The organism is Sulfurivermis sp. (assembly GCF_059410345.1).
Window position 1 is genome coordinate 1 of the sequence record NZ_JBLJDO010000017.1, and the last position, 57,271, is coordinate 57,271.

Sequence of the window (57,271 nt, forward strand, 5' to 3'; positions counted from 1 at the left end):
GTGCGCGTCGAGAACCAGGGGCTCGGCCTGCAATTCGACGAGGACGACATGCAATGAGCCGCCAGGATCAGGTCAAGTGCCTGTACTGCGGCGGCGACGTGCCCGCCGAGAGCGCCGACTGCCCCCACTGCGGCGCGCCGTCGCATTTCCAGCAGCAGGGCGAAAATCCGCGCCGCCAGCGTCGCTTCCTGATCTTCGTCATCATCGTCACCTTGTTCTGCGCCGTGATGATTGTGTATCTGCCGCGCTGACGGCAAATGCTGCCAAGCTCGGGAGGTGGTCATGCATAAATTGCACTTCATGTTGTTGCTGGTGCTGATGAGCGGCCTTGCGCTCGCGCAGGACACCAGCCGCACCCTGCCGCTGCCCCCCGATTCCCTCGCGCAATGGTACCCGCCGGCCAATCAGCGCCAGGTGTGGCTGCACACCATGTTCTCCCTGCGCCGCTCCATGCAGGCGGTAGGCGAATACAACGCCCTGGGCGACAGCAAGCTGGCCGCACGCTGGGCCGAACGCTTCGCCCAGGACTACAAGCGCCTGGCCGCGATGGTGCCGGAGTGGCAGGACGAGATCGAAGAGGCGCAGGCCGACAGACTGGTGGCCGCGGCCCGCCAGGGCGACAGCGACGGCATGACCCGCGCCCTGCAACGCCTCGGCACCACCTGCCGCTCCTGCCACAACGAAAACCGCGCCATCGTCACGCTGGTCTACCGCATGCCCGACTACCGGGACATCACGGTGGAAAACAGCGACACTATGGAAGAACTGCCCTACCCGCAACACATGGAGCGGCTGGGCACATTGATGAACCGGGTGAAGATCGCGCAGGAGGATGGGCGACACGGCGTGGCCCAGACGGCCGGCCGGTCGTTCATCGCCGGCGTGAAGGATCTGTCCAACAGCTGCGGCGCCTGCCACAAGGATGAGGCGCCGCGCGAACGCATCTTCGGCCCCGCCATCCAGCAGGCGCTCACGACACTGGACAAGGAACTGCAGCAGAACAACCGCAAGGGCACCGACGAGGCCCTCGGCACCCTCGGCGCCTACGCCTGCGGCCGCTGTCACAGCATCCACAAGAACAGCGCGGAGCTGCGCCGCGCCCTGCTGCCACGCGATTGACCGGCGTCAGCGCAGCGCCGCCTCCAGCGCTGTCGCATCGATGGGCTGCGGCAAGGCCGTGAAGTGGGTGAAGCGCTGGCACAACCGGTTGAACGGCTCCTGCTCCTCCGGTTGGTAGAACACCACCATGCGCGTCTCCGGCATGTGCTGCAGGGTGGCCAGCACCGATTCCAGCCAGCCGGTGCGGTCACGAAAATCCGGCATGTAATTGAACTCCGCCACCACCGCCGCCGGCCGGTGCGTCTTCAGATAGCTGATCGCCTTGCGCCCTGAGGTCACCACCTCCACCGCGTAACCCAGCGCCCGGTACAGGGGCGTGAAGTCGGGATAGCCACCCAGTTCGACGATCATCAGCAGTTGCTTGTTTTCAGTCATGGCCCGGTCCTGTGCAGGGCCGCAGTATAACGGCCATGCCCACCGACCCCACAAATCGCAGGCTTATTGCGCCAGCACAAATGATGCGTTGAATCCGGCGCGCCGTCGTTGGAGAATGGCCGGGAGTCGCCGCCGCCCACACCGGCGTTGCGGCTCCCGGCCATGCGATAGCGTCCTCGGAAACCCAATAACAACGGCGCACCGCAATTTTCTCCAGGAAACACGACCCCACCGGGCACGGCCGGTCTTTGCCATAACCACTACAAAAAGGTAATCGACACCATGAAGCTTCATTTTCCACATCCTTCCGCCTATGGCACTGCCCTGGTCCTCGCCGTGGTGCTGGCGGTCATCGGTTTCATCCTGTTTCCCCTCCTGGCGCTGGAGATGAGCGGCGCCGCGCTGTTTGCCCTGGGCATCGCCGTGGGCGCCATGCTTGCCGTGCCCCTCGCCGGCCTGCGCGCCGAAAGCGGCCCGGTACGCGCCGCGGACAGCGGCGAAACCCGCTCCATCTTCGTCGGCAATCTGGCCTATCGCGCCTCCAAGGAAGACCTGGAGCAGCTGTTCGGCCAGTACGGCGTGGTGCGCTCGGTGCGCATCATGACCGACCGCATGACGCGCCGCCCGCGCGGCTTCGGCTTCGTGGAGATGGAGGCCAACGGCGCCCTCGCCGCCATCAAGGCCCTGGACGGCAAGGACTTCCACGGCCGCGAGCTCAAGGTCAACGAGGGCAACGAGCGCAAGCCGCGCGAAAACCAGGCGGCCTGACTCCACCACGATGTGGAGCCTGCGTGACTGGCGGCGCCGGCGCACGCTGGCGCGCCACCCCATCCCCGACGCACTGTGGCAGGCGGCGCTCAGCCGCCTGCCCGTCGTTACCGCGCTCGCCCCGGCGGAACAGGTCCGCCTGCGCGAGCAGGCCACCCTGCTGCTCGCCACGAAGACCATCAGCGGCGCCGGCGGGCTGGAGCCCGACGCCGCCATGTGCGTGCGCATCGCCGCGCTCGCCGCCCTGCCCCTGCTCGGCCTGGACCTGGATTGGTACGGCAACTGGCACGAGATCGTGGTCTACCCGGACACCTTCGTGCAGGAGCACGAATGGGAGGACGAGTTCGGCGTGATGCACCGCGAGCGGCGCGAACTGGACGGCGAGTCCTGGCAGCAGGGACCGGTGGTGCTGGCCTGGCACGAGATCGAGACCAGCGGTCAGGGCCATGGCTTCAACCTGGTGGTGCACGAAATCGCCCACAAGCTGGACATGCAGAACGGCGACGCCAACGGCCACCCGCCGCTGCAGCGCGGCATGAGCCATGCCGACTGGAACGCCGCCTTCAGTGCCGCCTTTGACGACATGGTGCAACGCGACGAGGCCGGCGCACAGACACCGCTCGACCCTTACGCCGCCGACGCGCCGGAGGAATTCTTCGCCGTGGCCTGCGAGGCATTTTTCGAGATCCCCGCGCAACTGCGCGCCGCCTATCCGGCGGTGTACCAGCAGTTGTGCCTGTTCTTCCGCCACGCCCCTCTATAAGCCTCGTCATTGCGACCACGGTTTTTTGTTGCACTTTTTGACATACTTTGCGCCTGTGCAAAGAAGGGAAACGCTCATGAGTGAACGCCCGCAAATCATCGTGGTCGGCGGCGGCGCCGGCGGCCTGGAACTGGTCACCGCCCTGGGCAACACGCTGGGCCGACGCAAGAAGGCCGACATCACCCTCATCGACACCAGCCGCACCCATGTGTGGAAACCACTGCTGCACGAGGTGGCCGCCGGCACGCTGGACTCCCACGAAGACGAGCTGGAATATCTGGCGCAGGCGCGCTGGCACCACTTCCGCTTCCGCCTCGGACGCATGGTAGGGCTGGACCGCGCAAAGCAGGAGGTGCTGCTCGCCGCCACGCTCAATGACGACGGCCACGTCATCGTCCCCGAGCGGCGCTTCCGCTACGACACCCTGGTCCTCGCCGTCGGCTCCCTGTCCAACGACTTCGGCATCCCCGGCGTGAAGGAACACTGCCTGTTCCTCGACACCACCGCCCAGGCCGAACGCTTCCAGCGCCGCCTGCTCGACTGCATGCTGCGCGCCCACACCCAGGGCGAACCGGTGCGCCCGGGCCAGCTCGATGTGGCCATCGTCGGCGCCGGCGCCACCGGCGTGGAACTGGCGGCGCAGCTGCACCACGTCACCCGTCAGCTCTCCGCCTTCGGCCTCGACACCATCGACCCGGAGCGGCATATCAAACTGCACGTCATCGAGGCCTCACCACGCATCCTGCCGGCGCTGCCGCCCAGGCTCTCCGCCGCCGCCACCGCCGACCTGGCGCGCCTGGGCGTGGTGGTGCACACCAACGAACGGGTGGTGGAGGTAACTCACGAGGGCATCCGCACCGCCACCGGCCACTTCATCCCGGCGGCGTTCCGCGTCTGGGCCGCCGGCATCAAGGCGCCGGACTTCCTGCAGGACATCGCCGGACTGGAGACCAACCGCATCCATCAGCTGGTGGTGCGCCCGACGCTGCAAACCACGCGCGACGACCACATCTACGCCATCGGCGACTGCGCCGCCTGCGCCATGAATGCGGCCGGCGATACCGTGCCGCCACGCGCCCAGGCGGCCCACCAGATGGCCAGCCTGGTGGCCAAGTCCATCGTGCGCCAGCTCAAGGGCAAGCCCCTGCCCACCTACCGCTACACCGACTACGGCTCGCTGGTCACGCTGGGCAAATACAGCACCGTGGGCAGCCTGATGGGCGGCCTCAGCGGCAGCCTGATGGTCACCGGCTTCATTGCCCGCGTGGTGTATCTGTCGCTGTACAAGATGCATCAGGTGGCCCTGCACGGCTGGACCCGCACCGCCCTGCTCACCCTGGCCCATTTCCTGCGCCGGGCGGTTAATCCGCAGATCAAGCTGCATTGACGCCGCTTCCGCAGTAGCCGCTCCTTGAGGCGGGTCACCCTGTGACCCCGGTTACGTTTTCCCAACGCCGCTTGCCTTACCATCGCCACTCCCTCGGCAAGGACGCAGCAGGCAGCGGCATGAAAAATATTGTTTCGCCCCCCCATCGACAGGGAACCGCGGCAGGCCTAGAATCCCGCGCCGATCCCGGGCTGTTTTCCGGTGAGGTCATCCCCCTTCCTGTTGCCGGCCCCGTCCGGTTGATGCAGGTTCTGCAGCAATGAAGTTCCCCCGTACCGTTGTCGCCATCGCGCTGACCGTGATCAGTGTGAATCTTGGCCTTTGGGCCGCATTCAACCAGCCGGAGACGCCGGTGGGCTGGAACGGCGCCGTCAGCGGCGTGTCGTTCAATCCCTACCGCAGCGGGGATGATCCGCGTCACGAGCGCCATCCCGACGCCGACGCCATCGACGCCGATCTGCACCTGGTGGCGGGGCATGTCAAGCGTATCCGTACCTATTCCTCGCTCAACGGCATGGAGCGCATCCCTGCACTGGCGCACAAACATGGCCTCACCGTCACCGCCGGCGCATGGCTCGACCAACGCCACGAGCGCAACGCCGAGGAACTGCTCAACCTGATCCGCAATGCGCGCACCTACCGCAACATCGACCGTCTCATCGTCGGCAATGAAAGCCTGCTGCGCGGCGATCTGGAGGTGGTGGAGCTGGCCGCCTACCTGCGTCAGGTGCGGCGCCAGGTGCAACTGCCCATCAGCACCGCCGAACCCTGGCACATCTGGCTGGACCATCCGGAGCTGGCGGAGGAAGTGGATTTCATCGCCGCGCACATCCTGCCTTACTGGGAAGGCGTGCCGGCCGACGACGCCGTCAATTACGTGCTGCACCGCTATCAGCAGCTGACCCGTGCCTTTCCGAACAAGCCGGTACTGATCGCCGAGGTGGGCTGGCCCAGCGCCGGGCACGCACTCAAGTCGGCACAACCCTCACTCACCCATGAGGCGCAGTTCCTGCGCCAGTTCTTCAACGCCGCCCATGAGCACCACATCGACTATTTCGTGATGGAGGCCTTCGACCAGCCCTGGAAACGTGCCGAGGAAGGCAGCGTGGGACCGCATTGGGGATTGTGGAATGTCGAGCGCGACATGAAACTGCCGCTCACCGGCGCGGTATGGAAGAACCCAAGCTGGCCCTGGCAGGCGGGACTGTCCATGCTGCTGGCGCTGGTTCCCATGCTGTGGTTCCTGCGCCGCTGGCAGACGCTGCGGCGCCGCGGCCGCCTGTTCTTCGCCTTCGTAGTGCAGTTCTGCGTCACCCTGCTGGTGTGGACACTGGCACTGCCCTACACCCGCGGCCTGGACTGGACCGAGACCCTGCTATGGGCGCTGCTCATCCCGGCGCAGCTGGCACTGCTTGCAGTGGTGCTGATCAACAGCCTGGAGCTGGTGGAACTGCTGTGGCAGCGCGGCCTGCGCCGCGGCTTCCGCCCGCAGGAACCGACGCCGGGACAGCCGCTGCCCATGGTGTCGCTGCACCTCGCCATCTGCAACGAGCCGCCGGCACTGGTGATCGAAACCCTCGACTCGCTGGCGCAACTCGACTATCCGGAGTTTGAGGTCATCGTGGTGGACAACAACACCACCGACCCGGCGCTATGGCAACCGGTACAGGCGCACTGCGAAAAACTGGGCGCCCGTTTCCGTTTCTACTCGCTGGGCAAGTGGCCGGGCTTCAAGGCCGGCGCGCTCAACTTCGCCCTGCGCGAAACCGACGCGCGCGCCGAAGTGGTGGGCGTCATCGACGCCGATTATGTGGTGCAGCCCTACTGGCTCAAGACCATGGTGCCCTACTTCGCCGACGCCAAGGTGGCCATCGTCCAGGCGCCGCAGGATCACCGCGACTGGGACGACAAGCCCTTCGAGGAGATCATCAACTGGGAGTATGCCGGCTTCTTCCATATCGGCATGGTGCACCGCAACGAGCGCAACGCCATCATCCAGCATGGCACCATGACCCTGGTGCGCCGTAGCGCCCTCATAGAACAACAGGGCTGGCCGGAGTGGTGCATCTGTGAGGACGCGGAACTCGGCCTGCGCATGTTCAAGGCCGGCTTTGATGCGGTCTATGTCAACCACCCCTTCGGCCGCGGCCTCACCCCCCACACCTTTGCCGGCTACAAGGGTCAGCGCTTCCGCTGGGCCTACGGTGCCGTGCAGATCCTCAAGACCCATTGGCGTTCGCTGTTGCCGTGGGACAACAATCCACTGACGCTGGCGCAGCGCTACCACTTCGCCATGGGCTGGCTGCCCTGGTTTGCCGATGCACTGCACCTGATCTTCACCGGCGCGGCGCTGCTGTGGAGCCTGGGCCTGATTCTGTTGCCGCAGTATTTCGCCTTTCCACTGGCGGAGTTCCTGTTGCCGGTGCTGGCGCTGTTCGGTTTCAAGCTGCTGCACTCGCTGTGGCTGTATCGCGCCCGCGTTCCCTGCACCTGGCGTCAGACCCTCGGTGCGGCGCTGGCCGGCATGAGCCTGACCCACACCGTGGCGCGCGCCATCATCCAGGGTGTGTTCACCTCCAGCCAACCCTTCCTGCGCACCCCCAAGGCCGCGGAGAAAACGGCCTGGGTACGCGCCCTGCTGCAGGCGCGGGAGGAGTTGATCGTATTCGGCGGCCTGCTCCTGCTCGCCAGCGGCGTGGCCACCCGCTACGGTGTGGAGAACGGCGAAGCCGCGTTGTGGCTGGCGATCCTTGCCGTGCAATCACTGCCTTACCTGGCCGCCGGTCTGGTCTCGCTCAGCACCGCGCTGCCGCTGCCGCAACCCGTCTGGCTGCGGCGGCTGCGCAGCCGCGGCACACAGCTCGTCGCCCGCTTGCCCTACATGACGCCACAGCGAGGCGCCTCCACAGAGCAGCAAGCCTCCACACCGCAATAAAGGCTTGCCGCCGCCGGGGGCACTGGTAAAGTGCCCCCATGCAGCCGCTCACCATCCTCTACCAGGACGAACACTACGTCGCCATCGACAAGCCCGCCGGCATGCTGGTGCACCGCACCCGCATCGCCGAAGAGGCCGAATACGCCATGCAGCGCCTGCGTGACCAGCTCGGCCAGCACGTGTTCATCATCCACCGCCTCGATCGGCCCACCTCCGGCGTGCTGCTGTTCGCGCTCAGCTCGGAGGCCGCGCGCGCCATGTGCGCGGTGTTCGAATCGCGCCAGGTGGAAAAGCGCTACCTCGCCGTGGTGCGTGGCTGGACCGATGAGAACGGCACCATCGACCATGCGCTGCGCGAGGAAAAACACAAGGAGGCGCAGCAGGCGGTGACCCATTACCGCCGCCTCGCCACGGTGGAGCTGGACATCCCCATCGGCCGCTATCCCAAGGCACGCTATTCCCTGGTGGAGGCGCGGCCGGAAACCGGCCGCATGCACCAGATACGCAAACACTTCGCCCATATCTTTCACCCGCTCGTCGGCGATACCACCTACGGCGAGGGGCGTCACAACCGTCTGTTTCGCGATCAGTTCGGCATCGACCGTCTGTTGCTGATGGCAACGGAACTTTGCTTCGTCCACCCCTACCGTAATGAAACCGTCGCCCTACGCGCGCCGCTGCCGCCGGAGGTGGCAACGCTGTTTGCACAGATGGGTTGGCAGGTGCCAGACAGCCACAATGCGGCACCGGTAGCGGCGTGCTGTAACGTAGAAGAGATACACTGAACGCCGAAACTGGAAACTCACCGTCAAGAAATGTGGTTCAAACAAGCCATCCTCTATAAAAAGGCCGAGCTGACGCGCATGCTGGAGGCGCCGCTGGCAGCGCTGGCGGCGCAATGTGCCGCCGTGTGGCCCGCTGCCGCCGCCCTGGACACGTTGCTACGCACGCAGATAGGCAGCGTGCCCCATGCACGGCGCCTGTACGTGTGCGACGCCGACACGCGCCAGCTCTCCGCCGGCGTCACTGCCGAACAGTACGAGGAGCACCGCCGCCACCGGCGCTTCAGCGAACAACCCTACGATGCGGGCAACCTGCCATTTCGCGGCATGACGCTGACCTCGGTGTTTCTCGATGACGACACCATGAAGCGCAGCATTGCCGCCATTCAGGCGGTGACCGGCAATGACATGCTGCTCGGTTTTCTGGTGGCGGAATTCGAGCTGGACGCCATACCGCTGCCGCAAAGCGCCTTCACCGGCACCACCTGGACCCAGTACAAGGGCGACCCGGCGATCCGCGCATCGGTGTTCGAGCAGCGTCGCAGCAAGAGTCGGCTCGATCAGCGCATCGACGACGTGGTGGATACCCTCGATGGCCTGATGCGCACCCACGGCATCTATCACGTGATCCTGCATTTCTCCAGCTCACGTGCCATCTTCTGGGTATTCGACGATCCCTACAGTTACCGCTTCCACGCCGTGGAGGAAATGCTCGACCCGGAGATCTGGCTGGCCTACCCGAGCCGCCCCTACCCGCGCAACGCCAAGGTGCCGGCAGCAAGAATCCGCCCGGTGCTGGAAAAATTCCGTGCCCTGCGCGAATCGGACGAAAATATCTACCTGCGCTCGGGCTCACTCAATGTCATGAACGGCATCGTCGGCCTCACCTTCTCCTGCGACGGCTCGCATTACCTGACGGTGGATGAGTTCCTGAACCAGGAGCATCCCTTCTGGGTGTGACACGCATGGATCAGGCTTGGGAGCGATGGAAGGATGATCAACATGCTAATCGTCGGTCCTTCTGGGTGTGACACGCATGGATCAGGCTTGGGAGCCTGAATCCTGCCGACATTGAGCCATGAGGCATTTAACCGCTAGAATCCCCCGACACCCTACTGCCGCAGACTGCGGCCCTACCCTTGCCCCGAGCCCATGGTGAAACGGATTTCTGTGCCCACATCCCTGGCTGCATGGCGTCCCGATGCAGCGGCGGCAGCGCGCTGGACCACGGCGCTGCTGGTGGTGGCGCTCGGCAGCAGTCTGGCCCAGCTCACCTGGCGGCTGGTGCCGGCCCCGGAGCTGCCCCCGGCCCCGCTGGCCGCCGCCAAGGCCGCCTCTGCCGGCACCACTCCCCGGCTCGATGCCGTGGCCGCAATGCACCTGTTCGGCGCGCTGCAAGCCACGCCGCAGCCGACCGCGGCCCAAATCAACGCCCCGGAGACCTCGCTCAACCTCACCCTGCGCGGCCTGTTCGCCGCCGCGCGCAAGGAATCGGCCTTCGCCATCATCGCCGAGGGCGCCGGCAATGAACGGCCCTACCGCATCGGCGGCAAACTGGGTGGCGGCGCCGTGGTGCACGACATCCTGCCCGACCGCGTGGTGTTGGAGCGTTCCGGGCGCTATGAAACCCTGCGCCTGCCCAAGGAACGGCTGGAGCTGTCCGCGCCCGCCGCCGCTACATCGGGCGGCGCGGGCCTGACGCCGGCCATGGGCAGCCAGTTGCGCGATCTGCGCGAATCGATCAAGAACAACCCGCAGGAACTGCTCAACCTCGCCGAGCTGCAACCGGTGATGCAGGGCGGCCAGTTGCGCGGCTACCGCATCCGCCCGCGCCGTTTTCTGGAGCTGTTCAACGCCGCAGGACTCACCGCCAACGACGTCGTCACCGCCGTCAACGGTATCCCGGTCACCGACCCGGCACAGTTCGCCGCCCTGAATGCGCAACTGTCCTCCGCCTCCTCCCTGCGGCTGTCCGTGGAACGCCCCAGCGGCGTGCGCGAAGACATCAGCCTGGACCTGAATTGAGGAACACACCCTTGCTCACCCTCCTGCGCCATACTCCCCGCCCGCTGCGCCATGCGGCGTTCGCCTGTGTGCTGCTCGCAGCGCCGCACCTGGCCGGTGCCGCCGAAGAAACCGTCACCCTGAATCTGAAGGACGCCGACATCAGCTCGGTGATCAGCACGGTGGCGGAGATCACCGGCCGTAATTTCATCATCGACCCGCGCGTCAAGGGCAAGGTCACCATCGTCTCCACCCGGCCGCTGGCCGCCGACGAGGTGTATCAGGTGTTTCTGTCGGTGCTCAACGTGCACGGCTTCGCCGCCGTTCCCGACAAGAACGTAATCAAGATCGTGCCCGAGGTGACCGCCAAGCAGAACCCCATCCCCAACGCCGACGAACAGCGGCCGGGGCGTGGTGATCAATATGTCACCCGCGTCATTCAGGTGGAGAACGTCGCCGCCGCGCAACTGGTGCCGATCCTGCGCCCGCTGCTGCCGCAGGAGGCGCACCTCGCCGCCTATCCCGGCAGCAACGTACTCATCGCCTCGTCCACGGCCGTCAATCTGGAGCGCCTGATCCAGCTCATCCGCCGCATCGACCTGTCCGGCGATTCGGAGATCGAATTCATCAAGCTGCAACACGCCTCGGCGGAAGAGGTGGTGCGCATCCTCTCCTCGCTCATCACCGACGCCGCCAAGGCGGCGCAGCAGCCGGGCGAGACCCCGAAACTGGGGGCTGATCTGCGCACCAACAGCGTGCTGCTGTCCGGCGATCGCGGCAGCCGCCTGCGCCTGCGCACCCTCATCGCCCATCTCGATACACCCATGGAGCGCAGCGGCAACACCCAGGTGATCTATCTGCGCTACGCCAAGGCCAAGGAGCTGGCGCCGGTGCTTACCGGCATCGCCGGCGGCATGACCAAGAAGGCAAGCGGCACCGCTACCCCCGACAAGACCGGCGAGGCGCTCAACATCCAGGCCGACGAAGCCGTCAATGCCCTGGTGATCAGCGCGCCGCCCGACATCATGGGCAACCTGGAACAGGTGATCCGCCGTCTCGACATCCGCCGCGCCCAGGTCTTCGTCGAGGCGGTGATCGCCGAGGTCACCGATGAAAAGGCGCGCGAGCTGGGCGTACAGTGGGCCTTCGACGGCTCCGCCAAGAACGCCCCGGTGGGTATCGTCAACTTCGCCGGTTCCGGTTCCGGCCTGACCAATCTGGCGGCGACGCCGCCCAAGGTAGGCGATGGCCTGCTCGCCGTCGTCGGTGATACCGCCAGCTCGGGTGGCACGCGCATCGGCGCCCTGCTGCGCGCCCTATCCGGCGACGTCAACACCAACATCCTCTCCACCCCCAGCCTGGTGACCCTGGACAACGAAGAGGCGGAGATCGTGGTGGGCCAGAACGTTCCCTTCATCACCGGCTCCTACACCAGCACCGGCACCGGCGGCTCGACACCGACCAATCCCTTCCAGACCATCTCGCGTCAGGACGTTGGCCTCAGCCTCAAGATCAAGCCGCAGATCAACGAAGGTGACACGGTGCGCATGGAGATCGCGCAGGAGGTGTCCAGCATCAGCTCCGCCACCACCGGCGCCGCCGACATCGTCACCAACAAGCGCGCCATCAAGACCTCGGTGCTGGTGGACAGCGGCCAGGTGCTGGTGCTGGGCGGTCTCATCGACGATCAGCAGGTGCAGAACGATCAGAAAGTGCCGGGACTGGGCGACATCCCCATCCTCGGCTATCTGTTCAGCTACAAGAAGACCACCCTGGTGAAGCGCAACCTGATGGTGTTCATCCATCCCACCATCCTGCGCAGCGAGCGCGACAGCCTCGCCATCGTCGGCGACAAGTACAACTACATGCGCAACCAGCAATTGGCGGTGCGTGAACGCGGCGTGAAACTTATGTCCAACGACAGCGCACCGCTGTTGCCCGAGTGGAACGACTTCCTGGCGCTGCCGCCGCCGTTCGACCCCGATGCACCCGTCACCGTACCGGAACAACCCCATGCCGCCGACCATCCCGGCTGATCCCACGCCTGCGGCGGAAGACGCCGCGCCGCGCCTGCCCTACGCCTGGGTCAAGCGTGCCGGCGTGCTGCTGTTCCCCAGCGCGGACGGCGCGCTGCGTCTGTATTACCGTGACGGCGCCGACGCCCAGTCCCTGCTGGAGGCACGCCGCGTCGCCGCCTGCCCGGTGCCGCTGGAGAAGCTGGAAAACGCCGCCTTCGAAGGCCTGCTGCGGCAATGCTATGAGCGCTCCAGCAGCGGCGCGATGCAGGCCATGGAAGACATGGACGAGGAGATGGACCTGGATCGCCTGGCCCAGAGTCTGCCGGAACCGGAAGACCTGCTGGAGAGCGAGGACGACGCGCCCATCATCCGCCTGATCAACGCCCTGCTCACCGAGGCGGTGCGCGAGAACGCCTCCGATATCCACATCGAACCGTTCGAGCACCGCCTTGCTGTGCGCTTCCGCGTCGATGGCGTGCTGCGCGAAGTGCTGGAGCCCAAACGCAATCTGGCGCCGCTGCTGGTGTCGCGCATCAAGGTGATGGCCAAGCTGGACATCGCCGAAAAGCGCCTGCCACAGGACGGTCGCATCTCGCTGCGCGTCGCCGGCCGCGCCGTCGACGTGCGCGTCTCCACCCTGCCCTCGGGCCATGGTGAGCGCGTGGTGCTGCGCCTGCTGGACAAACAGGCGGGCCGTCTCGACCTCACTCATCTGGGCATGGCCGAACAGACGCGCCGGCAGATCGATCAACTGATCCACGAGCCGCACGGCATCTTCCTGGTCACCGGCCCCACCGGCTCCGGCAAGACCACCACGCTGTATGCGGCGCTCACCCGTCTCAACGATCGCCACCGCAACATCATGACGGTGGAGGATCCCATCGAATATTTCCTCGACGGCATCGGCCAGACCCAGGTGAACACCAAGGTGGACATGACCTTCGCCCGCGGCCTGCGCGCGATCCTGCGCCAGGACCCGGACGTGGTGATGGTGGGCGAAATCCGTGATCTGGAAACCGTGCAGATCGCCGTGCAGTCCTCGCTCACCGGCCATCTGGTGCTGTCCACCCTGCACACCAACACCGCCGTCGGTGCCGTCACCCGCCTGCGCGACATGGGCGTGGAACCGTTCCTGCTCTCCTCCACCCTGCTCGGCGTGCTGGCTCAGCGCCTGGTGCGCCTGCTCTGCCCGCACTGCAAGGAGGCCTACCAGGCCAACGCCGCCGACTGCGCACTGCTCGGCGTCCCCGCCGAACAGGCCCCGACCCTGTACCATCCGGTCGGCTGCCCCAAGTGCAACCGCAGCGGCTACATCGGCCGCACCGGCATCTATGAACTGGTGGTGGTGGATCGCGAGTTGCGCGGCCTGATCCACGACGGCGCCGGCGAGCATGCCCTGGAGACCCACGCGCGCAGACACACCGCCAGCATCCGCGACGACGGCCTGCGCCGCGTCCTTGCCGGCGACACCGCACTGGAAGAGGTGCTGCGGGTGACACATGAAGAGTAGTCACAGGTTGCACGTCGCGCGTTGCAAGACATGGCGTACGCGGCGCGCCTGTCCCTGTACCGCTTGCCACTGAGCTCATGGGCGCCTTTGAATACCAGGCCATCGACGCCGCCGGCCGCACCCGCAAGGGTGTGCTGGAAGGCGACACCGCGCGCCAGGTGCGACAGAACCTGCGCGAGCAGGGCCTGACGCCGCTCAGCGTCGAAGAGGTGGCGGCACGCGAGGAACGGCGTCGCGGCACCTGGTTCACCCGCGGCGTCGGCGCCACCGATCTGGCCCTGATCACCCGTCAGCTCGCTACCCTGGTGCGCTCCGGCCTGCCACTGGAAGAGACGCTGCATACCGTGGCGCGGCAGAGCGAAAAGCCGCGCCTGCGCAACATGATGATGGCGGTGCGCTCCAAGGTGCTGGAGGGCCACACCGTCGCCGAGGGCCTGGCGGAATTTCCTCACGTGTTCCCCGAGCTGTACCGCGCCACCGTCGCCGCGGGCGAACACTCCGGCCATCTGGACGTGGTGCTGGAACGTCTGGCCGACTACACCGAGGCACGCCAGCAACTGCGCCAGAAGATCCAGCTCGCCCTGTTCTATCCGGCGATCCTCACCGTCATGGCGCTGGCCGTGACCCTCGCCCTGCTCACCTATGTGGTGCCGCAGGTGGTGCAGGTGTTCGACAACATCGGCCAGGAACTGCCCTGGCTCACGCGCAGCCTGATCGCCGTCAGCGACTTCCTGCGTGAATGGGGCGTGCTCATCGCCATCCTGCTCGGCGCCGCGCTGTGGCTGCTCACACGCCTGCTGCGCCGCGCGGAATACAAAATGCGCTGGCATCGCCTGCTGCACCGCCTGCCGCTGGTCGGCCGCTTGAGCCGCGGCGTCAACACGGCGCGCTTCGCACGCACCTTCAGCATCCTCTCCGCCAGCGGCGTGCCGGTGCTCGATGCCATGCGCATCGCCGCCCAGGTCCTCGGCAGCCTGCCCATGCGCGAGGCGGTGGAGCACGCCGCCCACCGCGTGCGCGAGGGCTCCAGCATCCACCACGCCCTGGAACACAGCGGCTACTTCCCCGCCATGACCCTGCAGCTCATCGCCAGCGGCGAATCCAGCGGCCAGCTCGACGCCATGCTGGAGCGCGCCGCCACCAATCAGGAGCGCGAACTGGAGACCACCATCGCCTACCTGATGGGCCTGTTCGAACCGCTGCTCATCGTCACCATGGGCGGCATCGTGATGGTCATCGTCCTCGCCATCCTGCTGCCGATCTTCGACTTGAATCAATTGGTGAAATAGTTCAGCCGCGGCGCGCGCTGGCCAGCAACGGCACACTCAACAACCCGCCCAACGCGCCGTACAGATGGGCATTCACGATTACCGCACCACCGACCAACGCCGCCGTGCCGGTGTCTCCACCGCTGTACTGCTCCCAGGCCAGCTTGGCCGCCACGCCCACCAACACGAGCAAGGCCATACGCCGCTCCGTAGGCAGGCCGGCCAATGCACCGAGTACCAGCAATCCATGCAGTACACCGGACAATCCCACATACCAGGCGAGGTCCGTGTCGCGCCACCACAGCCCCAGGCTCACCGCCAGCGCGCACACCAATAGGGCCGCGCCCCACGCCCAGGGCCGCAGCGCCCGACCGAACAAGGCCCAAATCAGAAGCAGGCCCGCCAGGTTCAACACCAGATGCACCCAGCCCAGGTGCACCACATGCGCGGTGAACAGGCGCCACGGCTCCGCCGCCAGCAGGCTGCGCTCATAACGCAGCGCATCCACCCAGTCCAGCGCTTGCACCAATAGGCAGACGGCCGCCAGCAGCAGGGGCGGCCACCATCGCTTAATCGAATCGCTGTATTTGTTCATGATGGCGCCAAGGTTAACATTCACTCACTGCCTGCGGGCAATGCCATACCCCACCGCCCAGGCCGCACACAATCCCTTCATATATTCGGGCTATAATCGGCCATCAGCAACGCAACCGAAGGCCAAAAATATATGCAGCCATCCACGTCGCATTCACGGCGCCGCCGCGCCAGCGGCTTCACCCTCATCGAAATCATGGTGGTGGTGGTGATCCTCGGCATCCTGGCCGCCATCGTGGTGCCCAAGGTGATGGACCGCCCCGACAGCGCGCGCATCACCAAGGCCAAGCAGGACATCCGTGCGTTGGAGAGCGCCCTCAATCTCTACAAGCTGGACAATTTCAACTATCCCAGCACCGATCAGGGCCTGGAGGCGCTGGTGCGCAAACCTTCGGGCAACCCCGAGCCGCGCAACTGGAAACAGGGCGGCTACCTCGATCGCCTGCCCAAGGATCCCTGGGGTAACGACTACCAGTACCTGCAACCGGGTGTGCGCGGCGAAGTCGATCTGTTCACCTTCGGCGCCGACGGCCGCCCCGGCGGCGACGGCATGAACGCGGACATCGGTAACTGGAATCTGGACTGACCGGTGAAGGCAGCGGGCGCAAAAGGGCCGGCTCCGTGGACCGCTGCTGCCACCTTCCGCCGGCCGCCTTCTGCCTTCTGCAACGGTTTCACCCTCATCGAACTGCTGGTGGTGCTGGTCCTCATCGGCATCGTCGTTTCCTTCGCCACGCTTGCCATCGGCGATGACCGCGAACGCCTGGTGCAGGACGAGGTGCGACGCATCGCCGCCCTGCTGGAGACCGCCGGCGAAGAGGCGGTGCTGCAAGGCCGTGAGCTGGGCTTGCAGATTTCCCAGCGCGGCTACCGCTTCATGTTTCTTGCCCCCCAGGAGGACGGCCCGGCCCAGTGGCTGGTACTGGAACGCGATCGACTGCTGCGGCCACGGGACTTCCACCCCGAAACCGCGCCGCAGCTCCTGCTGGAAGGTTTGCCGCAGCCTTTGACGGAAAGCTTTCCCGAACGCGGCGCCCCGCAACTGTTTCTGCTGTCGAGCGGCGAACGCACGCCTTTCGTGCTGCGTCTGACGGCAGATAACGGGCGCATCGCGCGCGAGATTGCAGCGGGGCCACTCGCAGCGGTGCAGACCCGATGAATGGACCGTTTGCCGCCGCCACCCGCGGCTTCACCCTGCTGGAAGTGCTGGTCGCCCTGGCCGTGATCGCCATCGGCCTCGCCGCCGCCATCCGGGTCGGCGCCACCAACGGCGCCAACGCCATCCATCTGCGCGACAAGACCTTCGCCCAGTACGTGGCCGCGAACAAGGCCGTCGAGCTGCAATTGCAGGCGCAATGGCCCGCCCTCGGTACCCAGCGCGGACGCATGCCCATGGGGCCGCGCGAGTGGCATTGGAGTGCACGGGTCAGCGAAACCTTCGACGCGCGCATGCGCCGCGTCGACATCGAGGTGGGGCCGGACGACAAGACCACCGTGGCGACGCTCTCCGCCTTTCTGCCGCAGCCGCCGCCATGAATATCACGCGCCCGTATGGCTTCACCCTGCTCGAACTGCTGGTGGCCATCGCCATCTTCGCCGTGGTGGCCCTGCTGGCCTACGGTGGCCTGGCGACAGTGCTCGATGCACGCGAGGACACGGCGGCGGGCGCCGCGCGCCTGCGCGCCCTGCAGCAGACCATGCTGATGCTGCAGCGCGATCTGGATCAGCTGGCGCCGCGCGGTATCCGCGACGAGTACGGCGATGCCAAACCGGCGCTGCACGGCGACAGCGACTGGCTCGAGTTCACCCGCGGCGGCTGGTCCAACCCGGCACAGCAGCCGCGCAGTCAGTTGCAGCGCGTGGCTTACGCGCTGCGCGAGCAGCGCCTGGTGCGCGCCCACTGGCAGGTGCTCGATCGCGCCCAGGACAGCGCGCCGTTCGAGGCGGAGCTGCTCGATCAGGTACGGCTCCTGCGCGTGCGCTTTCTCGATGCCCAAAACGAATGGCAGGACACCTGGCCGCCATTGCAGCAGGACGTGGTGGCAGGGGATGCCGCACCGCCCCGTGCCGTGGAGTTCACCGTTGAGCTGGAGCATTGGGGCACGGTGACGCGGGTATTCCGGCTTCAATGATGAACAGAAACCGTACACAACACGGCGTCGCCCTGATCACCGCGCTGCTGGTGGTGGCGCTGGCCGCCATCGCCGCCGTGGCCATGACCGCGCGCCAACAGGTGGACATCCGCCGCACCCAGAACGTGCTGGAGGCAGAGCAGTTGCGCCTCTATCTCCACGGCATCGAGGCCTGGGCCGGCAAGGTGCTGGAGCAGGATCGCAAGGACAACGCCATCGATCATCCCGGTGAGGACTGGGCCACGCGCCTGCCGCCCATCCCGCTGGACAACGGCCAGTTGAGCGGCCATATCGAAGACCTGCAGGGCCGCTTCAATCTCAACAACCTATTACTCGACGGCAAGACCAGCCCGGAAGACCTGGCGCGGCTGCGCCGGCTGCTGACGGCGCTGGAGTTGTCCCCCAATCTGGCAGACGCTGTCGTCGACTGGATCGACGCCAACCTGGAACCCTGGCCGCCCCACGGCGCGGAAGACACCACCTACCTGGGCCGCGAACCACCCTATCGCGCCGCCAACCGTCCCATGACCGACGTCAGCGAACTGCGCCTCATCGCCGGCTTCGACGCCGACAGCTACCGCCTGCTCGCGCCCCACGTCACGGCCCTTCCCGGCCGCACCGCGATCAACCTCAACAGCGCCGCTGCCGAGGTGATCATGGCCCTCGCCGACGGCATCAGCCGCGCCGACGCCGAGCGCTTCGTGGCCGAACGGGAGGGGCGCCATTTCGACAAGGTCGAGGACGCCATCAAGCATGCCGCCCTCGCCCGTCATGGCATCGCGGCCGAGGGCCTAAGCGTGGCCAGCGAGCATTTTGTGGTAATGTCGGACGTCAGCGTCGGACGCCTGCAACAGCGCCATGCCAGCCTGTTGTCACGCCATGCCAATGGCGCCGTGACGGTACTGATGCGCTATCAACTTTATCTCTAGCCATGGAAAACTTCTTGCTGCGGCTGAACCAGGACGTAACCGCCAGTTGGTGTGCGGCAGGCGCGCCGGCGCGCGTGACGCGCGGCACGCTACCCGACGCCGGCCGCGCTGCGGTCGGCCAGCGCGTCACGGTGCTGGTGCCGACCGCCGCCATCACCCTGCTCGCCGCGCGCATCCCCACGCGCCAGCGGCAACGCCTGCGCCAGGCCCTGCCCTATGCCCTGGAAGAGCAGTTGGCGGCGGACGTGGAAACTCTGCACTTCGCCGCAGGCCGCGGCAATGGTGATGAGGTGCCCTGCGCCGTCGTCGACCGCGATCTCCTGCGTGGCTGGCTTGCCGCCCTGGAAGAGGCCGGCATCAAGGCCGAACGCGCGCTGCCGGACGTGCTCGCCCTGCCGCGCGCCGCCGGCGAGTGGAGCGTACTGGCCGAACCCGATGGCGTGCTGCTGCGCCATGGCGAACACCGCGGCCTGGCCTGCGACGCCACCGCCCTGCCGCACCTGCTGCCGTTGCTCCTGCAGCAACAGGGCGACGCCCCCACGCGGTTGCGCTTGTACGCCGCCGGTGCCGATGACACGGTGCGCGCAACCGTGCAAACCTGGTGCGACGCTCACGGCATCGAGCTGCAACACCAGCCGATAGATGGCAATGCGCTGGCGCTGCTGGCATCGCAGCCCCTCCCCCCTGACAGCCTCAACCTGTTGCAGGGCGAATTCAGCCGGCGTGAACAGACCCGCCAGCTGTGGCGGCCATGGCGCGCGGCGGCGGCGCTGCTGCTCGTACTGTTGCTGTTGCAGGGCGGCATGGCCGGCGCCCGCTACCTGGAGCTTTCCCGTGAAGATCAGCGTCTGGCCCGGCAGATAGAACAGGTGTACCGCGACACCTTCCCCGAGGCGCAGCGCGTGGTCAATGCGCCGGTGCAGATGGAGCAGAAGCTGGCCGAGCTGCGCCGCGGCAGCAGCGGCCAGGAGCTGCACCGCCTGCTGCTGCACGCCGCCCCCCGACTGCGCGATGGCGGCGTGAGCCTGCGCGCGCTGAACTACAACCCGGGCCTGCTCGACATCGAACTGAGCGCGCCGGATCTGCAAACCCTGGACCGTCTCAAACAGTCCTTGGACAGCCCTCCGCTGCGCGCCGAGATCAGCGCCGCCGACAGCAGCGGCGGCGCGGTCGCCGGTCGCATCACGCTGCGCGGAGAAGGAAAATGAGTCGGGGCGCATGGGAGGGCATGGCATGAACGCACTGCGCCAGTACTGGGAACAACTGCAGGCGCGCGAACGCCGCATACTTTCCCTCGGCGGCGCCGCGGCCGCCGTGCTGCTGCTGTATGCCCTGGTATGGGATCCCTTCACCAGCCGTATTGCACAGCTGGAAAACAGCGTCAGCGCCCAGCGCGCCACCCTGGCCTGGATGCAGCAGGCGGCCGTGGAGGCGCGCAGCCTGCGCGGCAGCGCCGCTGCCGGCACCAGCGGGCGCTCCCTGCTTGCGCTGAGCGATGAGACGGCCAAGGCCCACGGCCTCGGCGCGGCAGTGAAGCGTGTGCAACCGGACGGTCAGCACACCGTACGCGTCTGGCTCGAGGGCGCCGCCTTCGATGATCTGCTGCGCTGGCTCGACACCCTGTCGGGACGACACGGCATACGCGTCGGCGCCCTCAACGTCGAGCAACTGCCCAACACCCCCGGCAAGGTGAACGCCCGCCTTACCCTGGAGAACGCGCCGTGAAGCGCTGGCTGAAATTCATCCTGCTCGGCGTATTGGCCTACGCAGTCGCCCTGGTGGCGCTGTTCCCCGCCCGCCACGCCTACAACCTGGCCCAGCCCCACATCGCCAAGGCCGCACCGCTCACCCTGCACGACCTCAGCGGCAGCGTCTGGAGCGGGCGCGCCGCCGGTGCCACCTGGCACAGCACACCGCTGGGAACCCTGCAGTGGGGCATTTCCCCTTGGGCACTGCTACGTGGTGCAGTCGCGGCGGAACTGCACCTGCAGAACAAGGAGGGACAGCTCACCAGCCGCATCGACGTCGCGCGCGACGGCAACGTCACCCTGCGCGATTTCGATGCCCGCCTGCCCGCCGCCCACCTGATGCTGTTCAACCCCGGCCTGCCCATCGCCACCGACGGCAGCCTCGCCGTACGCCTGGATGAGGCCCTGCTACCGCCGCAGGGCGCGCCCGCGCTGCGCGGCACCGTGGTATGGAACCGCGCCTTGCTCGTCGCCGGCCAGCCGCTGCAACTGGGCGACCTGCGCCTGGTACTGCAACCCGGAGATAACGGTGGCACCCGCGGCACCCTCAGCGATGCCGGCGGCCCGCTGGAGATCAACGGCACCCTCATCCTCGAACCAAACCGCAGCTACCGTCTCGACGCCAAACTGCGCGCCCGCCCCGAGGCCGACACTGCTCTCGCCACCAACCTGCAGCTGCTCGGCCGCCCCGACGGCCGCGGCTACTACACCCTGCGCTACAGCGGGCGGCTGTAAACTCAACCGGGTAGGAACACTTCCAGCATCGCACCGCCGAGCGCGGAACGGCCGATCTTCAGTTCGCCGTCATAGGCGCTGACGATGTCGTGCGCCATGGCCAGACCGATGCCGTGTCCCGGTGTGGTTTCGTCCAGTCGCGCGCCGCGCTGCAGCACCCGCTCCACGGCCTGCGGTGCGATACCGGGACCGTCGTCTTCGATGGTGATGTGCAGCAGCGTGCCCCGCATGATTGCGCCAATGCGAATTTCGCCTCGGCACCATTTGAAGGCGTTCTCCAGCAGATTGCCCAGCAACTCCAACACATCCCCTTCCATGCCGCGGAAGCAGGCATGCTCATCCAGTGTCTGCTGCACCACTACCTGCTTACCGGCATGGACCTTGTGCAGCGCGGACAGCAGGCGCTGGAGCAGCGGCGCCAGCGCCAGCGGTGGCACAAGGACGGCGCGCCCGGCGGTAACGGCGCGTTGCAACTGGTGCTGCACGATGGCGTCCATGCGCGCCACCTGTTCCTCCAGCAGCGGCGCCTGCGCGCCCGCGTCGATACCGCGCAGAATCGCCAGCGGCGTTTTGAGACTATGCGCCAGATCGGCCAGGGCATGCTTGTAGCGCACCTGCTGGGCACGCTCATGGTGCAGCAGGGTGTTGATGTTGTCGCTGAGCAGGCGTATCTCGCGCGGGTAATCGCCCTGCAGCATCAGCTGCTCGCCTGCCTCGATGGCGCGCACCTCCGCCGCCACCGCACGCAGCGGCCGCAGGCCCCAGATCACCGCCGCCGCCAGCACTCCCAGCAGCAATACCGCCATGGCGCCAAGCCAGCCCCACAGGCTGCGCCGATAACTGGCCATCTGCTGGTGATACACCGCCGGATGCTCGTACACGCTGTAGGTCAGCGGCAGGCTGCCCACGGCGGTCTCCCACTGGATGCGCATCGCCGCAACGAAGTAACTCTCTCCGGCCACGGTCAGACGCCCGTGATACTCGCCTTGCGTGAGCGCCCTATCCGGCAAGACCACACCCAGGGCCGACGGCGAACGCCACAACGGCGCCCCCTCCGCGTCGTCGATGCGCGCATAGAGGCCGGAACCGGGCAAGACAAAGCGCGGCTCACCCAGTGCCGTAGGAGGCTGCACCGCGCCGTTGCCGGACACCTCGGTGGCCGCCATCAGCAGGTACAGCTGCGCCAGCAGACGCTCGCGCATCGCCGCAGCGGCACTCTCGGCGAAGGCACGCTCCAGCCCCAGGGCGGTGAGCGCAACGAAGATCGCCAGCACCAGAGCCGCGCTCCAGCCAACGCGTGCAGTGAGCGACATCATGCCAACTCCGGATTGAAGCGATAGCCGCGCCCGCGCACCGTCTCTATCGGCTGCAGGCGGTTGTCCGGATCGAGCTTGCGGCGCAACCGGCCGATCAGTACCTCTACCACGTTGCTGTCGCGCTCTTCTGCATGGTCATGCAGATAGTCGGCCAATTCCATCTTGCCGATCACCTTGCCGCGATGCCGCGCCAGATACTCCAGCAGGCGATATTCGTACGAGGTAAGTTCCAGGGGAACATCGTTTAGGCGTGCGCTCTGCGCCGCGATGTCGATGTCAAGGGGACCACAATGCAGCACCTCCTTGCCTCCCGCGGCGCGGCGCAACTGCGCCTTGATGCGCGCCAGCAGTTCCTCCATATGAAACGGCTTGACCAGGTAATCGTCGGCACCCGCCTCCAAACCTGTCACTTTTTCTTCCCACTTGCCGCGTGCCGTGAGGATCAGAATGGGAAAGGTGCGGCCGTTGCCGCGCAGGGTACGAATCAGGTCCAGCCCCGACAGGCCGGGCAGCCCCAGATCGATCACCGCGAGATCCAGCGGATACTCCTGCGCCAGATACAACCCTTCACGACCGTCACCGCACCCGTCCACGGTATAACCCGCGGCGCGCAGACGCTCGGCGATCTGTTCGCGCAGCACCGCCTCATCCTCGATCAACAGTATGCGCATGGTTCAGCGTCCGTTGCCTGCATCGATGGACAGCGTCCGCACGCTATTGTCCGGGGCCAGCACCTTGATGCGGTGCACGCGTCGGCCATTCTGCTGTACTGTTTCCGCCGCCAGGATGCGCCCCCCGGTTTCGCGCCGCACCTGCGCCACCGCCTGCTCCAGGGAGATACTCACGGTGGCTGCATGCATGGCCGGTGCCGCGGCTGCGGGCCATGCCAAAATCAGCAACAGGAACAGCAAGCAAAGACGCATCATTTTCCGGACCGGTTCAATCTGCCCACATGGTATCCGCAACCCGCGCTGCCAGTCACGCCGCTACAACACGATTTCGATGCGCAACTGCGGCGCACCGCTGCGCGCCGGATGACGGTGGGGTGGTGTGACGCACACTGGACAGCCCTGGGGTCGCGCCATGACGTGGCGCGGAGTTTGGCGGTGCGGGTGCTTGGTATGGATCGGCACTGTTCCCAGCATCACCATCATCGGCATCGCATCGCGCCGTGGCTCGGCGCGCACATCCGGCGTCGTGAACAGTGTGGCGACCAAAGCCGCGAGTACCAGCAGGGAAATCGATGTCTTCGTGTTCATGATCCAAAATCCTCCTGTCAACGAAATTGGCTACGGCGGTTCCGGCATCAGCGACCAGCGCCGCGGCCTGGCCCGGGGGGCGTTTCTGCCCGTGGCGGCGTTTTGCGGGACTCGCCATCGTCACGCTCCGCCAACCGTTGGCGTTCCTCGCGCGGCGCTGTGGCATTGCCGCGCGGCTGAGGCATGACGGGCACGGGTTTGTCCTGGAATGGCGGGGCGGAGTGCGCATCCTTGCTGTGGGGCAGCCGTACTGGGGCGGGTGATTTTTCCGGCGCTACCGCGGGTCGCGGTTGCGCGCGCGGCACCGGCAAGGCCGGCGGCTTGGGTTGAGGTGCTGCTGCGTGCGGCGGCGTGTACCGCGGAGGCGGTGTCCGCTCCGCCACCTTGGTCTCTACGTGCACATGCTGCTGCACGATCACCGGCTGCTGCACCGGACGCGGGCCCGGATGATGGTGGACAGGGTGCGTCTCGACCACCTGCACCGGCACGGTGTGGCGTACGGTAACGCTCTTGCAACCCGTCAGGGTCGCCAGCGCGGCCAGTACGAGGATCAGTTTCTTGTTCATCGTCGCCTCCTGAACACTTGGCTATGGACACAGGGCCACAGTGTAGGGAGGCAGGCTGAATGAATGCTGAACGCGGCTGGCGGTGGACAGCTTCCCCCGCGCTACCCGGGGTCTAGGGAAACACTGAATAAGTTCAGAGCTTCCGCGGCACAGGGATGTGCCGCTGAGAAGTCCAGGATTGAGTTATTCAGACCTTTCCTAGACGGGATAGGCGGGCACCGGCTTCAACTTCCAAATGTCGTCGGCGTATTCACCGATGGTACGGTCGGTGGAAAACTTTCCGCTGGTGGCACTGTTGATGATGCTCATGCGCGTCCACCGCTCCACATCGCGATAGGCGGCCGCCGCCGCGCGCTGCGCATCCACATAGCTGCGGAAGTCCGCCGCCACCAGCCAGGGATCGTGTGGGCTGCGGATCGCATGAACGATGGGTTCGAAGATACCGGGCTCGCACTGACTGAAATGACCTGACTCGATCAGGTGCATAACCCTTGCCAGATCCTGATCTGTAGCGATGATGCCATTAGGGTCATAGTGGCTGCGTCTCTGCTCCACCTCGGTCGCTGTCAGGCCGAACAGGAAAAAGTTCTCCGCACCGGCCTCTTCGCGAATCTCGATGTTGGCGCCATCGAGCGTGCCGATGGTAACCGCGCCATTCATCATGAACTTCATGTTGCCGGTGCCGGAGGCCTCCTTGCCTGCGGTAGAAATCTGCTCGGACAGATCGGTACCGGGACAGATCACCTCCATGGCCGACACACGGTAGTCCGGCAGGAAGGCCAGGCGCAGCAGACCTGCCGTATCCGGATCGTTGTTGATCACATCGGCCACGTTGTTTATCAGCTTGATGATGCGCTTGGCTATGGCGTAACCCGGTGCTGCCTTGCCACCAATGAGCACACAACGCGGAGTCCAGTCCCGGGTGTCACCCCGTTTGATGCGGTCGTATAAATGAATGACATGCAACAGATTGAGCAGCTGGCGCTTGTATTCGTGGATGCGTTTGACCTGCACATCAAACATCATCTCCGGATCGAAACCGACGCCGCAATCATCCTGCACCAGCGCCGCCAGGCGAACCTTGTTGTCGAACTTAACCGCACGCCAGTGCTCACGGAACGCCGCATCATCCGCCAGCGGCAGCAGGCGGCGCAGCTGCGCGAGATCGGCCACCCAGTCGCCGCCGATAGTTTGCGTGATCAACTGGTTCAAACCGGGATTGCATGCCGCCAGCCAGCGGCGCTGGGTAACACCGTTGGTCTTGTTGTTGAATTTCTCGGGCCACAACTCATGAAAATCACGAAACAGCCCTTCTGTCAGCAACTGCGAATGCAGCGCCGCTACACCATTGATGGAATAACTGCCGACGATGGCGAGATAAGCCATGCGCACCATTTGCTCATGATTTTCTTCGATGATGGACATCCGCGCCAAGCGTTCGGCATCGCCCGGCCAGCGCTGCGCCACCTGCTTGAGAAATCGGGCGTTGATCTCGAAGATGATGTCGAGCAGACGCGGCAGCAGGCGGCGGAACAGACGTACCGGCCATTTTTCCAGTGCCTCGGGCAGCAGGGTGTGATTGGTGTAGGCCATGGTGCGGCTGGTGATGGCCCAAGCCTCGGTCCATTCCAGGTTGTGCTCGTCCATCAGCAACCGCATCAGCTCAGCCACGGCGATGGTGGGGTGGGTGTCGTTGAGCTGGAAGCAGTTCTTGGCAGCGAACTGACTAAAATCGGTACCATGAAACTTGATCCAGTGGCGCAGCACATCCTGCAGCGAGGCCGAGGCAAGGAAATATTGCTGCTTGAGACGCAACTCCTTGCCGCTCTCCGAGGCATCATTGGGATAGAGCACCATGGTGATATGCTCTGCATCATTCTTGGCACGGACCGACTCGGTATAGGAACCGGCGTTGAACTCGCCCAAATCGAACTCATCGGTAGCGGCTGATTTCCACAAACGCAGGGTATTAACCGTGCCATTGCGGTAACCGGGAACAGGCACATCGTATGGCACTGCCAACACGTCATGGGTGTTCAGCCAACGCACATGCAGTTTGCCCTGCTCATCGGTCCAGCTCTCGGTGTGTCCACCGAATTGCACGCGTTGGGTGTATTCGGGGCGCTCCAGTTCCCAGGCATGACCGTTACGCAACCAATGGTCCGGCTCTTCCACCTGATGACCATCGGCGATTTCCTGGCGGAACATGCCGTACTCGTAACGCAGGCCATAGCCGATGACAGGCAACTGCAATGTGGCGCAGGAGTCCAGAAAGCAGGCCGCCAGGCGGCCGAGACCACCATTGCCCAGGCCCGCATCCCGCTCACACTCGGCCAACTCCTCCATCACCAACCCGAGCCCCGCCAGCGCCTCTGTGGCCGCATCCTGCACACCGAGATTGAGCATGGCGTTACCCAGCGCACGCCCCATCAGGTATTCAAGCGAGAGATAACAGGCGCGACGGCTATCCTGCTCGATGTAGGCATAATTGGTGTTCTTCCAGCGATCCATGAGCCGGTCGCGCACAGTCAGCGCCAGTGCATGATAGGCGTAGTGCGGAACGCGGCAATATTTGTCGCGGCCAAGCGTATGGGAAAAATGGCGACGCAAATCGGAAGCCAACTCATCCGCCGCAAGGCCGCGGGCGGGCAGTTCCGTCAGGACACTGCCGGGCTGGAATTCATCGCCGGAAATATGAGACATCAACGGACTCCAAGGAGAATTTGGGGAGATTCAAGGCAGACACTATAGCCAATTCGCTCGTCAATTAGCAGTCTCTAATCCTTTGCAACCACATTATTGCACCACCATGGTGCGTCACAGGGTCCGCCCATAGACGATCAGCCCGCATCCTGTAGGTGGACGCGGAGTACCGCCAGATTCGTCTGTGCTTGCACCGTGCCCACCGCCTCCACCAACACGGACGCTTCACGATAGATGGCGGCCAGTTGCTCGGCATCGAACAGCCACAGGGCGGCCTCTAACTCGTCGGCCTGCACCGACAGCAGGGTGGCCACCAACTCGTCCGACGCTACCGGCGAGTCCGGACGCATCAGATCGGCCACCAATGGAAACTCCAGCAAACGATAGTGCTGTTCCCGGGCAAGCTGCTCCTGGGCCAATTCTGCCACAGCTGTAGGATCGCCGCCGGCGGCGCGGCGTATGGCAGCAACTAGCGTATCGGTCAGACGGCGCAACCCTTGCCTGTAGGGCTCATGCTCCCCGCCGAGCGAGGCCAACAAAGTGTAGGCCTGATCCAATCGGCCCTTCAGGTCTAATAATTTCTCGCTCGTCTCATTCGGCTTGAGCCGGAGGGACTCTTCCAACAGGCGCAGGAACTGCTTATCAAAGGCCGTGCGTTCGTCGACATCACGCCGCCGCGCCTCCTTCACTGCAGTGCCATCGACCTTACGAATCGGGGGCGGAAACAATGGGTTATCCTGCCGCCTCTTCAAGTGCCGCTCATGGGCACCGCCACGGGGTGAACTCATCGCATGCTATTCTCGTCAGAGTATCGGGCCCGCACTTTATCATGCCACCGGCCCTGGAGAGCACCATGCGCCTGACGCGCCTGTTTTCCCCCCTTCTAATCCTGCTGCTGACAGGCCATGCCACCGCTAGCGCAGCGACACTGGAGCAGGTGCTCTCCGGGGCTCGCCCGCCTGGCGTGGTGATCGAGGTGGTGGGAAGAGATGACGGATTGCGGAAGGGCGTGCCACTGCTACGCGACGTCATTGGGCAAATCAGGAAGCGCTTTCCCGGCATCGACATTGCGCTGGTCAGTCATGGGCGCGAACAGTTCGCCCTGCTTGAAGGCGCGGAAGAATTCACCGACATACAGCGGAGCATGCGAGAACTGATTGCAGACACCCAGGTCAACGTGCATGTCTGTGGCGCCCATGCCGAGCGCGCCGGCCGATCAGCGGAGGATTTTGTCAGCTTTGTGAACGTGGCCGCCCACGGGCCAATCCAAATCAGGGACTACGAAGCCTTGGGGTATCTACGTCTGAAGGTGGTACTTCGACCCTGAAAGCGCCGGTACAGGGCAATGCTGACTAACGAGCTTCAGCGGCCAGCTCGTCGAGGCGGATCAGGATTTCCTTGACGACACTGCGCACAGAACGATCATCGGTATACAGCACCATATCCGCCACCTCCCGATAGAGCGGATCCCGCACCCGCATCAACTCCTCCAGCTTGGCGCGCGGATCGGCGGTTTGCAACAGCGGGCGATTGCGATCACGGGCCGTGCGCTTGAGCAATTGGTCGATAGAGGCGTACAGATAGACGACGACGCCGCGCTCGCGCAGATGGCGGCGATTTTCTTCCGACAACACCGCACCGCCACCGGTAGCCAGAACGAGCTGCTTTTCCTGCGTCAGATCGGCGATGACATCCCGCTCCCGCTTACGGAAGCCTTCCTCGCCCTCGACATCGAAGATCAGCGGAATGCTGGCACCGGTGCGACGCACGATCTCGTGATCGCTGTCCTTGAATTCCCGCTGCAAGACATTGGCCAACTGCCGGCCGATGGTCGTCTTGCCGGCCCCCATGGGGCCGACAAGAAAGAGGTTTACTTGCTTGGTACTCACGCCATCACTGCGGAGTGTTGCAACAGCTCCGCCCATTATTGAATGGCAGTACCTTCTTTGAGGATCTTCGGCGTAACGAAGATCAGCAGCTCCGACTTCTCGTCCTTCTGGTATTTGTTGCGGAACAAGGCACCAACCAAGGGCAGATCGGCAAAGAACGGCACCTTATTGATTTGGTGTTGCTTGTTCTGCTCATACACACCGCCCAAGACAATGGTTTCACCATTATCAACCAGAACCTGGGTCGAGACATTTTGGGTATTGATGGGTGGCTGGCCCAATACAGAACGGGCATAATCCGGGCTGTCTTTGTTCACCTTGAGATCCATGATGATGCGGTCGTCCGGCGTGATCTGAGGTGTCACCTTCAGGCTCAGCACAGCCTTCTTGAAGGTAATGTTGGTAGCACCGCTGGAACTCGCCTGTTGGTAAGGGATTTCCACACCCTGCTCAATGGTGGCTTCTTTCTGATTCGCGGTAACTACCCGAGGACTCGACACAATTTCGGTCTGACCTTCCGCCTGCGCAGCGGCCAGCTCCAGCTCAACCAATGTACCCAGCGGCAAGCGCGCCAGCGCCAAACCTATCGTGCCTCCCTTTCCGGCCATGTTGCTCAAGGGAAGATTTACGTTATAACGTGCCGGGGCCTCGATAGTTTCTCCATTCAACACATTGGTCGTCGCGGAAAGGCTACCGGACACCACGGTCGCATCCCCAGTGGGCGGGAATGAAGGGGTCTTGGTGACACCGAAACGCACGCCCAGCTCCTTGTTGAAATTATCCGTAGCCAGGACAACACGTGACTCGATCAAGACCTGCCGCACCGGCACATCCAACTCATCCACCAACCGACGGATTGCCGTTAGATTATCTGTAGTATCCCGCACCAATAGCTTATTAGTGCGCTCATCAATTGTTACACTGCCTCGTTCGGACAACAGCGAATTCTCTTGTGACTTGAGCAGCGCCGCCAAATCTGCAGCTTTGGCATAATTGACCTGAATACTATCGCTATACAGCGGCAGCAGTTCCGTCAGCTGCTTTTGCGCCTCCAGCTCCAACTTCTCACGCGCAGCCAACTCCTCGGTCGGTGCGACCATGATCACATCACCCGTCTTGCGCATCGCAAGGCCGCGCGCCTTCATGATGATATCGAGGGCTTGGTCCCAGGGGACGTTCTTGAGCCGTAAGGTCACATTACCCTTCACCGAATCGCTGGTAACCAAATTGAGTCCGGTAAAATCGGCAAGCAACTGCAGCACCGCCCGCACTTCGATATTCTGGAAATTCAACGACAGCTTCTCGCCCGTGTACCCATCTTTGTCCTTGCGCACCGCCTCTTCTTCCGCCTTCGTGACGGGCAACACTTCTATGGTCAAGCTACTTCCTGCCTGGTAGGCAAGGTGCTGAAAAAGCCCCTGCGCACCGATTTCCATACGCACATTGTTGCCGCGCGCCAAGGTATCAATGACGCTCACCGGGGTGGCAAAATCGACAACATTGAGCCGGCGCTCCAGTGCCTCTGGCAGGTTAGTGGACAAAAACTCGACAACAATCTTGCCGGCTTCTTCATTGATATCTGCCACGATACCGGGATTGGAGAGGTCCACAATGACGCGGCCCTCACCCCGTTCACCACGGCGAAAATCGACGTTTTTCAGATGATTTTTCTGCACCACCTTGCTGGAAGCCGTGCCGGAAGTTTGTGTTGCAACAGCAGACTTGCTACTGCTGTCTGCAGCCCCCAAGGTAACGATGATGACATTCTTTTCCGTCTGCACCTGGTAAGGCACCAAGCGCACGAGATTGATAACCACACGCGTGCGATTACCCGCCTCCACAGCCTGCACGCCACGCGCAACACCAATGCCGATGGTTTGGCTCTTCCGGGCATCACCCAGGGTCGTGTCCGGCAGGTCAAGGGCAATACGTGCGGGATTGTCGATGGTAAACGTACCCGGCTGCGGTGCGTCGCCGGACAATGTCAACCGCACCTGCACATTATCCCCCGGCAGCGCGGCGTAGCTGACGTCATCTAGCGAGAGAGATGCGGCATACACGCTTCCTGCAAACAACAGTATCAATGCTCCGAGGAGCACCTGCCGATATCCCATTCCCTTCATGCTTTGCATCTGCCTCTCCCGTGACCAGCTGCCTGCCCGTAGCATAGTACCGATATTCATTCTTGAGCACCCCATGGGATTATTCTGCCAACATCAATGTGGCGTCACGTTCTGTCCAGCCGCCCAGACCATCAGGTACGATTTCTCTGATATTGATCTGGCTCTCGCTAATCAACGATATCCGGCCGTAGTTCTGCCCCAGATAATTGCCCTCTTCGACTCGATAGACCAAAGAGTCGGGGGCAAAAACCACGGCCCAGACCCGGCCCTCCTGTTCGAGGTGCCCAACGAAACGTAACGAATCCAGAGGGAATGCTTCCAGGGGCTCTTTATTGCGTTGTACATCCGGCTGTAGACCCGCACTTGTCACTGCGTCTGTTATCGCCTCGGCAACGGCCGGCTTAAAGGGGTCGCGCAGATCGAGTTTGCTGTAGTGATAGGACTCATAGCTCTTAACTTCCGGTAGAGGCGCAATACGAGCTGCCTTGCGCGCCTTTACTTCATTTACGTAAGTAACCAAATCACCATGATTCTCACCAGTACATGCAGTCAGCGCCAACAGCGAAACAAATAATAACGCCGCCACCCGCCACACCGACACAGTCGGGGGTTCTATGTAGCTAAGCCCGGTATCATCCATTATCGACATCTAGTTGCCACCTTTGCTGTGCCTTAGCATTACCTTGGCATCACTATTTTATCCTATTGCAGCCGGCCCGTTCCCACAGGGTCTCACCAGCTACCTTCTCTTTTGTGCCTTCTGTGCTTCCTGCGCTTTGCGTACCACGGCTATTTCTTCTTCATCCAGATAGCGGTAGGTCTTTGCATTCGCCTGCATAGTCAGGGTACCGGTAGCAATCTGGGCAGGGATAATACTGATGTCATGCAACGTTACAATCCGGGGCAACGCAGCGACGCCGCTGACAAACTCTCCGAATGAGTGATAGCTACCGACCACCTTCACCTCAATCGGAAGCTCCGCATAGAACTCTTTGGGACTGGCGTTGCCAGGCTTGAACAACTCGAACTCCAAGCCGCTGGCCAATCCTGTCTGGGTAATATCAACCAGCAGATCGGCCACTTCGGTCTTGCTGGGCAACTGCCGCAGCATGGTGCCAAAGGATTCCTCCATTTCGACCATCTGCTGGCGGTAAGCCTCCAGGTTTGCCGCTTTGGCCTGCTTGGTTTCGAAATCCTTTTTCAGGCGCTCCTCGCTCTGGCGAGCCCGCTCCAGGACATCCAATTGTTCCTGCGTATCGAACCAGTATCCCAGGCCCAACACTGCGGCACAGACCAGCGCGATCACGCCACCCTTGGCAAGCGGGGGCCAGCTGCCGATATTGTTCGGGTCCAGATTCCTGAACTGTGATAAATCCAGAGCCATTGTTTACCCCTTGTCCTTGTCCACTGACTGGTTGACTCGGAGGGTAAAGGTACGGGTCCCCCGCTCCCCTTTGCTGTCGACCTGGATGATTTCCAGCACCGGATTCTCAAACCAGGGGGAAGCATCCAGATTGCGCATGAATGAAGACACACGGGCATTGGACTGCGCCACACCCTGCACAGTCAGATTTCGGCCGGTCTGTTTCACATTGACCAGGTGCAAACCCTCCGGCACTGCCTTGGCCAACTCCTCAAACAGGTGCACGATCACCGAGCGATCGCCTTGCAGCTGCTCGATTACACGCATACGCGCCAACAACTGCTGGCGCTGCCGCTCCAGGTTGTCTATTTCCTTGATCTTGGATTCAACGTCCTTGATCTGGGTTTGCAGGTAATTGTTGCGTGACTCCTGCGTCTGGATCATGCCGTTGATGTGCAGATGCACATACCCCACCACCAGCAACATCAGGATCGCCGAGCCGCCCAACACGACAAAGAACTGTCTGCGCTGTTCCTTGCGCTGCTCTTCACGCCAGGGAAGTAGATTTATGCGCGCCATCAGTCGAAGCTCCGCAGGGCCAGGCCGCAGGCAATCATCAGGGCCGGTGCATCATTGCTCAGCACCTGCGCCTTGATCCTGGGCGCGATACTCATATTGGTGAAGGGGTTGGCCACCATGGTCGGCACCCCCAGCTTGGATTCAATCAGCTCATCTATGCCTGCAATCGACGCCGAACCGCCGGCCAGCACAATCTGATCTACGCTGTTGAACTGGCTGGAGGAGAAGAAGAACTGCAGCGAGCGGCTCACCTGCTGCGCCATCGCCTCTTTGAACGGCTCCAGCACTTCAGGCACATAGTTGTCCGGCAGGCCGCCCTGCCGCTTGGCCATACCGGCCTCCTCGTAAGAGAGGCCGTAGCGGCGCTGAATTTCTTCGGTCAGCTGCTTGCCGCCGAACACCTGCTCGCGGGTATAGATGGTCTTGAGGTCGTGCAACACATTGAGGGTGGTCATGGTGGCGCCCACATCGACCACCGCAATGGTCTTGTCCACTCCGCGCTCCGGTAACTGGGCAGCGATGAGGGTGAAGGCGTTTTCCATCGCATAGGCCTCTACATCGATCACCTTGGCCACAAGGCCGGCGAGTTCGATGGCCGCCACGCGCACGTCCACGTTCTCGCTGCGGGACGCCGCCAGCAGTACATCGACGCGGGTGGGGTCGTTGTCAGAGGGGCCCAAGGGCTGAAAATCGAGATTCACTTCCTCCAGCGGATAGGGGATGTATTGGTCCGCCTCCAGCTGGATTTGACTCTCCATTTCGGCATCGGAGAGGTTGCCGGGCATGGAGATGACCTTGGTGATGACCGCCGAACCGGCGACCGCGGCGGCGGCATGCTTGGCTTTGCTGCCGGAGCGTTTGACGGCACGACGAATGGCCTCACCAACGGCCTCGACGTCTGAAATATTCTTTTCAATCACGGAGTTAGGCGGAAGCGGCTCAACCGCATAGCTTTCCACCCGGTAACGTTCGCCACTCTTGCTCAGCTCCAACAGCTTGACCGCAGTCGTACTGATATCGAGCCCGAGTATCGATGGCTTACTTCCTTGCAAGAGCTGAGCTAGCGAGACCATTTTTCCTTTATAAACCCCTATGTTAGGAGATATATATGTTTTACTACATTAAATACCAGTGTCAACTGCGGGTCAACAAATAATTTCGCCAACGGTCTCATAGTTCACGCCCGGCAAAACCTTTATACTCCGGGCCTTTATTACGGTGTGTTGAACCCGTCGCAAAGCCAACCCCTGATGAAGCCCCTGATGAAACTCCTGCGTCTGCTGTTGTGGACAGCCCTCACCGTCACACTGGTGGGCGGCCTCGCTGCCGTGGCCATCTACTTCCATCTGGCCCCCACCCTGCCCTCCACCGAGGTACTGAAAGACGTACGCATGCAGGTACCGTTGCGCGTTTACGCCCGCGATGGTGCGCTGATTGGCGAGTATGGCGAGATGAAGCGCACGCCGCTCGCCTATAAGGATATACCTGATCTAATGATCAAGGCGGTGCTGGCGGCAGAGGACGATCGCTTTTTCGAGCATCCCGGTGTCGACTACCAAGGATTGTTGCGCGCCGCGGTACATCTGCTGCGTACCGGCGAGAAGGGTCAGGGCGGCAGCACGATCACCATGCAGGTGGCACGCAATTTCTTCCTGACACCCGAGAAGACCTATACCCGCAAGATTACGGAAATCCTGCTGGCACTGAAGATCGATCGTGAGCTGACTAAGGAAGAGATACTGGAGCTGTACCTCAACAAAATCTTTCTTGGCCAGCGCGCCTACGGCGTAGCGGTCGCCGCCCAGACCTATTACGGCAAAGACATCCGTGAGCTCAGCCTGGCCCAGTATGCCATGCTCGCGGGCCTGCCCAAGGCCCCGTCCACCATGAATCCGGTGAGCAATCCCTCCGGTGCCCTGGCACGGCGCAACTACGTGCTGGGCCGCATGTTTACTTTAGGCTTTATCACACAAGATGAGTACGACACCGCCCGTACCTCCGGCGTCACCGCCAGCCTGCATGCCATCACTACCGATGCCGAGGCCCCCTATGTGGCTGAAATGGCACGTGCCTGGATGGTCGAGCGCTACAACAATGACGCTTACACTGCGGGTTATAAGGTCTACACCACTATAGATACCCGACTGCAGGGTGCCGCCAACAAGGCCCTGCGGGACGCACTGCTGGGCTACGACGAGCGCCACGGCTACCGGGGTGCCGAAGCCCATGTGGCGCAGGCCGCCAATGCGACCTTCGATGACTGGGATCAGGCGCTAAGTGGTTATGGCACCGTTGGTGGCCTGCGTCCGGCATTGGTGGTGGCGCTGGAGGCACAATCGGCCATCGCCTACCATCCGGCTGTCGGGATGGTGCTCCTCGAGTGGCCGGGCCTCGCCTGGGCGCGCGCCCATATCGATGAAAACACCCTTGGCCCCGCACCCAGCCGCGCCGCAGACATACTCAAGGTCGGCGACATCATCCGCATCCAGTTGCACAGCGATTGCAGTTGGCGCCTGGCCCAGGTACCCAACGCCAGCGCCGCCCTGGTGGCGCTGCGCCCTCAGGATGGTGCGTTGCAGGCCCTGACCGGCGGTTTTGACTTCTTTCACAGCAAATTCAACCGCGCCACCCAGGCGGAACGCCAGCCCGGTTCGAGCTTCAAACCCTTCATCTATGCCGCTGCACTGGACAAGGGCTTTACCCCCGCTACCGTCGTCAACGATGCGCCGGTGGTGTTCGAGGATGCGGAGCTGGAAAGCGCCTGGCGCCCGGAAAACTACAGTGGCCGATTCTACGGCCCCACCCGCCTGCGCGTGGCACTGACCAACTCGCGCAATCTGGTGTCCATCCGCGTCCTGCGCTCCATCGGCATCGGTTACACCATCGGCTACCTGGAGCGGTTCGGCTTCACGCGCAGCAAGCTGCCGCGGGATCTATCACTGTCCCTGGGCAGCGGCAGCCTCACCCCGCTGGAGCTGACACGCGGTTACACCGTCTTCGCCAACGGCGGCTTCCTGGTGGAACCCTACTTCATCGACCGTGTGGAAGATGCTGCCGGCAATGTCATCTATCAGGCGAACCCGGTGCAGGCCTGTGCCGAATGCGAGCAGGATGCGCTTGTTTCCACGCCCGATGCGGGCGCGGCGGAAGCAGTGCCACAGGCCAGCCCCAGCATCAATGCCGCACCGCGGGTCCTGGATGCGCGTACCGCCTATCTGAGCACCAGCATGATGCAGGATGTGATACGCCATGGCACCGGCCGCCAGGCACTGGCACTGGGCCGCAACGATCTGGCGGGCAAAACCGGCACCACCAACGAGCAGCGCGATGCCTGGTTTGCCGGCTATAACCACCATCTGGCTGTCACCGCCTGGCTGGGTTTCGATACGCCACGCCCGCTGGGCAATCAGGAAACCGGCGCGCGTGCCGCGCTGCCCATGTGGGTGGATTTCATGGCCGAGGCACTGCGCGGTGTGCCACAGCAGCCCCTGCAACAGCCCGCTGGACTGGTTTCAGCGCGGATTGATCCCGAGACCGGCGAATTCACCAGCGGCGCCAATCCCAATGCCATCTTCGAAGTATTCCGCAGCGAGGATGTTACGGCGCAACCCGTCACGCCAGCGGGTGATGCTGCGCGTCCGGGTGGTGATGGCGGCAATCTATCGGAGCAGCTGTTCTAGCCATGAAGCGGCGCCGCGGCTCGGGCAGCGCGGACAGTGAGTCCCGCCCATATCAGCAGGTCGTCCAGGAATCCGCACGCCTGCTGGCCCAGGGCGAGGCGGCGGGTTTTGACGAGGCCCGGCGCAAGGCCGTGGCCCGCCTCGGCGTGTCCCTGCGCCACCTGCCGGACAATGCCGCCATCGAACAGGCCCTGCTGCAATACCGTGCCCTGTTCCAGGCCGACAGCCAGACCACACAACTGCGCGAGCTGCGCCAGACCGCTCTCAAGGCCATGCGCCTGCTGGCGCGCTTCGAGCCCCGCCTGGTCGGCCCGGTGCTGACAGGGATCGCACCGCCCCACACCCCGGTGCACCTGCATCTGTTTGCCGATACGCCCGAGGCGGTCGCGCTGTTCCTGCACGATCAGCGCATACCTTGCGAACAGGATGAGCGCCGCGTGCGCTACACCATGGACACGTGGCAGACCCTGCCGCTGTATCGCTTCGTCGCCGGCGACATCACCCTGGAACTGACGGTCTTTCCGGCCGGCGGGCTACGCCTCCGGCCGCTCAGCCCGGTGGACCACCGGCCCATGCCGCGCGCCGGCGTGGCAGAGGTGGAGCGGCTGCTGGCACCACCCTTACCCTGATGGCGACAGAAACACAAAGGCCGCGGAGTCGACAACTCCGCGGCCTGGGTATCTATCAACCCCGAGAAAACTACAGCGCCGGATAATGCGCCGGCCACGGCGCACGGGCCACATCGGTGGTAACGGCAGCGCGCGCCACCGCCGGCGGGACATGGGCGATCAGGCGCGGGTCAAAGGGTTTCGGAATGATGTATTCAGGCCCGAAACTCAGGCGGTCCACACCATAGGCCTGCAACACCTCGGCCGGCACCGGCTGATGCGCCAGCTGACGCAAGGCCTCCACCGCCGCGATCGCCATTTCCTGGTTGATGCACTTGGCCTGCACATCGAGGGCGCCACGGAAGATGAAGGGAAAGCCCAACACGTTGTTGACCTGGTTGGGATAGTCGCTGCGGCCGGTAGCCATGATCAGGTCATCGCGCACCTCGCGCGCCAGTTCCGGCCGAATCTCCGGCACCGGGTTGGACAGCGCAAACACCACCGGCCGCGGCGCCATCGCCGCCAGTGCCTCACGGCTCACCAGGTCCGGACCGGACACGCCGATGAATACATCGGCACCGGTCATGGCGTCGAGCAGGGTGCGGCGCTCGGTGGTGACGGCGAACTCCTGCTTGTAGACGTTGAGGTCATCACGCCCACTGTGGATCACGCCCTTGCGGTCCACCAGCATGATGTTTTCGCGCGCCGCGCCCAGCGCCACCAGCAGGCGCATGGAGGCAATGCCAGCGGCGCCAGCACCGAGGCAGACGATACGGGCATCGGCCAGCTTCTTGCCCTGCAATTCCAGGGCATTGAGCAGACCGGCACCGATGATGATGGCGGTACCGTGCTGATCGTCGTGGAAAACGGGAATATCCAGCCGGGCCTGCAAGGCCGCCTCGATCTCAAAACAGTGCGGGGCGGCGATATCTTCCAGATTGATGCCGCCAAAGGTGGGGGCGATACGCGCCACGGTGTCAATGAAGGCCTGCGGCGACTCCGCCTGCACCTCGATGTCGAACACGTCCACATTGGCAAAGCGCTTGAACAGCACACCCTTGCCTTCCATCACCGGCTTGCCCGCCAGCGGCCCCACATTGCCCAACCCCAGTACGGCGGTACCGTCACTGATCACCGCCACCAGGTTACCCTTGCCGGTATAGCGATAGGCGGCACTGGGGTCGTCCTTGATGGCCAATACCGGCACGGCGACGCCCGGCGTATAGGCCAGACTCAACTCCGCCTGGGTGGCGCAGGGCTTGGTGATGGCGGTGGCAATCTTGCCCGGCATCGGCTGGGCGTGATAATCGAGCGCGGCCTGATCGCGCGCAGAAAGGGTCGGTGTCGTCATGTGACTTGCGCTCCGCGGGGTCTGGCGGCCAAGGAATGCCCGCCGCAAACGACGAGGGGTGTCCGGTGGACACCCCTCGCGTCAGCGCCGGTACCGGTACTGTTACTTCTTCATGCCGTACTTCTGGCGGAAGCGATCCACGCGGCCGGCCGTGTCGACAATCTTCTGCTTGCCGGTATAGAACGGGTGGCAGGCGGAGCAAACGTCCAGGTTCAGGTTACGGCCCACGGTGGAGCGGGTCTGGAAGGTATTACCGCAACTGCAAGTCACAGTAATCTCTTTGTATTCGGGGTGGATAGCCTGCTTCATGGTCACAACCTCTGTGTGGGATTCCATGCGTGCCGCCACCCGGACTCCTATAGCCAGGCACCGCACGCGAAAAGGCTGGCGATCATACGTAAATTCCCCGTTACGGGCAAGCTGGCGGCCAACCACGGTGTATAAGGTACGTCCACACGGGTTATCCTTACGCCCACAACCTTTCTCACCCAGGCACTGGAGCCGATTATGCCCAACAAGCCGTCCTCGCAAAGCTTCAAGTACGACTATCAGGGACTGGATGCGGCCTCCATCAAGCATTCACTGGCCAACCGCATGATTTTCTCGGTCGGCAAGGATTCCTACACCGCCACCGACCGTGACTGGTTCCACACCCTGGCCTATGTGGTGCGCGACCGCCTCATCGAGCGCTGGATGGAAACCATGCGCAGCTATTACACGGCGGACTCCAAGCGCGTCTATTACCTGTCGATGGAATTCCTCATCGGCCGTACCCTCACCAACAGCCTGCTCAACCTGGGGTTTTATGAGGAATGCGCCCGCGCCCTGCAGGAACTGGGGCTAGACCTGGAAGAGGTGGTGGAACTGGAGTACGACGCCGCCCTGGGCAATGGCGGCCTCGGCCGCCTGGCTGCCTGCTTTCTCGACTCCATGGCCACCCTGCGCCTGCCCGGCTACGGCTACGGCATCCGCTACGAATACGGCATGTTCCGCCAGAGCATCGAGAACGGGCGTCAGGTGGAACACCCGGACAACTGGCTGCGTTACGGCAATCCCTGGGAGTTTCCCCGCCCGGAGGTGCTCTATCCCATCAAGTTCGGTGGCCGCGTGGTGGAATATCCCAACGAGCGTGGTGAACTGCGCCACCGCTGGGTGGACACCGACGAGGTCATGGCCATGGCCTACGACACCCCCATCCCCGGCTACGGCGTGGATACCGTCAACAACCTGCGCCTGTGGTCGGCCAAGGCCACCCGCGACTTCGAGCTCAAATACTTCAACGAAGGCAACTACATCAAGGCGGTGGAGGACAAGACCCGCTCGGAAAACCTGTCCAAGGTGCTCTACCCGGCCGATACCACCAGCGTCGGCCGCGAACTGCGCCTGAGGCAGCAATACCTGTTCGTCAGCGCCTCACTGCAGGACATTCTCTACCGCTACCGCAAGGTACACGGCAACTTCGACCTGCTGGCCGACAAAGTCGCCATCCAGCTCAACGACACCCATCCCTCCATCGCCATCCCGGAGTTGATGCGCGTGCTGCTCGACGTGCACCACATCAACTGGGACAAGGCCTGGGCACTGACCGTCGGCACCTTCGCCTATACCAACCACACCCTGCTGCCCGAGGCGCTGGAGACCTGGCCGGTGGCCATGTTCGAAGAACTGCTGCCGCGCCATCTGCAGATCATCTACGAAATCAACCACCGCTTCCTGCAGGACGTGATGCACAACAATCCGGGAGATGTGGAACTGCTGCGCCGCATGTCGATCATCGACGAAGGCAGCGAACGGCGCATTCGCATGGCGCACCTGGCCATCGTCGGCAGCCACCGTGTCAATGGTGTGGCCGCAGTACACTCACAACTCATGCGTGACACCATCTTCGCCGACTTCCACCGCCACTTTCCCGGCAAATTCATCAACATCACCAACGGCATTACCCCCCGCCTGTGGCTGAACCAGGCCAACCGTGGCTTGTCCGCGCTGATCAGCAGCCGCATCGGTGAGGGCTGGAAGACCGATCTGGAGCAACTGCGCCGACTGGAGCCGCTGGCGGACGATGCCGCCTTTCGCGCCGAATTCCGTGCCGTCAAGCACGCCAACAAGGAACGGCTGGCCGCGCGGATTGCGCGCCAGCTCGGCATCGAGGTGAATGTCGACTCCCTGTTCGACGTGCAGATCAAACGCATCCATGAATACAAACGCCAGCTGCTCAATGTGCTGCACATCGTGACCTTGTACAACCGCATCCGCCGCAATCCGGAACTGGATATCGTGCCCCGCACCGTGATCTTCGGCGGTAAGGCGGCGCCAGGCTACGTCGCCGCCAAACGCATCATCCACCTGATCAATGCGGTCGCCGACATCGTCAATCACGACCCGCAGGTGCGCGGCCTGCTCAAGGTGGTATTCCTGCCCAATTACGATGTCAGCTCCGCTGGCGAGATCATCCCGGCAGCGGAACTGTCGGAACAGATATCCACCGCCGGCACCGAGGCCTCAGGCACCGGCAACATGAAGCTGGCGCTGAACGGCGCCCTGACCATCGGCACGCTGGACGGCGCCAACATCGAAATCCGCGAAGCCGTGGGGGACGACAACATCTTCATCTTCGGCCTCGATGTGCCGCAGATGAAGGAGACACGCGCGCACGGCCACAATCCGTGGGACTACTATCACGGCAACGGCGAACTGCGCGAGGTGCTGGACATGATCGGCAACGGCTATTTCTCGCCCGATGCGCCGGATCGTTTCCGCCCCACCGTCGAGGCTCTGCTGCAGGGCGGCGACCATTATCTGCTGCTGGCCGACTATGCCTCGTATGTAGCGTGTCAGGAGCGGGTGGCCGAGCTGTATCGCGACCGCGAGGAATGGACGCGCCGCGCGATCCTCAACGTGGCGCGCATGGGCCGCTTCTCCAGTGATCGCACCATCGGCGAATATGCCAGCGAAGTATGGGGTGTGAAACTGGGGAACTGAGCCAGCCGGCCACCCCCTACCGCGGAGTGGCCGGCCGGTGGGAAATCAGCGCTTCATCGAATCGAAGAAGTCGCCATTGGTCTTGGTGGCCTTGAGCTTGTCGAACAGGAACTCCATCGCCGCCAGCTCATCCATCGGATGCAACAGCTTGCGCAGGATCCACATCTTCTGCAACTCATCCACATCAGTGAGCAGCTCTTCGCGGCGCGTGCCGGATCGATTGATGTTGATGGCAGGATAGATGCGCTTCTCGGCGATACGGCGATCCAGATGGATCTCCATGTTGCCGGTGCCCTTGAACTCTTCGTAAATCACGTCGTCCATACGCGAACCGGTTTCCACCAGGGCGGTGGCGATGATGGTGAGCGAGCCACCCTCCTCGATGTTGCGCGCGGCGCCAAAGAAGCGCTTCGGACGGTGCAACGCATTGGCGTCCACACCACCGGTCAGCACCTTGCCGGATGACGGGATCACGGTGTTATAGGCGCGGCCCAGGCGGGTGATGGAGTCGAGCAGGATCACCACGTCCTTCTTGTGCTCCACCAGGCGTTTGGCCTTCTCGATCACCATTTCAGCGACCTGCACGTGGCGGCTGGCCGGCTCATCGAAGGTGGATGACACCACCTCGCCGCGCACCGAGCGCGCCATTTCCGTCACTTCTTCCGGGCGCTCGTCGATGAGCAGGACGATGAGGAAGCATTCGGGATGGTTGTGGGTGATGGAGTGGGCGATGTTCTGCAACAGCATGGTCTTACCGGCCTTGGGCGGCGAGACGATGAGGCCGCGCTGGCCCTTGCCGATGGGCGCCACCAGGTCGATGACGCGGGCGGTGATGTCTTCGGTACTGCCGTTACCTAGTTCGAGGTTGAGGCGCTCGTTGGGATGGAGCGGTGTCAGGTTCTCGAACAACACCTTGTTCTTGGCGTTCTCCGGCGGCTCATAGTTGATGGTGTCGACCTTGAGCAGAGCGAAGTAACGCTCGCCTTCCTTCGGCGGCCGAATCTTGCCGGTCACCGTATCGCCGGTGCGCAGATTGAAACGGCGGATCTGGCTGGGCGAGACGTAGATGTCATCCGGGCCCGCCAGGTAGGAACTGTCGGCGGAACGCAGGAATCCGAAACCATCCTGCAGGATTTCCAGCACGCCATCGCCACAGATATCCTCGCCGCCCTTGGCCGTGGCCTTGAGCAGGGAGAAGATGACGTTTTCCTTGCGTGAGCGCGAGGCGCCTTCGATGCCGAGGGACTCAGCCAGTTCGATCAGTTCAGCTGCGGGTTTTCTCTTGAGTTCGGTCAGATTCATGGTCAAGCCGTTGGATGGAGCGTGGATGGAAACGTGGCAATGGGGGTGTTCGGGAACGACAGGGAAGCCGCGTCGGGCTGTTGATTCTGTCTAGGGGAATGGCCGTCCGGCCGGTGCTAGTTCTTATATCTTCGAGGAACTGCGGGGAAATCTACCACTATCTGCACACGGCGTCCAGCCCCTGCCGGACGCCGCGCGGTACTTACAGATTGCTGTCGATAAAGGCGGTCAGCTGCGACTTGGACACGGCGCCGACCTTGGTGGCCTCGACATTGCCGCTCTTGAACAGCATCAGGGTGGGGATGCCACGGATGCCGAACTTGGGCGGCGTATTGGGGTTTTCGTCGATGTTCAGCTTGGCCACCTTGAGGCGGCCGCTGTACTCCTCGGCAATCTCGTCGAGAATCGGTGCAATCATCTTGCACGGACCGCACCAGTCGGCCCAGTAATCCACCAGCACCGGGCCTTCGGCCTTGATGATTTCCTGCTCGAAGGTGTCGTCGGTTACGTAAACGATTTTGTCGCTCAAGGGTATTGCCTCCATCGCGCCCGTGACCGCAAGCAAGGCGGTCGGGCTTGTTTGTTGTTGAGCCTTGGGCCCACATTTGAGCCGAATCCGTCCCGCATTGCAAGCCCACAACCGGCGCGTTTTTGGTATGCTGCTTGCCCCATGAGCGAAACGCATCTCACGGACACCCGCTTCAAGGACTTCGATCTTCCGGCATCGTTGATGCAAGGCATTGAAGAGGCAGGCTTTTCAAATTGCACGCCGATCCAGGCCAATACCCTGCCCCTGGCCCTGCAGGGGATGGATGTGGCCGGTCAGGCACAGACGGGCACCGGCAAGACGGCCGCTTTCCTCGTTGCGCTCTACAATCACCTGCTGCGCGACCCCGGCGCACCGACGCGCCGCATCAATCAACCGCGCGCGCTGATACTGGCGCCGACGCGTGAACTGGCGATTCAGATCCACCGCGATGCGGAAACTCTCGGTCGCCACACCGGTCTCAGACTCGGCCTCGCCTACGGCGGGACGGGCTACGAACAGCAACGCAGCACCATCGAGCAGGGTGTCGACATCCTCATCGGCACACCCGGCCGCCTAATCGATTATTTCAAACAGCATGTATTTGACCTCAAGGCCATTCAATCGGTGGTGGTGGATGAGGCCGATCGCATGTTCGATCTCGGCTTCATCGCCGACCTGCGCTACATGCTGCGGCGCATGCCAGCGCCGGAGCAGCGCCTGAGCATGCTGTTCTCCGCCACCCTGTCGCTACGCGTGACCGAACTGGCCTACGAACACATGAACAACCCCACCCTGGTGGAAGTGCAGCCGGACAAGGTCACTGCCGATCGGGTCAAGCAGGAAGTCTATTTCCCCGCCAGCAACGAAAAGATCCCGCTGCTGCTCGGCCTGCTGCACAAACTGCAGCCCACCCGCGCCATCGTCTTCGTCAACACCAAGCGCGCCGCCGACCGGGTGTGGGGCTATCTGGAAGGCAACGGCTACAAGACCGCCATCCTCTCCGGCGATGTCCCGCAGCAGAAGCGCCAGCACCTGCTGGCCCAGTTCGAGTCCGGTGCCTTCCCCATGCTGGTCGCCACCGACGTGGCGGCACGCGGTCTGCACATCCCGGACGTCACCCATGTGTTCAATTACGACCTGCCGCAGGACGCGGAGGACTACGTGCACCGCATCGGCCGCACCGCACGCGCCGGCGCCAGCGGCGAAGCGCTCAGCTTCGCCTGCGAGGAATACGCCTTCTCCCTGATGGATATCGAGACCTACGTCGGTCACAAAATCCCGGTTGCCAGCATCAGCAACGATCTCCTGCTGGAACCGCAGCCGCCGGTCAAATCGGAATACCGTCCACGTCCCGATCAGCGCGGCGGACCGCGCCGTTCCGGTGGCGGTGGTGGCGGACGCCGTCGTCGCTAGCGACGAACAACCTCCGAAGAACTGAATACGCCCAGCCAGCCCTGGCTTCAACCAAGCTTCGCCAGTAACTCCAGCAGTTGCGCCTGCTCCACCGGCTTGGGCAGGAAGTCATCCATGCCGGCCGCCAGGCAGTGCTCCCGATCCTCCACGGTGGCATTGGCCGTAAGAGCAAAGATCGGCGTATGGTGCCCTGCCGCCTCCTGCGCACGCCAACGTCGTGTGGCCTCCAGCCCATCCACTTGCGGCATGCGCATATCCATCAGAACGGCATCGAATTCACTGCGCGCAAGCATGGTCAGGGCATCGGCACCGTTTTCCACCAGCACCACCCGATGCCCGGCCTGCTCCAGAAAGCTTCTGATCACCAGCGCATTGATGCGGTTGTCCTCCGCCACCAGGATGCGCCGCCGCCTGGTTGCCGGGGGCGTTTGTTCCGTCGTTGTCTCCGCCGCTGTACCGGCGTTGGAAACGTGCGGCAGACGGCTCAGTGTCAACAGGCCATCACACAGGGATTCCAGCGTTACCGGCTTGTTCATGTGACCATCGAACAAAGAGACATCGGTGTCACCATTGAAGAACGTGACGTGACACAGCAAGGGGCGCGCAGCGCCCTGCTGACGGCGCAGAGTACGCGCCAGGTTCAACCAGGAGGCCTCACGTCCCTGCTCCACCAGCAATACCATGAGCGGCTCGGCACTGGCGGCGACCAACCCCGGCACGGCTTGCGCATCGGCGGTTTCCTGCACCACCAGGCCGAGCCGCTCCGCCAGATCCCGCAGGGCGCGGCGCCCTTCGTCATCCTGCTGCACGATCAGCAGCGGCCGGCCCAGCAGTGCCGCGCCATCGGCGATGGCCGGAGACAAGGCCGCTGTCTCGATGCCCCAAGGCAGTTCAAACCAGAACAGACTGCCTGCACCTTCACTGCTGTGCAAACCGATACGCCCACCCATCAATTGCACCAAATCACGGGCAATGGTCGTGCCCAGGCCGCTGCCGCCGTATTTGCGGGTGTTGGACGAGTCGATTTGGGTAAAACTGTCGAACAGGGTCTGCTGCCGATCCGCAGGAATGCCGATGCCGGTGTCCTCCACCTCGAAACGCACCCAGCAGCGGCCGTCCTGCCCGGTTGTCACAGGCAGGGAGAACGCGCGCACCACCACTGAACCGGTTTCCGTGAACTTGATGGCGTTGGACACCAGGTTGATCAGCACCTGGCGCAGCCGCAACGAATCGCCCTTGACCCACTCCGGCACATCACGGCCGGAGTGGCAGATCAGGTCCAGCCCCTTTTCATGGGCCGACGAGGCCTGCATCAGCGCCACCTCGTCCAATACCTGGCGTGGCGAGAACACCTGTTCGATCAGCTGCAGCTTGCCGGCCTCGATGCGCGACAGGTCGAGTATATCGTTGAGCAGTGTGTGCAGTGCGCTGGCCGCCAGCGACAGATTGGTGACATAGGCGCGCTGGTTGGGCTGCATGTCGGTCTTATCCAACAAGGCCAGCATGCCGATAATACCGCTGAGCGGCGTGCGTATTTCGTGGCTCATGTTGGCGAGGAACTGGCCCTTGGCATGGCTGGCCGCCTGGGCGCGCTGCCGCTCCTCATCCAGGGCACGGTTCTTTTGCTCCAGCGTCAGCAGCGTCTCGCGCAGTTGCGCAGTGGCGGCATCGATGCGCCGCTGCATTTCCTCACGCCCCGCCGCCAGTGCGGCGATCATGCTGTTGATACCCTGCGCCAGGGAGTCGATCTCGCCACCACCGCGCGCCTGTACCCGGACATCGAGATTGCCGCGCGCCACCTGTTGTACGGTATCCGTCATGGCAACAACCGGACGCGAGATCTGGTAACCGATAAAGATGGCAAACAGGCTGGTGACGAACAACAATAGGCTGGTGATCACCAGAGATTTCGCCATCACTTCTATGCGGCGGCGCGCATTGGCCAGGGTGGACATTTCCACGAACACCCAACCAACGATCCGCTCCTGCGTACCGCCATCCTCGGCGTCGGGAAAATCGCTTACCTGCAGGCGGGTTTTGAGGATCGGCGCACAAAACAGCAAAGCCATCCTGCTGGCCTCACACACACCCTCGGCATCGGGCACGGTGGGCGACTGATCCCAGTCGACACGTATCCGGCCTACCTGCAGGCGCAAATCCTCCGCCTCGTCGCGGATGCCGATCCAGGAGACGTCCTCACGCTGCAACACCGAGGTGGCGATGCGTGAGAGCATCTCGTGATTACCGGTGACGACACCATACTCGCTCGCCGGCGCCAACTGGCTGGCGATGATCTGCCCCTCTTCGCGCAAGGCGCGATCCAGCGCACCCAGCTGCAAGCTGGTGAAATAGGCCGACAGCACCAGGGCAATGACGGTGCCGGGCAGCAGCGCCAGCAACAGCACCTTGCGCGTAATGCTCCATGACTTCATGGCGCCCCCTCCAGTTGCCGCAGCTCCCGCAGCAAGCGCTCTTCGGTCGGGAGATTCACTTCCAGGGCACGCGCCACCTGATAATTCACGGAAACGCTGTAATAGGAAGGGTAACGCGGCGGCGGTAACGTCACCGGCTGGGCGGCCAAGGCGGCGAGCACCATCTCGCCGGCCTCCTGGCCGAGTTGCTCCGGTGTCGAGTGCACGGCCATCAGTGCCCCGGCCTTGGCCAAGGCCTGGGAGTAACCGATAAGGGCTATACCGCGGTGATAGGCATCGAGAATCAGGGTGCGCGCCGTATCGGCATTGACCACCAAGGGATCGGGCAAGGCCAGCACTACCCCTTGCGGGCGGCTCACCCGCTCCAGCGCACCGGTCAGCGCCAATCCGTCATCCAGCGTTGCGGTCTTCACCTCCAGTTGCAGGCGGCGCCCTTCGGCAAGCAACTCGCCCTCCAGGGCCGATGACAAAGGCCCAAGGACCGCACCCACCTGGCGGCGCTCCGGCAAGGTCAGGCGCGCCAGTAACAGATAGCGGCGTACCGGCTGATCGATGTACAGGGCGCCCAGTCCCGCCGTCCCCTGCGACAGCGCGGCAAACTCGCCGTGTGGCAGCAGCACGCACAACAGCGGCGCTGTCCGTGGTGCTGCGGCCAATGCCTGCGCCGCTGCGGTACCTACCGCAACCAGCAGGGCCGGCGCGGGGCCGGCATCGGCCTGGTGTTGTTCCAAGGTGCGGTAGATCAGTTCATGGCCTGAGCGTCCGCGCTCCAGTGTCTGGCGCATGGCCACGAACACGGCACGGTGATGGGCGCTGTCACCACCGACCACGATCACCCGCGGCGGCGCCGCCAATGCCGGCGGCAGCAGCGTCAGACAAAGCAACAGCGCCAGCACGAGCCTCCTGCCCGTACCTGTTGGCGGCATCCTTTCCCTGTTCAGTCGCATGGCTGGTTGGCTGCGTCCGGCAGCAATCCTCTCCCTTTAGGGCAAGCGCAATTCAAGCCCGAAATAGAAACGGCGTTCCTGGAACACATCGTTGGTGTAATCGAAATACGCGCCCAGGAAATCGCGCACGGTGAAGAACACGGCGCCCTCGGCGCCCGTGCCGCGCAACTGCTTGCGCAGGGTAAAGTCAGCAGTGGTGTAGCTGGTAGTATCGCCACCTATCCACTCGACATCAGTGACATGGTACAGCCCCAGGCTGGCCCGCCAGTTACCGGGAAAGCTGTTGGCCAGCAGCAGGCTCAGGGTGTTTTCCGGCGTCGCTGTCGACAGGTCGCCCTCTCCAACGATACGGCCTGATGCCTTGGCATGAGCATAGGCGATGCTGATCAGGCTGCTGTCCGTCGGCTCCAGGCGGGCCTGCAACTCGAACCCGGTGAGGGTGTTGTGGCCGTCATTGGTAAATTTGTAAGCCGTGCCATCCTGATAGAGGCCAATGAGATCACGCGACTTCTCATGAAACAGCTTGATCTCGTAATTGTAGCGCTGCTCCGCCGCATGCGCGCCGAAGGCCAGTTCCAAGGACGTCATGTGTTCTGGCTTCAGGTTGCCGTCGCTGGAATATAGCTGGCGGATAACGGTACCTTCGGGAAAGCCAAAGACGGTGGTCGCCAGACGCGCCGCGTAGTCGGCCTTCTCCTCGAACAGCGCCGGCGTGCGATAGGCCTCGGTGTAACTGGCGCGCAGATAGCGCCCCTGCTCCAGCTTGTAGTTCAGCGCCAGACGGGGCGAGGTGCGGGTGCCGTTGAACTCGTTGTGCTCCACCAGCGCGCCGACATTCGCCGTCCAGCGTGCCGTCGGCTGCCATTCAGTATTGGCAAACAGGCGGTAAAGGCTGTGCTCGAATGTGTCAGGTGACCCCAGATAGCCTGCGGCCCGGCTGCGATCCAGGCGGGCCTCGGCGCCCCAGACGAAACGCCAGTCGAGAGCGGGGGCAAAGGTGTGCGCAAACTCCAGATTGTAGCGCTCGGTTTCGATGCTGTTGTTCACGTCAATATCCAGCGGCACAATACCAAACGGCGGTATGTCTACTGGAAACCCCAGCAATGCATACTCATCCGTATGTTTCTGGTAGCTGCGATAGAATTGCAGGCTGAGTTCCTCGATCGAGCTGAGGATGCTCTTCCAACCCAGCTGCTGAAAATTCCCGTGGGACTCCTGCCAGCGGGGCGGATTCTCCACCTGGTCATCGCGCCCCCGCCCCCGCGGCCCCTCGCTGTGCCCCCACTGGAAGGTGAGATAGTCGTTGACCGTGGCGCGGTAGTCGCCGCGCAGGGTCAGGGCGGTGGTGCGTTGTGCGTCATAGTTCGTGTGGGCACCATTGTTGTCCCAGTCGTAATCACGCGAACCGCTGTCCTGGCGATGTTCCACGGTGACGCGGTAGTCGAGGGCGCCGCTGTTGCCGGCATAACGCAGCGTGCCCTTGCGGAAGTCGTCGTCGCCCAGGGTGCTCTTGAAGCTGAAACCCTGCACATCGGCCGGGTGGAAGGTGATGATGTTGATGACGCCGAGGAAGGAGTTGGCGCCGTAGGCCACGCCGTTGGGGCCACGCGTCACCTCGATGCGGGCAATGTCTTCCAGCGATACCGGCAGGTCCACCCAGTCGACGCCGCCGGTGATCGGGGTGTAGATGGAGCGGCCATCCACCAGCACCTGCATGCGGCGGGCAAAGGCATCGCTGGCGCCGTGGTAGGTCACCGAGGTACGTGCATCGCGGTCGTGGGCCACCTGAAAGCCCGCCACCAGGCGGAACAGGGAGGGGATGTCGGCGACGCCGGCCGCCTCGATCATCTGCCGGTCGATGATGGTCACCGCAGCCGGCACGTCGGCCACCGGCTGTGGCAGGCGGGTGGCGGTCAGGATGACCGGCAGTTCGGCGAAGAAATCCTGCTCGGCCATGGCGAGCACCAAATCATCCGCCGCCAGACCATTGCCGGCCAGCGCCGCGAACCCCAGCAGCCCCCCCACGGCCTTACCAATGTTTTTGCTGTTTGTACTCCCCACCGCATTCCCCCCGACCGCGGTACGACAAATGCCGTGCTACCATAGCACCCATCTGCCCGCCGGGCCTGTCATCAACTATCGTGAAGCAACCTCCGATGTCCGCCGAGAACAAGTGCAGCCTCTGCCGCAACTCCAAATGTTGTACTTATATCACCCAGCAGATCGATACGCCGCGTTCGATGCACGACTTCGATCATCTGCTGTGGCAGATTTCGCATCATAACGTGTGTATCTACAAGGATGAAGACGGCTGGTATCTGCTGGTCAACACGACCTGCCGCCACCTGTTGCCCGGCGGCGGCTGTGGCATCTACGAGGAACGGCCCAATATCTGCCGCCAGCACTCCAACGACTACTGCGAATACGACGCCCCGGCGGAGGACAGCTTCAAGAAGTTCTTCGACAGCTACGAAAGCCTGCTGGCCTACTGCCGCAAGCGCTTCAAGAAGTGGGACAAGCGCTTCAAGAAGACCTGACCGCCCGCCGCCGGGCCTACTTCGGCATGATGTCGCCGAAATCGGCGATGGCGGGAAACTCGGCCACCTCGCGCAGCGGCTGCCGGCTATCCGGTTTGGCCACGGCGCGCAGGTGGCCGATGCCGTAGTGCTGCGCCGAGCGCAGCACCGGCAGACTGTCATCCACCAGCAGGGTACGGCGCGGCGCAAAGGGTTCACGCCGCTGCATCTGCTCCCAAAAGGCCAGATGCTCCTTGGGCAGACGGAACTCGTGGGAACAGACGATGGCGTCGAAATGCCCGGCCAGGCGGGTACGCTCCATCTTCAGCTCCAGACTTTTCATGTGGGCATTGGTCACCAGCACCACCCGTTTGCCCAGTCCCCGCAGCCGCTCCAGAAACTCCGGCACCCGCGGATGCACCGCTATCAGGTGGTCCACCTCCTCCTTGAGCAGGGCGATGTCCAGCCCCAGCTCGCGCGTCCAGTAATCCAGGCAATACCAGTCCATGGTGCCGGCCACGGCGTGAAAGCGCGGATAGAGCTGGGCCTTGGCCTGCGCCAGGTCGATACCGTTCTTTTCGGCATAGCGCCGCGGCACATGCTCGCTCCAGAAATAGGTGTCGAAGTTGAGGTCGAGCAGGGTACCGTCCATGTCGAGCAGGACGCTGTCGATCTCCTCCCAGGGCATGGGGCTGTCGTAGGGCGTAGTCATGGGCGGCATTGTACTGCGGGGGCGCCGGGCCATGTCACCCCAAGCGGGCAGGTTTCACCCCCATGGCGGCTCGGGTATCATCAGCCGGCCGGGGCCATGCCCGCCAATTGACAGCCTGATGCGCGAGAAACCCAGGATCCTGCATACCAAGACGCTGGTCCAGACACGCCTGTTTCGTATCGAACAGGTCGACCTGCGCTTTGCCAACGGCGTCGAGACCCGCTTCGAACGGCTCATCGGCGGCCCGCGCGGGGCGGTGCTCATCGTCCCCCTGCTGGATGACGACACGGTGCTGCTGATCCGCGAATATGCCGCCGGTGTGGACCGCTACGAGCTGGGCCTGCCCAAGGGGCGCATCGAGGGCGAGGAGGCCATCCTAGACGCCGCCAACCGCGAGATCATGGAAGAAATCGGCTACGCGGCCCGAGACCTGCACCACCTCACTTCCCTGTCCCTGGCCCCGGGCTACCTCGGCCACACCACCCACGTGGTGCTGGCGCGCGGCCTCTACCCGCACAAGGTGCCGGGCGACGAGCCGGAAGAGATCGAGGTGGTGCCCTGGCCGCTGAGCCGACTGACCGAACTATTGCAACAAGACGATTTCACCGAGGCACGCAGCATCGCTGCGCTGTTCCTCACCCGGGAGCATCTCCAGCATGAGCCACCACCCGCATAACGATCCCTGCACCCTGCTCACGCCGGCCATCGAGATCGCCATCGAGGCCGGACGCCGCATCATGGAGATCTATGAAAGCGATTTCGCCGTCGAACACAAGGACGACAGCACCCCGCTCACCGCCGCCGACACCGCCGCCCATCAGATCATCGACGCCGGCCTGCGCGCCCTGACCCCCGACATCCCCATCCTGTCGGAGGAGAGTGCCGACATCCCTTTCAGCGTCCGCTCCACCTGGCAACGCTACTGGCTGGTCGACCCGCTGGACGGTACGCGCGAATTCGTCAAGCGCAACGGCGAATTCACCGTCAACATCGCCCTCATCGACGGGCAGGCGCCGGTGCTGGGCATCGTCTATGCGCCGGTGCTGGGCATCTATTACTACGCCTGCCGCGGCCAGGGCGCCTGGAAACGCGACTCCGTCAACCAGCCGGCGCGCCTGCACTGCCGCCGCTGGCAGGGCGGCCGCACCGTCATCGCCGGCAGCCGCTCGCACCGCGGCGCCTCGCTGGAAACCTTTCTCGCCAATCTGGGGGATTACGAACTGATACCGATGGGCAGCGCACTGAAATCCTGCCTGGTGGCCGAGGGCAAGGCCGACATCTATCCCCGCCTCGGCCCCACCTCGGAATGGGACACCGCCGCCGCGCAGTGCATCGTGGAAGAGGCCGGCGGCCGTCTCACCGACACCGCCATGCAGCCGCTGCGCTACAACACCAAGGACTCGCTGCTCAATCCCTACTTCTTTGCCTACGGCGATGCAGCGGTGGACTGGTCACGGTATTTGTGAAGGTCAGCCCCTAGTTCCTGTCATACACCGCCATAATAGCCTTCAACTCCGCCAGCACCTGCTGGCGCTGCTCGGCATCCAGCCCCTCCACCTGCACCACCGGCTGGCCCGCCTCCAGGGCGGCGATGGTGCGGCGTACGCCATCGCAACCCAGCTGGCACAGGGTTTCGACACAGTGATGGATGCCGCTGCTGTCAGTCATGAAGGAACTCCGGGCGGGACGGTAAGGGAAATATACATCATCCCTGCTGTTGCGCCTCCAGCATTTCCCAGCGCTCGTAGGCGGCCGTGAGCTCATCCTCCACCGCCGTCAGGCGCTCCTGCGTGGTGGCGGCGACCGCCTTGCCCTGCTGGTAGAAATCGGGGGCGGACATGGCCTGGTGCAGCGCCTGCTGCTCCGCCTCCAGCGCCTCGATGCGTTGCGGCAGGGTCTCCAGTTCGCGCTGCTCCTTGTAGCTCATCTTGGGCCTGGCCTTGGGCTTGTCGCGCCGCTCCGCCGGAGCAGCGACTGCAGGGGCCTTCTCCGCCGGCGTGGATGCACGTTGGCGCAGCCAGTCGTCATAACCACCCACGTAGTCGCCGATGCGGCCCTCGCCCTCGAACACCAGGGTGGAGGTGACCACGTTGTTGAGGAAGGCACGGTCGTGGCTGACCACCAGCAGGGTACCGGCATAGTCCACCAGCAACGACTCCAGCAACTCCAGCGTCTCCATGTCCAGGTCGTTGGTGGGTTCGTCCATCACCAGCACATTGGCCGGCTGGGTGAACAGGCGTGCCAGCAGCAGGCGGTTGCGCTCGCCGCCGGACAGGGCCTTCACCGGCGTGCGCGCCCGCGCCGGGGCAAACAGGAAGTCCTGCAGGTAGCTCATCACGTGCTTGCTCTGACCGTTGACGGTGATCTGCTCGCTGCCCTGGGCCACGTTGTCCAGCACCGACATCTCCTCGTCGAGGATGGCGCGGTGCTGATCGAAATAGGCCACCTCCAGTTTGGTGCCGAGGCGCACCGTGCCCTCCTGCGGCGCCAGCTGGCCGAGCAGCAGACGCAGCAGGGTGGTCTTGCCGGCGCCGTTGGGGCCGATGATACCCACCTTGTCGCCGCGCATGATGACCGTGGAAAGGTCCTTGATCACCGGCTTGCCATCATAGCTGAACGACACATGCTCGGCCTCCACCACCAGCTTGCCCGAGCGCTCCGCCTCGTTCAGTTGCAGGCGCGCCGTGCCCTGGCGTTCGCGCCGATCTTGCCGTTCGCGCCGCATCGCCTCCAGGGCGCGCACGCGGCCTTCATTGCGCGTGCGCCGCGCCTTGATGCCCTGGCGGATCCACGCCTCCTCCTCCGCCAGCCGCTTGTCGAACAGGGCATTGGCGCCGGCCTCGGCGTCCAGCGCCTCCTGCTTGTGGCGCAGATAGGTGGCGAAATCGCCCGGCCAGCTGGTGAGGCGGCCGCGATCCAGTTCGATGATGCGGGTGGCGAGGCGTTGCAGGAAGGAGCGATCGTGGGTGACGAACAGCAGGGTGCCGTTGAAGCCGAGCAGGAACTCCTCCAGCCAGGCGATGGCGTCGATATCCAGATGGTTGGTGGGCTCGTCGAGCAGCAGCACATCGGGACGGGTGATCAGCGCCTGCGCCAGCAGCACGCGACGCTTGAGGCCGCCGGAGAGGGCGGAGAACTCGGCATCGGCGGGCAATTCCAGGCGCGACAGCACCGTCTCCACCTCGCGGTTCAGCTCCCAGCCGCCCGCCGCCTCCAGCCGGTGCTGCACCTGCTCCAGCTTGCGCAACATCGTGTCACTGCAATCCACCGCCAGCTGCTGGCTGACATGGTGATATTCCGCCAGCAGCGCACCGGCCTCACCCAGCCCCATCGCCACCACGTCATAGACCGAGCCGGTCATGCCGTGCGGCACTTCCTGGGTCAGGCGCGCCACCTTCAGCGTTCCCTGGCGCACGATCTCGCCGTCGTCCGGTACGATCTCGCCGGCCAGTACCTTCATCAGCGTGGACTTGCCGCTGCCGTTGCGCCCGACCAGGCACAGGCGTTCGCCACGCTCGATGGACAGATCCACACCATCGAGCAGGGCCGGCCCGCCGAAACTGACCGTAATACCGCGCAAACTCAGTAACGCCATCGCCTCACATCCAACCCGCCGAAAAGGGGCTATATTCTGTCACGCCGGCCCCGCCATACCCACACCGGAGGCGATCGATGCCGCAAATATCTGCTCGCCTGGTCCCGCTCCTCTTCGCCCCGGCACTGCTCCTGGCCGCCCCGGTGGACGACCTGGTGGAATACCGTGTACGCGTCATGGAGAGCGCCCACCGCCAACTCCAGGCGGCGTCCTCCATCGCCGTCGATGGCGTCCCCCTGACCCACCACTTGGCCGCCCATGCCCGCAGCCTCAAGACCTTCAGCACCCTCATCCCCGAGCTGTTCCCGCCGGGCAGCCGCACCGCCAAGAGCGAGGCAAAACCGGAGATCTGGCAGCGCTGGGACGACTTCATCGCCCTGGCACACCGGCTGGGCGACAACGCCGACGCCCTGGAGCGCGCCGCCCGCGACGGTAACCGCAAGGCCATGGCGCAGGCCTACCGCGACACCCTGGACAGCTGCCGCGCCTGCCACCGGGAATTTCGGCTGCGCCAATGAAAAAGCCGCGCAAAGCGCGGCTTGGGACGAGGGTGGCGCTGTCATCCAGCAGGCCTCGATCGGGGCCAGTTCGCCGCCCATGGTGATGGTTGATATATACCCATCGATATCTATCAATAAACAAATAGTTGATAAATACTGCTTGTCCGCTACAATTCTATCAATTTCACAAATTCTGATAGAAACCATCCCATATCTATCACCATGAAACCACTCCAATCGCCCCCGTCGACCGAAGCGCTGATGCGCTCCTGTCCGGCAGACGTCGCGGTACGGCTGTTCGTGGGCGAGGTCGGGGTGACTCACCAGGGCCAGTACCTCCACTGGGACAAACTACGCCATCTACAACCGCCACCGGGACTTACAACGGCGCAATGGTGGCTCGGCATCAAGATTGCGCGCCGCAAGCAGTACCGAAAACTGCCCCTGCTGGATCTCAAGGGCCAGCCGTTCGTCTATGCCCTGCCAGATTGCGTGCTGGCCAAGCTGCATACCATCGACAGCCTGGCCAGCGGACGACTGTCCCTGGGCGCCCATGTGGCCACCGAGGAACACCGGGATCGCTTTATTTTCAACTCGCTGGTCGAGGAGGCTATAACCTCCAGCCAGCTGGAAGGGGCCAGTACCACCCGCCAGGTCGCGGCTGACATGATCCGCTACCAGCGGAAGCCGCAGGACAAGAGCGAGCGCATGATCCTCAACAACTATCTGGCGATGCAGTCGGTGCGCGAGATGAAGGGGCACGCATTGGACTTTGCTGTCCTGATGAACCTCCATCGCACCCTTGCAGACGGTACCCTGGCACAGGCGGATGCCGCCGGCCGGATACAGCAGCCAGGGGAGGAACGCGTCGAGGTGGTGGACCACCGGACCCAGCGGGTACTGTATACGCCGCCACCCGCCGAGGGCCTGCGCGAGCGGATGGACACCCTGATTGCTTTTGCCAATGCGGAAGACGACGACGGTGGTGGATTCATCCATCCCGTAGTGCGGGCCATCATCCTGCATTTCTGGCTGGGCTGGCTGCACCCCTTCGAGGACGGCAACGGCCGTACCGCCCGCGCACTGTTCTACCGCACGATGCTGCATCGCGGCTATTGGCTGTTCGAATTCATCTCCATCTCACGCATCCTCAAGCAGGCGCCGGCCCAGTATGCCCGCGCCTTTCTGGAAGTCGAGAGCGACGAAAACGACCTGACCTACTTCATCGTTCACCAGCTCGGCGTCATCGAGCGGGCGCTCCAAGACTTAGAGGTCTATTTGGCGCGCAAGGCCGAGCAGGTAAAACGCATCGAGAGCAGACTGAAACGTTCCGACCTCAATCACCGCCAAATCGCCCTGCTCTCCCATGCGGTGCGGCACCCGGGGCAGGAGTACACCGTGAAGTCCCATCAGAGCAGCCACCGCGTAGCGTATGCCACGGCCCGAGCCGACCTGCTGCAATTGGCGGAACTCGGCCTGCTGTTCCAGCGGCGCATTGGACAGAAGACGCTCGAATTCATCGCACCAGAAAACCTGGAAGAGAAGATAGGGAAGCTCTGAATAAGTTCAGAGCCTCCCTAGCAAGCGTGGTGCGAAACCTACCCTAGAGACTCACGCGCAAGTCACTGGCGCCAAAGGCCGTCTACGTGTGCTCCGGCGAAGAAATTGGTGCCGGTTTCGAAGAACAGAGAGCGAAAGGGAGCCCAACCGGCCGGCTTCCGGGCGCCATGATTTCCAGCGCATGGCACACGCGGAACGGCAACGAACACACCACGTGGTGTCGCGAAATCTGAAAATAAAACGCCCAACCGGAGAGGGTTGGGCGTTGAATGGTGGTGG

At 63.7% G+C, this 57,271-nt stretch carries 55 protein-coding genes; 30 read left to right on the top strand and 25 right to left on the bottom strand.

The genetic code is table 11. From position 1 onward, the window contains the following. Positions 1-53: 53 nt before the first annotated feature. Positions 54-251, top strand: a complete 198-nt coding sequence (locus ACMV8A_RS12160; RefSeq protein WP_495326095.1) for a hypothetical protein — start codon at positions 54-56, stop codon at positions 249-251. Positions 252-282: 31 nt separating this feature from the next. Continuing rightward, a complete protein-coding gene (locus tag ACMV8A_RS12165) occupies positions 283-1,119 on the top strand; it encodes a hypothetical protein (RefSeq protein ID WP_495326096.1) in 837 nt (278 codons plus the stop codon). Between the two features lie 6 nt (positions 1,120-1,125). Here ACMV8A_RS12165 and ACMV8A_RS12170 read toward each other — a convergent pair whose 3' ends face one another. After that, positions 1,126-1,494 (bottom strand): response regulator, encoded by a 369-nt coding sequence (locus ACMV8A_RS12170; protein WP_495326097.1) that lies wholly within the window; start codon positions 1,492-1,494, stop codon positions 1,126-1,128. Between the two features lie 282 nt (positions 1,495-1,776). Here ACMV8A_RS12170 and ACMV8A_RS12175 point away from each other — a divergent pair, with 282 nt between their 5' ends. The 10 genes from ACMV8A_RS12175 (at position 1,777) to gspF (ending at position 14,950) form a co-directional block, all read left to right on the top strand. Next, the gene (locus ACMV8A_RS12175; protein ID WP_495326098.1) at positions 1,777-2,262 is read left to right on the top strand and encodes an RNA recognition motif domain-containing protein; all 486 of its coding nucleotides are present in this window, start codon (positions 1,777-1,779) and stop codon (positions 2,260-2,262) included. 10 nt (positions 2,263-2,272) lie between these two features. Next, positions 2,273-3,025, top strand: a complete 753-nt coding sequence (locus ACMV8A_RS12180; RefSeq protein WP_495326099.1) for a M90 family metallopeptidase — start codon at positions 2,273-2,275, stop codon at positions 3,023-3,025. A 76-nt stretch (positions 3,026-3,101) separates the two neighbouring features. Further along, positions 3,102-4,412, top strand: coding sequence for an NAD(P)/FAD-dependent oxidoreductase (locus ACMV8A_RS12185; protein ID WP_495326101.1), 1,311 nt, complete (start codon positions 3,102-3,104; stop codon positions 4,410-4,412). Positions 4,413-4,671: 259 nt separating this feature from the next. Beyond that, positions 4,672-7,347: a glycosyltransferase gene (locus tag ACMV8A_RS12190; RefSeq protein WP_495326102.1), complete on the top strand. Its 2,676-nt coding sequence runs from the start codon at positions 4,672-4,674 to the stop codon at positions 7,345-7,347. Positions 7,348-7,385: 38 nt separating this feature from the next. Further along, on the top strand, positions 7,386-8,132 hold the full coding sequence (locus tag ACMV8A_RS12195; protein ID WP_495326103.1) for a pseudouridine synthase: 747 nt from the start codon (positions 7,386-7,388) through the stop codon (positions 8,130-8,132). A 30-nt stretch (positions 8,133-8,162) separates the two neighbouring features. Continuing rightward, a complete protein-coding gene (locus ACMV8A_RS12200) occupies positions 8,163-9,089 on the top strand; it encodes a PDC sensor domain-containing protein (protein WP_495326104.1) in 927 nt (308 codons plus the stop codon). 210 nt (positions 9,090-9,299) lie between these two features. Continuing rightward, on the top strand, positions 9,300-10,154 hold the full coding sequence (gspC, locus tag ACMV8A_RS12205; RefSeq protein ID WP_495326106.1) for a type II secretion system protein GspC: 855 nt from the start codon (positions 9,300-9,302) through the stop codon (positions 10,152-10,154). 11 nt (positions 10,155-10,165) lie between these two features. Continuing rightward, positions 10,166-12,169 (top strand): type II secretion system secretin GspD, encoded by a 2,004-nt coding sequence (gene gspD / locus ACMV8A_RS12210; RefSeq protein ID WP_495326107.1) that lies wholly within the window; start codon positions 10,166-10,168, stop codon positions 12,167-12,169. Further along, positions 12,147-13,661 carry a type II secretion system ATPase GspE gene (gspE, locus tag ACMV8A_RS12215; RefSeq protein WP_495326109.1) on the top strand — a complete coding sequence of 505 codons (1,515 nt, stop codon included), beginning with the start codon at positions 12,147-12,149 and terminating at the stop codon, positions 13,659-13,661. Before gspD ends, gspE begins: the two co-directional genes overlap by 23 nt. A 77-nt stretch (positions 13,662-13,738) precedes the next feature. Then, complete coding sequence (gspF, locus tag ACMV8A_RS12220) at positions 13,739-14,950, top strand: type II secretion system inner membrane protein GspF (protein ID WP_495326110.1); 1,212 nt, start codon at positions 13,739-13,741, stop codon at positions 14,948-14,950. A 1-nt stretch (position 14,951) separates the two neighbouring features. Here gspF and rrtA read toward each other — a convergent pair whose 3' ends face one another. Then, on the bottom strand, positions 14,952-15,524 hold the full coding sequence (rrtA, locus tag ACMV8A_RS12225) for a rhombosortase (protein ID WP_495326111.1): 573 nt from the start codon (positions 15,522-15,524) through the stop codon (positions 14,952-14,954). Positions 15,525-15,656: 132 nt separating this feature from the next. On the opposite strand from rrtA, the gene gspG reads away from it, so the two are divergent. Genes gspG through ACMV8A_RS12265 form a run of 8 tightly spaced genes read left to right on the top strand, consistent with a single transcriptional unit; the run spans position 15,657 to position 21,067 of the window. Continuing rightward, positions 15,657-16,109, top strand: a complete 453-nt coding sequence (gene gspG / locus ACMV8A_RS12230) for a type II secretion system major pseudopilin GspG (protein WP_495326112.1) — start codon at positions 15,657-15,659, stop codon at positions 16,107-16,109. Between the two features lie 3 nt (positions 16,110-16,112). Beyond that, positions 16,113-16,682 carry a type II secretion system minor pseudopilin GspH gene (gspH, locus tag ACMV8A_RS12235; protein ID WP_495326113.1) on the top strand — a complete coding sequence of 190 codons (570 nt, stop codon included), beginning with the start codon at positions 16,113-16,115 and terminating at the stop codon, positions 16,680-16,682. Then, entirely contained in the window at positions 16,679-17,059 is a 381-nt protein-coding gene (gspI, locus tag ACMV8A_RS12240) for a type II secretion system minor pseudopilin GspI (protein WP_495326114.1), read from the top strand. Before gspH ends, gspI begins: the two co-directional genes overlap by 4 nt. Continuing rightward, on the top strand, positions 17,056-17,655 hold the full coding sequence (gene gspJ, locus ACMV8A_RS12245; protein ID WP_495326115.1) for a type II secretion system minor pseudopilin GspJ: 600 nt from the start codon (positions 17,056-17,058) through the stop codon (positions 17,653-17,655). Before gspI ends, gspJ begins: the two co-directional genes overlap by 4 nt. Next, entirely contained in the window at positions 17,652-18,584 is a 933-nt protein-coding gene (gene gspK / locus ACMV8A_RS12250) for a type II secretion system minor pseudopilin GspK (RefSeq protein ID WP_495326116.1), read from the top strand. Before gspJ ends, gspK begins: the two co-directional genes overlap by 4 nt. 14 nt (positions 18,585-18,598) lie before the next feature. Continuing rightward, entirely contained in the window at positions 18,599-19,792 is a 1,194-nt protein-coding gene (gene gspL, locus ACMV8A_RS12255) for a type II secretion system protein GspL (RefSeq protein WP_495326117.1), read from the top strand. Between the two features lie 25 nt (positions 19,793-19,817). Then, complete coding sequence (locus ACMV8A_RS12260) at positions 19,818-20,309, top strand: type II secretion system protein M (RefSeq protein ID WP_495326118.1); 492 nt, start codon at positions 19,818-19,820, stop codon at positions 20,307-20,309. Further along, positions 20,306-21,067, top strand: coding sequence for a type II secretion system protein N (locus ACMV8A_RS12265; RefSeq protein ID WP_495326120.1), 762 nt, complete (start codon positions 20,306-20,308; stop codon positions 21,065-21,067). The genes ACMV8A_RS12260 and ACMV8A_RS12265 overlap by 4 nt, the downstream gene beginning before the upstream one ends. Positions 21,068-21,069: 2 nt before the next feature. On the opposite strand, the gene ACMV8A_RS12270 is transcribed toward ACMV8A_RS12265, so the two are convergent. The 7 genes from ACMV8A_RS12270 to ACMV8A_RS12300 form a co-directional block, all read right to left on the bottom strand. Next, positions 21,070-22,383 (bottom strand): ATP-binding protein, encoded by a 1,314-nt coding sequence (locus tag ACMV8A_RS12270; protein ID WP_495326121.1) that lies wholly within the window; start codon positions 22,381-22,383, stop codon positions 21,070-21,072. Beyond that, positions 22,380-23,054: a response regulator transcription factor gene (locus tag ACMV8A_RS12275; protein WP_495326122.1), complete on the bottom strand. Its 675-nt coding sequence runs from the start codon at positions 23,052-23,054 to the stop codon at positions 22,380-22,382. Before ACMV8A_RS12275 ends, ACMV8A_RS12270 begins: the two co-directional genes overlap by 4 nt. A 3-nt stretch (positions 23,055-23,057) precedes the next feature. Then, on the bottom strand, positions 23,058-23,243 hold the full coding sequence (locus ACMV8A_RS12280) for a PepSY domain-containing protein (RefSeq protein ID WP_495326123.1): 186 nt from the start codon (positions 23,241-23,243) through the stop codon (positions 23,058-23,060). Positions 23,244-23,369: 126 nt separating this feature from the next. Then, positions 23,370-23,642 carry a hypothetical protein gene (locus tag ACMV8A_RS12285; protein WP_495326124.1) on the bottom strand — a complete coding sequence of 91 codons (273 nt, stop codon included), beginning with the start codon at positions 23,640-23,642 and terminating at the stop codon, positions 23,370-23,372. A gap of 47 nt (positions 23,643-23,689) precedes the next feature. Beyond that, a complete protein-coding gene (locus tag ACMV8A_RS12290) occupies positions 23,690-24,208 on the bottom strand; it encodes a hypothetical protein (protein WP_495326125.1) in 519 nt (172 codons plus the stop codon). A gap of 198 nt (positions 24,209-24,406) precedes the next feature. Then, on the bottom strand, positions 24,407-26,911 hold the full coding sequence (locus ACMV8A_RS12295; protein ID WP_495326126.1) for a glycogen/starch/alpha-glucan phosphorylase: 2,505 nt from the start codon (positions 26,909-26,911) through the stop codon (positions 24,407-24,409). Between the two features lie 137 nt (positions 26,912-27,048). Beyond that, positions 27,049-27,699: a hypothetical protein gene (locus ACMV8A_RS12300; RefSeq protein WP_495326127.1), complete on the bottom strand. Its 651-nt coding sequence runs from the start codon at positions 27,697-27,699 to the stop codon at positions 27,049-27,051. A gap of 65 nt (positions 27,700-27,764) precedes the next feature. Between ACMV8A_RS12300 and ACMV8A_RS12305 the strand changes: the two genes are divergently transcribed. Continuing rightward, on the top strand, positions 27,765-28,238 hold the full coding sequence (locus tag ACMV8A_RS12305) for a DsrE family protein (protein ID WP_495326128.1): 474 nt from the start codon (positions 27,765-27,767) through the stop codon (positions 28,236-28,238). 25 nt (positions 28,239-28,263) lie between these two features. Here ACMV8A_RS12305 and aroK read toward each other — a convergent pair whose 3' ends face one another. From aroK to ACMV8A_RS12335, 6 genes are all read right to left on the bottom strand, one after another. Further along, on the bottom strand, positions 28,264-28,836 hold the full coding sequence (gene aroK, locus ACMV8A_RS12310; RefSeq protein WP_495326129.1) for a shikimate kinase AroK: 573 nt from the start codon (positions 28,834-28,836) through the stop codon (positions 28,264-28,266). Beyond that, entirely contained in the window at positions 28,836-30,932 is a 2,097-nt protein-coding gene (locus tag ACMV8A_RS12315) for a type IV pilus secretin PilQ (protein ID WP_495326130.1), read from the bottom strand. Before ACMV8A_RS12315 ends, aroK begins: the two co-directional genes overlap by 1 nt. A 70-nt stretch (positions 30,933-31,002) precedes the next feature. Continuing rightward, positions 31,003-31,572, bottom strand: a complete 570-nt coding sequence (locus ACMV8A_RS12320) for a pilus assembly protein PilP (protein ID WP_495326132.1) — start codon at positions 31,570-31,572, stop codon at positions 31,003-31,005. 90 nt (positions 31,573-31,662) lie between these two features. Beyond that, positions 31,663-32,301, bottom strand: coding sequence for a type IV pilus inner membrane component PilO (locus ACMV8A_RS12325; RefSeq protein WP_495326163.1), 639 nt, complete (start codon positions 32,299-32,301; stop codon positions 31,663-31,665). Positions 32,302-32,310: 9 nt separating this feature from the next. Beyond that, positions 32,311-32,865 (bottom strand): PilN domain-containing protein, encoded by a 555-nt coding sequence (locus tag ACMV8A_RS12330; protein WP_495326133.1) that lies wholly within the window; start codon positions 32,863-32,865, stop codon positions 32,311-32,313. Further along, positions 32,865-33,938, bottom strand: coding sequence for a pilus assembly protein PilM (locus ACMV8A_RS12335; RefSeq protein ID WP_495326135.1), 1,074 nt, complete (start codon positions 33,936-33,938; stop codon positions 32,865-32,867). The genes ACMV8A_RS12330 and ACMV8A_RS12335 overlap by 1 nt, the downstream gene beginning before the upstream one ends. Positions 33,939-34,127: 189 nt before the next feature. Here ACMV8A_RS12335 and ACMV8A_RS12340 point away from each other — a divergent pair, with 189 nt between their 5' ends. Then, on the top strand, positions 34,128-36,545 hold the full coding sequence (locus tag ACMV8A_RS12340; RefSeq protein WP_495326137.1) for a penicillin-binding protein 1A: 2,418 nt from the start codon (positions 34,128-34,130) through the stop codon (positions 36,543-36,545). Between the two features lie 2 nt (positions 36,546-36,547). Beyond that, positions 36,548-37,174, top strand: a complete 627-nt coding sequence (locus ACMV8A_RS12345; protein ID WP_495326138.1) for a hypothetical protein — start codon at positions 36,548-36,550, stop codon at positions 37,172-37,174. A 70-nt stretch (positions 37,175-37,244) separates the two neighbouring features. On the opposite strand, the gene ACMV8A_RS12350 is transcribed toward ACMV8A_RS12345, so the two are convergent. Next, positions 37,245-38,504, bottom strand: coding sequence for a malic enzyme-like NAD(P)-binding protein (locus ACMV8A_RS12350; protein WP_495326140.1), 1,260 nt, complete (start codon positions 38,502-38,504; stop codon positions 37,245-37,247). A gap of 102 nt (positions 38,505-38,606) precedes the next feature. Next, positions 38,607-38,813, bottom strand: coding sequence for a 50S ribosomal protein L31 (gene rpmE, locus ACMV8A_RS12355; RefSeq protein WP_495326141.1), 207 nt, complete (start codon positions 38,811-38,813; stop codon positions 38,607-38,609). 198 nt (positions 38,814-39,011) lie between these two features. Between rpmE and ACMV8A_RS12360 the strand changes: the two genes are divergently transcribed. Continuing rightward, positions 39,012-41,486, top strand: a complete 2,475-nt coding sequence (locus tag ACMV8A_RS12360) for a glycogen/starch/alpha-glucan phosphorylase (RefSeq protein WP_495326142.1) — start codon at positions 39,012-39,014, stop codon at positions 41,484-41,486. A 45-nt stretch (positions 41,487-41,531) separates the two neighbouring features. On the opposite strand, the gene rho is transcribed toward ACMV8A_RS12360, so the two are convergent. Beyond that, positions 41,532-42,788 (bottom strand): transcription termination factor Rho, encoded by a 1,257-nt coding sequence (gene rho, locus ACMV8A_RS12365; RefSeq protein ID WP_495326144.1) that lies wholly within the window; start codon positions 42,786-42,788, stop codon positions 41,532-41,534. A gap of 202 nt (positions 42,789-42,990) precedes the next feature. Then, positions 42,991-43,317: a thioredoxin TrxA gene (gene trxA / locus ACMV8A_RS12370; RefSeq protein WP_495326146.1), complete on the bottom strand. Its 327-nt coding sequence runs from the start codon at positions 43,315-43,317 to the stop codon at positions 42,991-42,993. A 141-nt stretch (positions 43,318-43,458) separates the two neighbouring features. Between trxA and rhlB the strand changes: the two genes are divergently transcribed. Continuing rightward, positions 43,459-44,730 (top strand): ATP-dependent RNA helicase RhlB, encoded by a 1,272-nt coding sequence (gene rhlB / locus ACMV8A_RS12375; protein ID WP_495326147.1) that lies wholly within the window; start codon positions 43,459-43,461, stop codon positions 44,728-44,730. A 47-nt stretch (positions 44,731-44,777) separates the two neighbouring features. On the opposite strand, the gene ACMV8A_RS12380 is transcribed toward rhlB, so the two are convergent. From ACMV8A_RS12380 to ACMV8A_RS12390, 3 genes are all read right to left on the bottom strand, one after another. Beyond that, positions 44,778-47,162, bottom strand: coding sequence for a response regulator (locus tag ACMV8A_RS12380; RefSeq protein ID WP_495326148.1), 2,385 nt, complete (start codon positions 47,160-47,162; stop codon positions 44,778-44,780). Next, positions 47,159-48,058, bottom strand: coding sequence for an ABC transporter substrate-binding protein (locus tag ACMV8A_RS12385; RefSeq protein WP_495326149.1), 900 nt, complete (start codon positions 48,056-48,058; stop codon positions 47,159-47,161). Before ACMV8A_RS12385 ends, ACMV8A_RS12380 begins: the two co-directional genes overlap by 4 nt. 87 nt (positions 48,059-48,145) lie before the next feature. Next, entirely contained in the window at positions 48,146-50,134 is a 1,989-nt protein-coding gene (locus ACMV8A_RS12390; protein WP_495326151.1) for a TonB-dependent receptor plug domain-containing protein, read from the bottom strand. 131 nt (positions 50,135-50,265) lie between these two features. Here ACMV8A_RS12390 and ACMV8A_RS12395 point away from each other — a divergent pair, with 131 nt between their 5' ends. Continuing rightward, positions 50,266-50,646 (top strand): YkgJ family cysteine cluster protein, encoded by a 381-nt coding sequence (locus ACMV8A_RS12395; RefSeq protein ID WP_495326153.1) that lies wholly within the window; start codon positions 50,266-50,268, stop codon positions 50,644-50,646. Between the two features lie 16 nt (positions 50,647-50,662). On the opposite strand, the gene yrfG is transcribed toward ACMV8A_RS12395, so the two are convergent. After that, positions 50,663-51,337: a GMP/IMP nucleotidase gene (gene yrfG / locus ACMV8A_RS12400; protein ID WP_495326155.1), complete on the bottom strand. Its 675-nt coding sequence runs from the start codon at positions 51,335-51,337 to the stop codon at positions 50,663-50,665. 118 nt (positions 51,338-51,455) lie between these two features. Between yrfG and nudE the strand changes: the two genes are divergently transcribed. Together nudE and cysQ are read left to right on the top strand one after the other, a co-directional pair. After that, on the top strand, positions 51,456-52,013 hold the full coding sequence (gene nudE, locus ACMV8A_RS12405; protein ID WP_495326157.1) for an ADP compounds hydrolase NudE: 558 nt from the start codon (positions 51,456-51,458) through the stop codon (positions 52,011-52,013). Next, complete coding sequence (gene cysQ, locus ACMV8A_RS12410; RefSeq protein ID WP_495326158.1) at positions 51,994-52,803, top strand: 3'(2'),5'-bisphosphate nucleotidase CysQ; 810 nt, start codon at positions 51,994-51,996, stop codon at positions 52,801-52,803. The genes nudE and cysQ overlap by 20 nt, the downstream gene beginning before the upstream one ends. Before the next feature lie 10 nt (positions 52,804-52,813). Here cysQ and ACMV8A_RS12415 read toward each other — a convergent pair whose 3' ends face one another. Together ACMV8A_RS12415 and uup are read right to left on the bottom strand one after the other, a co-directional pair. After that, positions 52,814-53,005, bottom strand: a complete 192-nt coding sequence (locus tag ACMV8A_RS12415) for a hypothetical protein (protein ID WP_495326159.1) — start codon at positions 53,003-53,005, stop codon at positions 52,814-52,816. 37 nt (positions 53,006-53,042) lie between these two features. Continuing rightward, positions 53,043-54,932, bottom strand: coding sequence for an ATP-binding cassette ATPase Uup (gene uup, locus ACMV8A_RS12420; RefSeq protein WP_495326160.1), 1,890 nt, complete (start codon positions 54,930-54,932; stop codon positions 53,043-53,045). 77 nt (positions 54,933-55,009) lie between these two features. Between uup and ACMV8A_RS12425 the strand changes: the two genes are divergently transcribed. Both ACMV8A_RS12425 and ACMV8A_RS12430 read left to right on the top strand, forming a co-directional pair. Then, complete coding sequence (locus ACMV8A_RS12425; RefSeq protein ID WP_495326161.1) at positions 55,010-55,450, top strand: c-type cytochrome; 441 nt, start codon at positions 55,010-55,012, stop codon at positions 55,448-55,450. Between the two features lie 204 nt (positions 55,451-55,654). Further along, positions 55,655-56,992 (top strand): Fic family protein, encoded by a 1,338-nt coding sequence (locus ACMV8A_RS12430; protein WP_495326162.1) that lies wholly within the window; start codon positions 55,655-55,657, stop codon positions 56,990-56,992. Positions 56,993-57,271 lie beyond the last annotated feature (279 nt).

Coding starts and splice junctions, on each gene's coding strand:
- ACMV8A_RS12160 (WP_495326095.1), top strand. CDS start 54: ATGAGCCGCCAGGATCAGGTCAAGTGCCTGTACTGCGGCGGCGACGTG.
- ACMV8A_RS12165 (WP_495326096.1), top strand. CDS start 283: ATGCATAAATTGCACTTCATGTTGTTGCTGGTGCTGATGAGCGGCCTT.
- ACMV8A_RS12170 (WP_495326097.1), bottom strand. CDS start 1,494: ATGACTGAAAACAAGCAACTGCTGATGATCGTCGAACTGGGTGGCTAT.
- ACMV8A_RS12175 (WP_495326098.1), top strand. CDS start 1,777: ATGAAGCTTCATTTTCCACATCCTTCCGCCTATGGCACTGCCCTGGTC.
- ACMV8A_RS12180 (WP_495326099.1), top strand. CDS start 2,273: ATGTGGAGCCTGCGTGACTGGCGGCGCCGGCGCACGCTGGCGCGCCAC.
- ACMV8A_RS12185 (WP_495326101.1), top strand. CDS start 3,102: ATGAGTGAACGCCCGCAAATCATCGTGGTCGGCGGCGGCGCCGGCGGC.
- ACMV8A_RS12190 (WP_495326102.1), top strand. CDS start 4,672: ATGAAGTTCCCCCGTACCGTTGTCGCCATCGCGCTGACCGTGATCAGT.
- ACMV8A_RS12195 (WP_495326103.1), top strand. CDS start 7,386: ATGCAGCCGCTCACCATCCTCTACCAGGACGAACACTACGTCGCCATC.
- ACMV8A_RS12200 (WP_495326104.1), top strand. CDS start 8,163: ATGTGGTTCAAACAAGCCATCCTCTATAAAAAGGCCGAGCTGACGCGC.
- gspE (WP_495326109.1), top strand. CDS start 12,147: ATGCCGCCGACCATCCCGGCTGATCCCACGCCTGCGGCGGAAGACGCC.
- gspF (WP_495326110.1), top strand. CDS start 13,739: ATGGGCGCCTTTGAATACCAGGCCATCGACGCCGCCGGCCGCACCCGC.
- rrtA (WP_495326111.1), bottom strand. CDS start 15,524: ATGAACAAATACAGCGATTCGATTAAGCGATGGTGGCCGCCCCTGCTG.
- gspG (WP_495326112.1), top strand. CDS start 15,657: ATGCAGCCATCCACGTCGCATTCACGGCGCCGCCGCGCCAGCGGCTTC.
- gspI (WP_495326114.1), top strand. CDS start 16,679: ATGAATGGACCGTTTGCCGCCGCCACCCGCGGCTTCACCCTGCTGGAA.
- gspJ (WP_495326115.1), top strand. CDS start 17,056: ATGAATATCACGCGCCCGTATGGCTTCACCCTGCTCGAACTGCTGGTG.
- gspK (WP_495326116.1), top strand. CDS start 17,652: ATGATGAACAGAAACCGTACACAACACGGCGTCGCCCTGATCACCGCG.
- ACMV8A_RS12260 (WP_495326118.1), top strand. CDS start 19,818: ATGAACGCACTGCGCCAGTACTGGGAACAACTGCAGGCGCGCGAACGC.
- ACMV8A_RS12270 (WP_495326121.1), bottom strand. CDS start 22,383: ATGATGTCGCTCACTGCACGCGTTGGCTGGAGCGCGGCTCTGGTGCTG.
- ACMV8A_RS12275 (WP_495326122.1), bottom strand. CDS start 23,054: ATGCGCATACTGTTGATCGAGGATGAGGCGGTGCTGCGCGAACAGATC.
- ACMV8A_RS12280 (WP_495326123.1), bottom strand. CDS start 23,243: ATGCATGCAGCCACCGTGAGTATCTCCCTGGAGCAGGCGGTGGCGCAG.
- ACMV8A_RS12285 (WP_495326124.1), bottom strand. CDS start 23,642: ATGAACACGAAGACATCGATTTCCCTGCTGGTACTCGCGGCTTTGGTC.
- ACMV8A_RS12290 (WP_495326125.1), bottom strand. CDS start 24,208: ATGAACAAGAAACTGATCCTCGTACTGGCCGCGCTGGCGACCCTGACG.
- ACMV8A_RS12295 (WP_495326126.1), bottom strand. CDS start 26,911: ATGTCTCATATTTCCGGCGATGAATTCCAGCCCGGCAGTGTCCTGACG.
- ACMV8A_RS12300 (WP_495326127.1), bottom strand. CDS start 27,699: ATGAGTTCACCCCGTGGCGGTGCCCATGAGCGGCACTTGAAGAGGCGG.
- ACMV8A_RS12305 (WP_495326128.1), top strand. CDS start 27,765: ATGCGCCTGACGCGCCTGTTTTCCCCCCTTCTAATCCTGCTGCTGACA.
- aroK (WP_495326129.1), bottom strand. CDS start 28,836: ATGGGCGGAGCTGTTGCAACACTCCGCAGTGATGGCGTGAGTACCAAG.
- ACMV8A_RS12315 (WP_495326130.1), bottom strand. CDS start 30,932: ATGCAAAGCATGAAGGGAATGGGATATCGGCAGGTGCTCCTCGGAGCA.
- ACMV8A_RS12320 (WP_495326132.1), bottom strand. CDS start 31,572: ATGTCGATAATGGATGATACCGGGCTTAGCTACATAGAACCCCCGACT.
- ACMV8A_RS12330 (WP_495326133.1), bottom strand. CDS start 32,865: ATGGCGCGCATAAATCTACTTCCCTGGCGTGAAGAGCAGCGCAAGGAA.
- ACMV8A_RS12335 (WP_495326135.1), bottom strand. CDS start 33,938: ATGGTCTCGCTAGCTCAGCTCTTGCAAGGAAGTAAGCCATCGATACTC.
- ACMV8A_RS12340 (WP_495326137.1), top strand. CDS start 34,128: ATGAAACTCCTGCGTCTGCTGTTGTGGACAGCCCTCACCGTCACACTG.
- ACMV8A_RS12345 (WP_495326138.1), top strand. CDS start 36,548: ATGAAGCGGCGCCGCGGCTCGGGCAGCGCGGACAGTGAGTCCCGCCCA.
- ACMV8A_RS12350 (WP_495326140.1), bottom strand. CDS start 38,504: ATGACGACACCGACCCTTTCTGCGCGCGATCAGGCCGCGCTCGATTAT.
- rpmE (WP_495326141.1), bottom strand. CDS start 38,813: ATGAAGCAGGCTATCCACCCCGAATACAAAGAGATTACTGTGACTTGC.
- ACMV8A_RS12360 (WP_495326142.1), top strand. CDS start 39,012: ATGCCCAACAAGCCGTCCTCGCAAAGCTTCAAGTACGACTATCAGGGA.
- rho (WP_495326144.1), bottom strand. CDS start 42,788: ATGAATCTGACCGAACTCAAGAGAAAACCCGCAGCTGAACTGATCGAA.
- rhlB (WP_495326147.1), top strand. CDS start 43,459: ATGAGCGAAACGCATCTCACGGACACCCGCTTCAAGGACTTCGATCTT.
- ACMV8A_RS12380 (WP_495326148.1), bottom strand. CDS start 47,162: ATGAAGTCATGGAGCATTACGCGCAAGGTGCTGTTGCTGGCGCTGCTG.
- ACMV8A_RS12395 (WP_495326153.1), top strand. CDS start 50,266: ATGTCCGCCGAGAACAAGTGCAGCCTCTGCCGCAACTCCAAATGTTGT.
- yrfG (WP_495326155.1), bottom strand. CDS start 51,337: ATGACTACGCCCTACGACAGCCCCATGCCCTGGGAGGAGATCGACAGC.
- nudE (WP_495326157.1), top strand. CDS start 51,456: ATGCGCGAGAAACCCAGGATCCTGCATACCAAGACGCTGGTCCAGACA.
- cysQ (WP_495326158.1), top strand. CDS start 51,994: ATGAGCCACCACCCGCATAACGATCCCTGCACCCTGCTCACGCCGGCC.
- ACMV8A_RS12415 (WP_495326159.1), bottom strand. CDS start 53,005: ATGACTGACAGCAGCGGCATCCATCACTGTGTCGAAACCCTGTGCCAG.
- uup (WP_495326160.1), bottom strand. CDS start 54,932: ATGGCGTTACTGAGTTTGCGCGGTATTACGGTCAGTTTCGGCGGGCCG.
- ACMV8A_RS12425 (WP_495326161.1), top strand. CDS start 55,010: ATGCCGCAAATATCTGCTCGCCTGGTCCCGCTCCTCTTCGCCCCGGCA.
- ACMV8A_RS12430 (WP_495326162.1), top strand. CDS start 55,655: ATGAAACCACTCCAATCGCCCCCGTCGACCGAAGCGCTGATGCGCTCC.